The sequence below is a fragment of the Rhodoferax sp. genome, from assembly GCF_023700745.1.
Lineage (GTDB): Bacteria > Pseudomonadota > Gammaproteobacteria > Burkholderiales > Burkholderiaceae_C > Rhodoferax.
Map to the genome: position 1 here is coordinate 55,384 of NZ_JAMPYG010000001.1, position 57,671 is coordinate 113,054.

Annotated in this window: 50 protein-coding genes (2 of these 50 only partly in view); 17 read left to right on the forward strand and 33 right to left on the reverse strand. The window is 59.4% G+C overall.

The features are described 5' to 3' along the window. On the reverse strand, nt 1-86 hold the start of the coding sequence (yjgA, locus tag NDJ10_RS00300) for a ribosome biogenesis factor YjgA (RefSeq protein ID WP_296159036.1). The gene continues 568 nt to the left of window position 1, outside the view; 86 of the gene's 654 nt are visible here — the first part of the coding sequence; its start codon is at nt 84-86; the stop codon falls past the left edge of the window. A gap of 22 nt (nt 87-108) precedes the next feature. Here yjgA and pmbA point away from each other — a divergent pair, with 22 nt between their 5' ends. Then, a complete protein-coding gene (pmbA, locus tag NDJ10_RS00305; RefSeq protein WP_296159037.1) occupies nt 109-1,548 on the forward strand; it encodes a metalloprotease PmbA in 1,440 nt (479 codons plus the stop codon). Nucleotides 1,549-1,667: 119 nt separating this feature from the next. On the opposite strand, the gene NDJ10_RS00310 is transcribed toward pmbA, so the two are convergent. From NDJ10_RS00310 to NDJ10_RS00325, 4 genes are all read right to left on the reverse strand, one after another. After that, nucleotides 1,668-2,423 (reverse strand): amino acid ABC transporter ATP-binding protein, encoded by a 756-nt coding sequence (locus NDJ10_RS00310; RefSeq protein ID WP_296159038.1) that lies wholly within the window; start codon nt 2,421-2,423, stop codon nt 1,668-1,670. Between the two features lie 78 nt (nt 2,424-2,501). Then, complete coding sequence (locus tag NDJ10_RS00315; RefSeq protein ID WP_296159039.1) at nt 2,502-3,605, reverse strand: amino acid ABC transporter permease; 1,104 nt, start codon at nt 3,603-3,605, stop codon at nt 2,502-2,504. A gap of 13 nt (nt 3,606-3,618) precedes the next feature. Then, a complete protein-coding gene (locus tag NDJ10_RS00320; protein WP_296159041.1) occupies nt 3,619-4,794 on the reverse strand; it encodes an ABC transporter permease subunit in 1,176 nt (391 codons plus the stop codon). A gap of 129 nt (nt 4,795-4,923) precedes the next feature. Further along, nucleotides 4,924-5,958, reverse strand: coding sequence for an amino acid ABC transporter substrate-binding protein (locus NDJ10_RS00325; RefSeq protein WP_296159042.1), 1,035 nt, complete (start codon nt 5,956-5,958; stop codon nt 4,924-4,926). Between the two features lie 214 nt (nt 5,959-6,172). Here NDJ10_RS00325 and NDJ10_RS00330 point away from each other — a divergent pair, with 214 nt between their 5' ends. Together NDJ10_RS00330 and NDJ10_RS00335 are read left to right on the forward strand one after the other, a co-directional pair. After that, nucleotides 6,173-7,036: an ion transporter gene (locus NDJ10_RS00330; protein ID WP_296159043.1), complete on the forward strand. Its 864-nt coding sequence runs from the start codon at nt 6,173-6,175 to the stop codon at nt 7,034-7,036. A 47-nt stretch (nt 7,037-7,083) separates the two neighbouring features. Further along, complete coding sequence (locus NDJ10_RS00335) at nt 7,084-8,274, forward strand: serine hydrolase domain-containing protein (protein ID WP_296159044.1); 1,191 nt, start codon at nt 7,084-7,086, stop codon at nt 8,272-8,274. A 13-nt stretch (nt 8,275-8,287) separates the two neighbouring features. Here the strand turns inward: NDJ10_RS00335 and NDJ10_RS00340 are convergent, their stop codons facing one another. Further along, nucleotides 8,288-8,797 (reverse strand): hemerythrin domain-containing protein, encoded by a 510-nt coding sequence (locus NDJ10_RS00340; RefSeq protein ID WP_296159045.1) that lies wholly within the window; start codon nt 8,795-8,797, stop codon nt 8,288-8,290. Between the two features lie 219 nt (nt 8,798-9,016). Here NDJ10_RS00340 and NDJ10_RS00345 point away from each other — a divergent pair, with 219 nt between their 5' ends. The 5 genes from NDJ10_RS00345 to NDJ10_RS00365 all read left to right on the forward strand — a co-directional run bounded on the left by NDJ10_RS00345 (nt 9,017) and on the right by NDJ10_RS00365 (nt 14,080). Further along, the gene (locus tag NDJ10_RS00345) at nt 9,017-9,607 is read left to right on the forward strand and encodes a 2-oxoacid:acceptor oxidoreductase family protein (RefSeq protein ID WP_296159046.1); all 591 of its coding nucleotides are present in this window, start codon (nt 9,017-9,019) and stop codon (nt 9,605-9,607) included. Next, nucleotides 9,600-10,853: a transketolase C-terminal domain-containing protein gene (locus NDJ10_RS00350; RefSeq protein ID WP_296159047.1), complete on the forward strand. Its 1,254-nt coding sequence runs from the start codon at nt 9,600-9,602 to the stop codon at nt 10,851-10,853. Before NDJ10_RS00345 ends, NDJ10_RS00350 begins: the two co-directional genes overlap by 8 nt. A gap of 26 nt (nt 10,854-10,879) precedes the next feature. Next, nucleotides 10,880-11,872, forward strand: coding sequence for a thiamine pyrophosphate-dependent enzyme (locus NDJ10_RS00355; protein WP_296159048.1), 993 nt, complete (start codon nt 10,880-10,882; stop codon nt 11,870-11,872). A 2-nt stretch (nt 11,873-11,874) separates the two neighbouring features. After that, the gene (locus tag NDJ10_RS00360) at nt 11,875-13,500 is read left to right on the forward strand and encodes an NAD(P)-binding protein (protein WP_296159049.1); all 1,626 of its coding nucleotides are present in this window, start codon (nt 11,875-11,877) and stop codon (nt 13,498-13,500) included. A gap of 136 nt (nt 13,501-13,636) precedes the next feature. Continuing rightward, nucleotides 13,637-14,080: a universal stress protein gene (locus NDJ10_RS00365; protein ID WP_296159050.1), complete on the forward strand. Its 444-nt coding sequence runs from the start codon at nt 13,637-13,639 to the stop codon at nt 14,078-14,080. Between the two features lie 2 nt (nt 14,081-14,082). Here the strand turns inward: NDJ10_RS00365 and NDJ10_RS00370 are convergent, their stop codons facing one another. The 21 genes from NDJ10_RS00370 to NDJ10_RS00470 form a co-directional block, all read right to left on the reverse strand. After that, a complete protein-coding gene (locus NDJ10_RS00370; protein ID WP_296159051.1) occupies nt 14,083-16,986 on the reverse strand; it encodes an adenosylcobalamin-dependent ribonucleoside-diphosphate reductase in 2,904 nt (967 codons plus the stop codon). A gap of 201 nt (nt 16,987-17,187) precedes the next feature. Beyond that, nucleotides 17,188-18,477, reverse strand: coding sequence for an NnrS family protein (locus NDJ10_RS00375; RefSeq protein ID WP_296159052.1), 1,290 nt, complete (start codon nt 18,475-18,477; stop codon nt 17,188-17,190). A 117-nt stretch (nt 18,478-18,594) separates the two neighbouring features. Beyond that, nucleotides 18,595-21,426, reverse strand: a complete 2,832-nt coding sequence (locus tag NDJ10_RS00380; RefSeq protein WP_296159053.1) for a nitrate reductase — start codon at nt 21,424-21,426, stop codon at nt 18,595-18,597. A 22-nt stretch (nt 21,427-21,448) separates the two neighbouring features. Continuing rightward, the gene (nirD, locus tag NDJ10_RS00385; RefSeq protein ID WP_296159054.1) at nt 21,449-21,832 is read right to left on the reverse strand and encodes a nitrite reductase small subunit NirD; all 384 of its coding nucleotides are present in this window, start codon (nt 21,830-21,832) and stop codon (nt 21,449-21,451) included. 11 nt (nt 21,833-21,843) lie between these two features. Beyond that, nucleotides 21,844-24,288 carry a nitrite reductase large subunit NirB gene (gene nirB, locus NDJ10_RS00390; protein WP_296159055.1) on the reverse strand — a complete coding sequence of 815 codons (2,445 nt, stop codon included), beginning with the start codon at nt 24,286-24,288 and terminating at the stop codon, nt 21,844-21,846. A gap of 314 nt (nt 24,289-24,602) precedes the next feature. Continuing rightward, complete coding sequence (locus tag NDJ10_RS00395) at nt 24,603-25,718, reverse strand: DUF1513 domain-containing protein (protein WP_296159056.1); 1,116 nt, start codon at nt 25,716-25,718, stop codon at nt 24,603-24,605. 345 nt (nt 25,719-26,063) lie between these two features. Beyond that, complete coding sequence (locus NDJ10_RS00400) at nt 26,064-26,900, reverse strand: ABC transporter ATP-binding protein (protein WP_296159057.1); 837 nt, start codon at nt 26,898-26,900, stop codon at nt 26,064-26,066. A gap of 94 nt (nt 26,901-26,994) precedes the next feature. Continuing rightward, complete coding sequence (gene ntrB, locus NDJ10_RS00405; protein ID WP_296159059.1) at nt 26,995-27,918, reverse strand: nitrate ABC transporter permease; 924 nt, start codon at nt 27,916-27,918, stop codon at nt 26,995-26,997. A 32-nt stretch (nt 27,919-27,950) separates the two neighbouring features. Further along, a complete protein-coding gene (locus NDJ10_RS00410; RefSeq protein WP_296159060.1) occupies nt 27,951-29,195 on the reverse strand; it encodes a CmpA/NrtA family ABC transporter substrate-binding protein in 1,245 nt (414 codons plus the stop codon). Nucleotides 29,196-29,504: 309 nt separating this feature from the next. Continuing rightward, a complete protein-coding gene (locus NDJ10_RS00415) occupies nt 29,505-30,152 on the reverse strand; it encodes an ANTAR domain-containing protein (RefSeq protein WP_296159061.1) in 648 nt (215 codons plus the stop codon). 59 nt (nt 30,153-30,211) lie between these two features. Then, the gene (locus NDJ10_RS00420; RefSeq protein ID WP_296159062.1) at nt 30,212-30,511 is read right to left on the reverse strand and encodes a hypothetical protein; all 300 of its coding nucleotides are present in this window, start codon (nt 30,509-30,511) and stop codon (nt 30,212-30,214) included. 78 nt (nt 30,512-30,589) lie between these two features. After that, nucleotides 30,590-31,294 carry a Crp/Fnr family transcriptional regulator gene (locus tag NDJ10_RS00425; RefSeq protein WP_296159063.1) on the reverse strand — a complete coding sequence of 235 codons (705 nt, stop codon included), beginning with the start codon at nt 31,292-31,294 and terminating at the stop codon, nt 30,590-30,592. A gap of 2 nt (nt 31,295-31,296) precedes the next feature. After that, on the reverse strand, nt 31,297-31,701 hold the full coding sequence (locus NDJ10_RS00430; protein ID WP_296159064.1) for a ribonucleotide reductase subunit alpha: 405 nt from the start codon (nt 31,699-31,701) through the stop codon (nt 31,297-31,299). Beyond that, a complete protein-coding gene (locus NDJ10_RS00435; RefSeq protein WP_296159065.1) occupies nt 31,698-32,414 on the reverse strand; it encodes a carbonic anhydrase in 717 nt (238 codons plus the stop codon). The genes NDJ10_RS00430 and NDJ10_RS00435 overlap by 4 nt, the downstream gene beginning before the upstream one ends. Before the next feature lies 1 nt (nt 32,415). Further along, complete coding sequence (locus NDJ10_RS00440; RefSeq protein WP_296159066.1) at nt 32,416-33,207, reverse strand: peptidylprolyl isomerase; 792 nt, start codon at nt 33,205-33,207, stop codon at nt 32,416-32,418. Between the two features lie 10 nt (nt 33,208-33,217). Continuing rightward, the gene (narI, locus tag NDJ10_RS00445; protein WP_296159068.1) at nt 33,218-33,952 is read right to left on the reverse strand and encodes a respiratory nitrate reductase subunit gamma; all 735 of its coding nucleotides are present in this window, start codon (nt 33,950-33,952) and stop codon (nt 33,218-33,220) included. Further along, nucleotides 33,949-34,668 (reverse strand): nitrate reductase molybdenum cofactor assembly chaperone, encoded by a 720-nt coding sequence (gene narJ / locus NDJ10_RS00450; protein WP_296159069.1) that lies wholly within the window; start codon nt 34,666-34,668, stop codon nt 33,949-33,951. The genes narI and narJ overlap by 4 nt, the downstream gene beginning before the upstream one ends. Nucleotides 34,669-34,670: 2 nt before the next feature. Continuing rightward, complete coding sequence (gene narH / locus NDJ10_RS00455) at nt 34,671-36,194, reverse strand: nitrate reductase subunit beta (RefSeq protein ID WP_296159070.1); 1,524 nt, start codon at nt 36,192-36,194, stop codon at nt 34,671-34,673. 58 nt (nt 36,195-36,252) lie between these two features. Beyond that, nucleotides 36,253-40,065, reverse strand: coding sequence for a nitrate reductase subunit alpha (locus tag NDJ10_RS00460; protein ID WP_296159071.1), 3,813 nt, complete (start codon nt 40,063-40,065; stop codon nt 36,253-36,255). A gap of 48 nt (nt 40,066-40,113) precedes the next feature. Further along, on the reverse strand, nt 40,114-41,742 hold the full coding sequence (locus tag NDJ10_RS00465) for an MFS transporter (protein ID WP_296159072.1): 1,629 nt from the start codon (nt 41,740-41,742) through the stop codon (nt 40,114-40,116). An 8-nt stretch (nt 41,743-41,750) separates the two neighbouring features. Further along, nucleotides 41,751-43,019, reverse strand: a complete 1,269-nt coding sequence (locus NDJ10_RS00470; protein WP_296159073.1) for a nitrate/nitrite transporter — start codon at nt 43,017-43,019, stop codon at nt 41,751-41,753. A 210-nt stretch (nt 43,020-43,229) separates the two neighbouring features. Here NDJ10_RS00470 and NDJ10_RS00475 point away from each other — a divergent pair, with 210 nt between their 5' ends. The 9 genes from NDJ10_RS00475 to NDJ10_RS00515 all read left to right on the forward strand — a co-directional run bounded on the left by NDJ10_RS00475 (nt 43,230) and on the right by NDJ10_RS00515 (nt 50,295). After that, nucleotides 43,230-43,490: a DUF2249 domain-containing protein gene (locus tag NDJ10_RS00475; RefSeq protein WP_296159074.1), complete on the forward strand. Its 261-nt coding sequence runs from the start codon at nt 43,230-43,232 to the stop codon at nt 43,488-43,490. Nucleotides 43,491-43,567: 77 nt separating this feature from the next. Next, nucleotides 43,568-44,005, forward strand: a complete 438-nt coding sequence (locus NDJ10_RS00480; RefSeq protein WP_296159075.1) for a cytochrome c — start codon at nt 43,568-43,570, stop codon at nt 44,003-44,005. A 37-nt stretch (nt 44,006-44,042) separates the two neighbouring features. Continuing rightward, nucleotides 44,043-45,482, forward strand: a complete 1,440-nt coding sequence (locus tag NDJ10_RS00485) for a cbb3-type cytochrome c oxidase subunit I (RefSeq protein ID WP_296159076.1) — start codon at nt 44,043-44,045, stop codon at nt 45,480-45,482. A 10-nt stretch (nt 45,483-45,492) separates the two neighbouring features. After that, nucleotides 45,493-46,281 carry a CbbQ/NirQ/NorQ/GpvN family protein gene (locus NDJ10_RS00490; RefSeq protein WP_296159077.1) on the forward strand — a complete coding sequence of 263 codons (789 nt, stop codon included), beginning with the start codon at nt 45,493-45,495 and terminating at the stop codon, nt 46,279-46,281. Next, complete coding sequence (locus NDJ10_RS00495; protein WP_296159079.1) at nt 46,278-47,219, forward strand: 4Fe-4S binding protein; 942 nt, start codon at nt 46,278-46,280, stop codon at nt 47,217-47,219. Before NDJ10_RS00490 ends, NDJ10_RS00495 begins: the two co-directional genes overlap by 4 nt. Further along, a complete protein-coding gene (locus tag NDJ10_RS00500; RefSeq protein ID WP_296159080.1) occupies nt 47,219-49,051 on the forward strand; it encodes a VWA domain-containing protein in 1,833 nt (610 codons plus the stop codon). The genes NDJ10_RS00495 and NDJ10_RS00500 overlap by 1 nt, the downstream gene beginning before the upstream one ends. A gap of 39 nt (nt 49,052-49,090) precedes the next feature. Continuing rightward, complete coding sequence (fdxA, locus tag NDJ10_RS00505) at nt 49,091-49,414, forward strand: ferredoxin FdxA (protein WP_296159082.1); 324 nt, start codon at nt 49,091-49,093, stop codon at nt 49,412-49,414. Next, on the forward strand, nt 49,414-50,013 hold the full coding sequence (locus NDJ10_RS00510; RefSeq protein WP_296159083.1) for a cytochrome c oxidase subunit 3 family protein: 600 nt from the start codon (nt 49,414-49,416) through the stop codon (nt 50,011-50,013). Before fdxA ends, NDJ10_RS00510 begins: the two co-directional genes overlap by 1 nt. A gap of 12 nt (nt 50,014-50,025) precedes the next feature. Then, nucleotides 50,026-50,295 carry a cytochrome C oxidase subunit IV family protein gene (locus NDJ10_RS00515; RefSeq protein ID WP_296159084.1) on the forward strand — a complete coding sequence of 90 codons (270 nt, stop codon included), beginning with the start codon at nt 50,026-50,028 and terminating at the stop codon, nt 50,293-50,295. A gap of 53 nt (nt 50,296-50,348) precedes the next feature. Here NDJ10_RS00515 and NDJ10_RS00520 read toward each other — a convergent pair whose 3' ends face one another. From NDJ10_RS00520 to NDJ10_RS00545, 6 genes are all read right to left on the reverse strand, one after another. Further along, nucleotides 50,349-51,374 (reverse strand): LacI family DNA-binding transcriptional regulator, encoded by a 1,026-nt coding sequence (locus NDJ10_RS00520; protein WP_296159085.1) that lies wholly within the window; start codon nt 51,372-51,374, stop codon nt 50,349-50,351. A 153-nt stretch (nt 51,375-51,527) separates the two neighbouring features. Next, nucleotides 51,528-52,682 (reverse strand): iron-containing alcohol dehydrogenase, encoded by a 1,155-nt coding sequence (locus tag NDJ10_RS00525; RefSeq protein ID WP_296159086.1) that lies wholly within the window; start codon nt 52,680-52,682, stop codon nt 51,528-51,530. Nucleotides 52,683-52,861: 179 nt separating this feature from the next. Then, complete coding sequence (locus NDJ10_RS00530) at nt 52,862-54,070, reverse strand: ABC transporter substrate-binding protein (RefSeq protein ID WP_296159088.1); 1,209 nt, start codon at nt 54,068-54,070, stop codon at nt 52,862-52,864. A gap of 238 nt (nt 54,071-54,308) precedes the next feature. Further along, a complete protein-coding gene (locus NDJ10_RS00535; RefSeq protein ID WP_296159089.1) occupies nt 54,309-55,907 on the reverse strand; it encodes a GMC family oxidoreductase N-terminal domain-containing protein in 1,599 nt (532 codons plus the stop codon). A 37-nt stretch (nt 55,908-55,944) separates the two neighbouring features. Next, a complete protein-coding gene (locus NDJ10_RS00540; RefSeq protein WP_296159090.1) occupies nt 55,945-57,357 on the reverse strand; it encodes an FAD-binding oxidoreductase in 1,413 nt (470 codons plus the stop codon). Then, a protein-coding gene (locus NDJ10_RS00545) for a shikimate dehydrogenase (RefSeq protein WP_296159091.1) crosses the window boundary here: on the reverse strand, nt 57,323-57,671 show its 3' end. It continues 473 nt past the right edge of the window; only the last 349 of its 822 coding nucleotides appear in the window; its start codon lies off the right edge, out of view; it ends in the stop codon at nt 57,323-57,325. Before NDJ10_RS00545 ends, NDJ10_RS00540 begins: the two co-directional genes overlap by 35 nt.

The following is a 57,671-nucleotide window of genomic DNA, read 5'->3' on the forward strand; positions in this document are numbered from 1 at the left end:
TCGGCTTTGAGCTCCAGGTCGCGTTCGCTGCCCTCGGCGACGAACTCACCACGCACGAAATAGCCTTTTTTGAGTTTTCTTGACATAGACAAGTATCATAGCCGCGCTATGAACAAATCCAACACGCCCCAGCGCGCCGCCAAGTCAGGCCGCGCAGCCTCTCCCTCTTCCGTCAAAGGCGCCGATGTCCCGGCCGATGGCTTCAGTTACAGCCGCACTTTTTTTGAAGGCCTGGTGGATTCGGCCATTGCCCATGCCAAAAAACTGGGCGCCACCGATGCCGCTGCGCATGCGTCAGAGGGCTGCGGCCTGAGCGTGTCGGCGCGCTTGGGCGAGCTGGAAAACGTGGAGCGCAACCGCGACAAATCGCTCAGCATTTCGGTGCACCTGGGCCAGCGCCGTGGCAATGCCAGCACGTCCGATTTTTCCCAGGCTGCCATTGAGCAGACGGTACAGGCCGCGTTTGACATTGCCCGTTTCACTGCCGAAGACCCGTTTGCCGCCTTGCCGGACGAGGCTGATATTGCCCGACCGCAGGAGCAACGTACCGATCTGGAGCTGTTTTTCCCCTGGGCCATCACCAGCGAGCAGGCGGCGCACATTGCGCTGCAGGCCGAAGCGGCCGCGTTTGCCGTGGACAAGCGCATCGCCAACAGTGAGGGCGCCGGGGTGTCGGCCCAGCAGTCGCACTTTTTCAGTGCCCACACGCATGGTTTTCGCGGTGGTTATGCCAGCTCGCGGCATTCCCTGTCGGTGTCACCGATTGCCGGCAAGGGCAAGGACATGCAGCGCGATGCCTGGTACAGCTCGCAACGGGACGCCCTGGAGCTGGCATCACCCGAGGCTGTGGGGCGTTATGCCGCCGAGCGGGCCTTGAGCCGCCTGCGTGCCCGCAAGATTGCCACCACCGAATGCCCTGTGCTGTTCGAGTCGCCGCTGGCTGCTGGCCTGCTGGGCAGCTTTGTGCAAGCCATCAGCGGCGGTGCCTTGTACCGCAACAGCAGTTTTTTGCTTGACAGCCTGGGCAAGCCGGTGTTTCCCAAGCACATTGACATTCTGGAAGACCCGTTCATCAAGCGCGGCAAGGGCAGCTCGCCGTTTGACGACGAAGGCGTGCGTGTGCAGCCGCGCAGCGTGGTTGAGGCGGGCAAGGTGCAGGGCTACTTTCTGGGCAGCTACTCGGCGCGCAAACTGGGCATGAAAACCACCGGTAATGCCGGTGGCTCGCACAACCTGACGCTCACCTCGCGCCTGACCCGTGCCGGCGATGACCTCGACGCCATGCTGCAGCGTCTGGGCACCGGCCTGTTTGTCACCGAGCTCATGGGCAGCGGCGTCAACTACGTGACCGGCGACTATTCGCGCGGCGCCAGCGGCTTCTGGGTGGAAAACGGCCGCATTGTGTATCCGGTGCACGAGATCACCATTGCCGGCAACATGAAATCCATGCTCAAGGGGATCGTGGCGGTGGGTGCCGACGCCTACAACTACGGCGCCAAAACCGTGGGCTCAATCCTCATCAACAAGATGAAAGTGGCGGGGAGCTGATTTGCTTGCTAACCCGCGAGGCAGGCCGTCTGGGCGGCTTCCTCATACTGGGGTACCAGAAATCGTCAGCCCCCCGGAGGGCCCACCTGGCTAGGCGCACTGACCTGGGTTCGATGGTCTTAATGCCCCAGGATTTTTGACAAAAAGTCCTTGCTGCGCTCGCTCTGCGGATTGTTGAAGAAGTCGTGCGGGTTGTTCTGCTCGACGATCTGGCCCTGGTCCATAAAGATCACGCGGTCGGCCACGGCTTTGGCAAAACCCATTTCGTGGGTGATGCACAGCATGGTAATGCCTTCGTCAGCCATGGCAATCATCACGTCCAGCACTTCCTTGATCATCTCGGGGTCGAGCGCACTGGTGGGCTCGTCAAACAGCATGATCTTCGGTTTGAGGCACAGCGCACGGGCAATCGCCACGCGCTGCTGCTGGCCACCCGAGAGCTGTAGCGGGTACTTGTTGGCCTGCTCGGCAATGCGCACCCGGTTGAGTTGCACCATGGCTTTTTCTTCAGCCTCTTTTTTGGGCAGCTTGCCGACCCACATTGGCGACAGCGTCAGGTTTTCCAGCACGGTCAGGTGCGGAAACAGGTTGAACTGCTGGAACACCATGCCGACCTCCTTCCGCACGCGGTCGATCGCCTTGACGTCGTCGCTGAGTTCGGTGCCGTCTACGATCAGCAGACCTTGCTGGTGCTCTTCGAGCCGGTTGATGCAGCGGATCAGCGTCGATTTGCCCGAGCCTGATGGCCCGCAAATGACGATGCGCTCACCTTTGGCGACCGTCAGGTCAATGTCACGCAGCACATGAAAGTTGTTGCCATACCATTTGTTGACTTTGTCAAAGATGATGATGGGGGAGGGGGAAGTTTCTACCATGATAGTGCTCGATTGAATTGCTTTGATTGGCCGAGGACAGAGCAAATTTGCTGCGCAAATTCTGGTTTTTCCCGCAAGTTATCGAAGTTTGCTCTTGTTGACCTGCTTTTCGACCCAGTGGCTGTAGCGCGACATGGAGAAGCAGAACACAAAGTAGATCAGCGCAATGAAGATGTAGCCTTCAATGGTGAAGGGCCGCCAGTTGGCATCCGAGTTGAGCGCCAGGCTCATGGCGCCAGTCAATTCGTACAGGCTCACGATGGTTACCAGCGAGGTGTCCTTGAAGGTGGAGATGAAATTGTTCATGATGCCCGGTACCACCATGGCCAAGGCTTGCGGCAAAACGATCTTGCGCTGGGTTTGCCAGTACGACAGCCCCAGCGTGGCGGCAGCCTCGACCTGACCACTGGGGACGGCCTGCAAACCGCCGCGGATCACCTCGGCCGAGTAGGCGGCGGCAAACAGCGTGATGCCCACCAGCACCCGGACCAGCACATCAATCTTGACGCCCGGCGGCATGAACAGCGGAAACATGAACGACGCCATGAACAGCACCGAAATCAAGGGTACGCCACGGATCAGCTCCACATAAATGGTGCAAAAGCTGCGAATGGCGGGTAGGTTGGAACGTCGCCCCAGTGCCACCAGCAACGCGATCGGAAACGACAGCACCAGTGACAGCGAGGCCAGCAAAATGGTCAGCGGCAGGCCGCCCCAGCGGTCGGTTTCGACCCGGCTCAAACCGAGCGTGTTGCCATACATGAGGGTAAAAAATACCGCCAGTACGACCAGCCATAACAGCGGCAGCCAGACCCGCCAGAACATGCGCATGCAGCTGGCCACCAGCAGGCCGGTGAGCAGCAGGGTGGCCACCAGTGGCCGCCATTGTTCTTCGAACGGGTAGCGGCCAAAAATGATGATGCGGTATTTCTCGGTGATCACGCCCCAGCAGGCGCCGACCCTATCGACCCGGCAGGCGTCATAGTCAGCCACCCAGACGGCCTTGATGATGGCCCAGTTCAGAATCTGGGGGACCAGCCACAACAGCACACCGCCAATGAGAAGGGTGGCCAGCGAGGTTTTCCAGTCGGCCAGCAAATTGGTCTTGACCCAGGCCAGCGGACCTTCGGTATTGACCGGTGCCGGACGTGGCGCAATGGGTTGAAAAGTAGTGGTGTTCATGCTGTCTTCGTTTTCAACGTTCCTTGATCGCGGCGCGGCTGTTGTACCAGTTCATCAACAGGGACGTGCCCAGCGAGGTGATCAGGTAGACCAGCATCACCAGCGCAATGCACTCCACCGCGCGACCGGTCTGGTTGAGCGCGGTGTTGGCAATCGACACCACATCGGGGTAGCCGATGGCCACTGCCAGCGACGAGTTTTTGGTCAAGTTCAAATACTGGTTGGTCAATGGCGGGATGATCACGCGCAGTGCTTGCGGCAGCATCACCAGGCGCATTTCCTGGTGGCGGTTCAAACCCAGGGCCGAGGCAGCTTCACTCTGTCCGCGCGCCACCGAGGCAATGCCGCCACGTACTACTTCGGCAATGAACGATGCCGTATAGAGCGTCAGGCCCATCAGTACCGCCAGGAATTCGGGTGTCAGGGCACCGCCGTTCTCAATCGAAAAATCGCCTTTGAAGGGGCGATTGAATTCAGTCGGTGCACCGCCGAGAGACCAGCCCGTCACGCTGGCCAGCAGCACAATCAGCAGGGGCAGGACGACCATGCTGCGCGGCTGACCCGTGGCTTCAAACTGCCTGACGGCCCAGCGACGGTAGACCCAACCCAGTAGCAAGCCGGGCAGCAGACCATAAGCCGCCCAAAGTTGCCCGGTGCCCCAGACCGGAATCGGGTAGTTCAAGCCACCTTTGCTCAGGAACAGGGGACCCAGTGTCCAGGCATCAGCCGAGGTGGGCAAGACCTCGGTCAGGATCACATACCACATCAGCAGTTGCAGCAGCACCGGGATGTTGCGGAAGCACTCAACATAACACAGGCACAGCCCGCGCACCAGCGCGTTGCGCGAGAAACGGCCGACACCGAGCAAAGTACCCAGCACGGTGGCCAGAATAATGCCCAGCACCGCTACGCGCAGCGTGTTGCTGACACCAACCAGGAAGGCTTCCCAATAAGGCCGGGAAGAATCGAATGGGTACAGGCTTTCGCCAATGTCAAAACCGGCAGTTTGACTTAAAAAGTCAAAGCCGCTCTGGATACCGCGCACCCGCATGTTGACCAGCGTGTTGTGCGCCAGGAACCAGACCACACCAGCGATGACCGCCATGGCGAGTACCTGGTAAATCAGGCCCCGGAAGGCCTGACTGCGCCAGGACCAGTTATTTTTTTTGGGCGGTATTTTGGGGGTCATTGTGCTTGGGTGCCATGGGGCGGCTGGATAAGACACACGGTTTGCAGCGCTTGCGATGTTTCAAAAAAAAGCGCCGCATGAATCGCTGGTGGCGACATCAGGCGGCGCTTGGTGCGTTATGCGCCTCGATTAACGAACCGGGTAGGCGTACATCAGGCCGCCCTTGTTCCATTGGTTGTTGAGAGCGCGAGGCAGTCCCAGAGGTGAGTTGGGGCCGACGTTGCGCTCAAAAATTTCACCGTAATTGCCGGTGGTCTTGATGGTGCGAGCCATCCATTCCTTGTCCAGTCCCAGCAGCTTGCCGGTGTCTTCCGAAACGCCCAGGATGCGTTGCACCACGGGGTCTTTGCTGGTGGCCTTGAGAGCGTCCACATTGGCCTGGGTAATGCCGTATTCTTCGGACTCCAGCAGACCGTAGATGGTCCACTTGACAATTGCAAACCACTCGTCGTCACCGCGACGCACCATGGGCCCGAGCGGTTCTTTGGAGATCAGATCAGGCAGGATGATGTGCTCTTTCGGATCTTTGGCGACTTTGCTGCGGGTGGAGGACAAGCCCGATGCATCCGTGGTGTAGGCAATGCAACGACCCGTGAAATAAGCGTTTTCAGCGGCTTCGAGTTTCTCAAAAACGACGGGTTTGATGTTCAGGTCGTTGGCTTTGGAGTAGTCGGTCAGGTTTTTCTCGGTCGTGGTGCCGGACTGTACACATACGGTTTGGCCCTTGAGCTGTTTGGCGCTCTTGATCTTGCTCTTGGTCGGCACCATGAAACCCTGACCGTCATAGTAGGTTACTGCCGTGAGGTTCAAGCCCAAGGACGCATCACGCGTCAGAGTGAAAGTGGTGTTACGCGACAGCACGTCGACTTCGCCCGATTGCAGAGCCGTAAAGCGTTGTTGTGCATTGAGGGGCACATATTTGACTTTTTCAGCGTCACCCAGGGTGGCTGCGGCGATAGCTCGGCAGACATCCACGTCGAGCCCGCTCCACTTGCCGGAGGAGTCGGCGGCGCTGAAACCTGCCAAACCGGTATTGACACCGCAAACCACCTGACCACGGGCCTTGATGCCGTCCAGGGTTTTGCCTGCGTGAGCCGGAATAGCGGCCAGAGTGCCCAGGACGGCAGCAACGACTGCCAGGCTTTTAAGATTGCTGTTGTGCATAAATTGACTCCAGTTAAAAATAAAAACGCGTGATGTTGATCCAATGAGAACATTAATCAACAGGATTTGCACTTTAGCAGTGCATCAATCGCCTCTGCATCCGGGTTTACGCTTGAGATTCATGTAATACATTCATAATCTGATTCATTCAACCAAAACAAAAGCATCACTGCAAAGTCCTAGCAGTAAACATGCCATGGAAGGAAGGCGCGGGATGTCAAATTTAAAAGTAGACGCACTTGGCAAGCCCCTGACGGGATGGCGTTTGCAGATTTACACCATTATTTTCGAAGCCGATACGCGTGCAGGTCGTCGATTTGATCAAGTTCTGATTGCCGTCATCCTGTTCAGCGTGGCGGTGGTGGTGGCTGACAGCGTAGGCCACATCAATGATCGCTTTCATGACTGGCTGGTGCTGGCAGAGTGGTTTTTTACGCTGTTGTTCACCCTGGAGTACGCAGCGCGCCTGATCTGCGTTCGACATCCCTGGCGTTATGTTCTGAGCTTTTACGGCGTGGTTGACCTGCTGGCGGTATTACCCACTTATCTGGCACTGCTGGTACCCGAAGTTGGGGTGCTGATTGACGTGCGTGTCCTGCGTCTGCTCAGGGTGTTTCGGGTATTCAAACTGACAGCTTATGTTTCTGAATACCAGGTGCTTGGTCAGGCTTTGCGCGCCAGCCAGCGCAAAATCATGGTGTTTTTGGTCGCAGTGTTGATGATCGTGCTGGTGGTGGGCACGCTGATGTACGTGGTTGAAGGCCCTGCCAATGGCTACACCAGTATCCCTACGTCGGTTTACTGGGCCATCACCACCATGACCACCGTTGGTTTTGGCGACATCACGCCCAAAACAGACCTTGGACGGCTGATTTCATCGGCCATGATGTTGTTGGGCTGGGGCACGCTCGCGGTGCCTACTGGCATTGTGACTGCCGAGATGACCTATGCACGCAGAGCCACTGTGACCACCCGCACCTGCCACGAGTGTTTGACCGAGGGGCACATGCCCGATGCCAACTTTTGTCGCCATTGTGGTGCCCGTTTGCCTGACTATGCCAAAGAACCTGGTGCTTGATGGTGCCTGACCCATAAACTATGGGTGTTTACTGTTTCTGATTTGATATGACGTTAAAAACAATTGAGCCTGAAAAAGTGGGCCTGTGCCCGCAGCGCCTGCAGCGGCTGATGACCGTGTTGCAGGACGAGACAGATCGAAAACGCCTGCCTGGTGCGGTGGCGGTGGTGGCACGGCATGGCCAGGTGGCCTTGTTCGACAGTGTCGGGCTGCTCAACCCGGCCACCGGTGTGGCCATGACGCCAGAGGCCCACTTTCGCATCTATTCCATGACCAAACCGATTGTCTCGGTGGCGGCCATGATGCTGATGGAAGAGGGCCGCTTGCTGCTGAATGACCCAGTGGCTAAATTCTTGCCAGAATTTGCGGCCCAGCAAGTGGCCACGATGGCGACTGGTACCGTGCAATTGCAGCCGGCTGGGCGCGCTGCCACCCTGCATGATCTGCTGCGCCACACCGCTGGCATGACCTATGAATTTCTGGGGAGTACGCCGGTACAGCGCCAGTACACCCAGCTGCGCATTGGTTCGCGCGAGCGCAGTCTGGCTGAATTCACCCAGCAACTGGCTGGCCTGCCGCTGATTTTCGAGCCGGGCAGCGCATTTGAATACAGCCGGGCCACGGATGTGCTGGGGCGGGTCATCGAGGTCATTTCGGGGCAAACGCTGCCAGACTTTCTGGCAGAGCGCATTTTCGAGCCGCTGGGCATGCACCATACCGCCTTTGCGGTGGCCGAGCAACACCACGAACTGATTGCCGAACCCTTTGCGCGCGACCCCGATGGCGGTGTGCAGATGCGCGTGATTGATGTTCGCGCCGATGCGGCGCTGGCCTCAGGCGGTGGCGGCCTGGCGTCTACCGCGATGGACTATGCCCGTTTTTTGCAATTCATGCTGAATCGTGGCGAACTTGCCGGTGTGCGCCTGCTGGGTCCGCGCACGGTCGATTTCATGACCACCGATCACCTTGGTGACATCCCGGTGTTCAGCGCCGGATCGCGTTCACTGCTGCCCGCCGGTCACGGTTTTGGCCTGGGCTTTGCCGTACGCAAGCATCTGGGTGTGGCACCGGTGCCGGGTTCGGTCGGCACCTATTTCTGGGGAGGTCTGGCCGGCACCACATTTTTTGTCGATCCGGCGCTGGACCTGTTTGGCATTCTGATGCTGCAAGCGCCCAACCAGCGCGAGTATTACCGCATGCTGTTTCGTGACATGGTGTACGCGGCGTTGATGGATTGACTAACAGCTTGGATCAAGCCGGGACGGCACTTTCCTGCGTCACTTCCTGATCCGTCGAACAACTCGCACCGCCACAGCCATGAATGGCTTCGGTCGGAAGGGCTTGTGGCATGTTGACCTGATCGGTGACAGGGTCATAACCGACATTGCGCAGGTGCAGTGCCAGAGCCGCATCCATGGCCTGGGCGTGCATGGGGAACCAGGTGCCCAGTTCATCGGCCATTTGGCGCACCACGGCCAGCTCGCCCGCGCTGCCGCGTTTGTCCCCCTCACGCATCACCTCCAGAACCACCCGGTGCTGGGAGCTGTGGCAGTTGCTGCTGGAAAAACCGGTGCTTTGCATCCAGCGGTCTTCGCGCGCAAAGTGGTCATCGGTGTGCGCCACCAGTTCGCGCCAGAGCGGCAGCAGAGTTTCATCGGGGGCGTTGACTACTTTTGCCAACAAATCCACAAATTCGTGGTGGGTCTCATCCATCATGGGCAAGCCAAGAGCGAAGGTGTCTGTCCATTGCAGCGCGGGCATCGAAGAATCCTTTTTAAAGTGCAAATTGAAGCATACCCACAACGCCATTTTTTGGCCTTGACCCAGATCATTTTTCTGCAATGTGAAATACGGTTCCTTATCGTAGGAGAGTTTGATCCAAATCAACTATTCGATTCCTTGCCGGATCATGATCCGGCTTGTTGAAAAAGGCCGCAGGCACTTTGCCTGCTTGACCTGGCAACATTTGAGGAGCACACCATGTTTCAGGTTCGCATTCACGGGCGCGGCGGTCAAGGGGTCGTCACGGGTGCAGAGATGATGTCCATCGCTGCGTTTTTGGGGGGGCGCCATGCCCAGGCTTTTCCCAGTTTTGGCTCTGAGCGCACTGGCGCGCCGGTGGTGGCTTTTTGCCGCATGGATGACCGTGAGATTCGCCTGCGCGAACCGATCATGCAGCCCGATGCCATCATCATCCAGGACCCGACCCTGTTGCACCAGGTCGATGTGTTCAGCGGTCTCAAGAAAGACGGCTACATCCTGATCAACACCACGCGCACGTTTGCGGAACTGGGGCTGGGTGAGTTTGTCAAGGATTTCCAGCCAGCACATTTGCTGACGGTGCCTGCTTCGGAATTGGCCATGAAGCATGTGGGGCGCGCCGTGCCCAATGTGCCCTTGCTGGGTGCCTTTGCCGCTCTGTGCGGCCTGATTTCACTGGATGCCGTGCAGCGCGCCATTGACGACAAATTCAAAGGCCCGGTTGCCCTGGGTAACAAGGCAGCCGCGGCAGAAGCTTACAAGTCCGTCATGGGACACGCAAAACAGGACGAGGAGACACATCATGCTTGAACAATGCGAAGGCTCGCATGCCGTAGCCAAGGCCGTGGCGCTGAGCCGCCCCGAAGTGATTTGCGCCTACCCCATTTCCCCGCAAACCCATATCGTGGAAGGCTTGGGTGAGCTGGTCAAGTCGGGTGACCTGACCTCCTGCGAGTTCGTCAATGTGGAGTCCGAGTTTGCCGCCCTGAGCGTGGCCATCGGTGCCTCTGCGGCCGGCGCGCGTGCCTATACCGCCACGGCCAGTCAGGGTTTGCTGTTCATGGCCGAGGCGGTTTACAACGCTTCCGGCCTGGGCTTGCCGATTGTGATGACAGTGGCCAACCGCGCCATTGGTGCCCCCATCAACATCTGGAACGACCACACCGACAGCATGTCGATGCGCGATGCCGGCTGGCTACAGATTTTTGCCGAAACCAACCAGGAGGCACTGGACCTGCACATTCAGGCCTTCAAGATTGCCGAAGAACTGTCGCTGCCGGTGATGGTGTGCATGGACGGCTTCATCCTGACGCACGCCTATGAGCGGGTCGACATGCCGGATCAGGCCCAGGTCGACCGGTTTTTGCCACCCTATGAACCGCGCCAGGTGCTGGACCCCAACGACCCGGTCACGATCGGTGCCATGGTCGGGCCCGAGGCCTTCACCGAAGTGCGCTACCTAGCCCACGCCAAGCAGATGCAGGCGCTTGATCTGATCCCCCAAATTGCTGCCGAGTTCAAAAAAGAGTTTGGCCGTGATTCAGGTGGTTTGATCAAAACCTACCAGACAGAAGATGCCGAAACCATCGTGATCGCGCTGGGCTCGGTGCTCGGCACCATCAAGGACACCGTGGACGATTTGCGCGCCCAGGGAATCAAGGTGGGTGTGCTGGGCATCACCTCGTACCGTCCGTTCCCGATCTCAGCCATTCGCGATGCCACCGCCAAGGCGAAGCGCATCGTGGTGATCGAGAAGTGTTTTGCCGTGGGCATAGGCGGCATTGTCTCGCGCGACGTGCGCAGCGCCGTGCGCAACCGCCCGCAGCCGGTGCTGACGGTGGTGGCGGGTTTGGGCGGGCGTGCCATCACCAAGACTTCGGTGCATCAGTTGCTGCTGGACGCGATTGCCGACAAGCTTGAACTGCTGACCTTTCTGGATCTGGACTGGGCGGTGGTCAACCGGGTGCTGGAGCGCGAAAAAACCCAACGCCGTTCCGGTCCGGTTGCCGAAGGCATCCTGCGCGACATGGGCACTGTGCCGTCGCCCAACGCCTGATGCTCAACTGACAAGAAGGAACCATCATGGAACAGTCATTGGTCAAGTTTTACCAAACCGGCACTTTCACTGTCGGTAACCGTCTGCTCGCCCCCGAGCAGCGCAGCGTGCAGTCGGGTACGGCACGCAGCAATTCACTTAATTCCGGTCACCGTGCCTGCCAGGGCTGTGGTGAGGCGCTGGGCGCACGTTATGCGATTGATGCCGCCATGGCGGCCACCAAGGGCCAGCTGATCGCCGCCAACGCCACCGGATGTCTTGAGGTGTTTTCCACACCGTACCCCGAAACCTCATGGCAAATGCCCTGGATTCACTCACTGTTTGGCAACACCGCAGCGGTTGCCACCGGCATTGCTGCCGCCATGAAGGCCAAAGGCCGCAGCGACGTGCGGGTGGTGGCGCAAGGCGGCGACGGTGGCACCACCGACATCGGCTTCGGTTGCCTGTCGGGCATGTTCGAGCGCAACGACGATGTGCTCTATATCTGTTACGACAACGAGGCCTACATGAACACGGGTGTGCAACGCTCCAGTGCCACACCGCCGGCGGCGCGCACCGCCACCACCATGGCCGTGGGGCAGCATCCGGGCAATGAATTTGGCCAGGGCAAAAACGTTCCGCAAATCGCCATGGCGCACGAAATCCCCTATGTGGCCACCGCCACCGTGGCCGATTTGCACGATCTGGAATACAAGGTCACCAAGGCCATGTCGATGCATGGCGCGCGCTACATCCACATTTTTGTGCCGTGTCCACTGGGCTGGGGCGCGGCCTCACATGACACCATCAAGTTGTCAAGGCTGGCGGTTGAGAGCGGGGTCTTTCCGGTATTCGAGGCCGAACGCGGCGAGGTCACTGGTGTGCTGAAGATCCGTCGCCAGGTGCCGGTTGAAGACTACCTGAAGCCGCAAAAACGCTTTGCCCACCTGTTTGGCAAAAAGCCCGATGTGGCGACTTTGGCCCGCTTGCAGGAGCGCGCTGACCGCAATATTCGCCGTTTTGGCTTGTTAGGGGAATGACCATGCAAAAACCATTTGCCATCACGCTTGACGTCGGCAGCTCTTTGGCCAACCACACGGGTTCTTGGCGCACCGAGCGCCCGGTGTATCTGAGCCGCATACCACCGTGCAACCACCAGTGCCCCGCCGGGGAAAACATCCAGGGCTGGCTGTTCCATGCCGAGTCGGGCAATTATCAGGAAGCCTGGCGCACGCTGGTGGAAGACAACCCGTTTCCGGCCATCATGGGGCGCGTGTGTTACCACACCTGTGAGGGTTCGTGTAACCGGGGCCAACTTGATTCGCCTGTCGGCATCAATTCGGTCGAGCACTTTTTGGGTGATGAAGCCATCGCCAAGGGCTGGAAGTTGCCTGCGACGGCGGCCAGCTCAGGCAAAAAAGTGATGGTGGTCGGTGCCGGGCCTTCAGGTTTGTCGGCGGCTTACCAGCTGGCGCGCCTGGGTCATGCGGTTACCGTGATCGAGGCCGGGCCGCTGCCGGGCGGCATGATGCGTTTTGGCATACCGCAATACCGCCTGCCGCGTCAGGTGCTTGATGCCGAGGTGCAGCGCATCGTGGATTTGGGTGTGCGCATTGAATACAACACCAAGGTGGATAACGTGCTGCAAGCCAAAGAGGCTGGCGGTTTCGATGCTGTTTTTCTGGCCGTGGGTGCGCACATTGCCAAGCGTGCCTTCATTCCTGCGGGTGATTCCGCCAAGGTGCTGGATGCAGTGTCGGTGCTGCGTTCGATGGAGGGCGAAGACAAGCCCTTGCTTGGGCGCCGCGTGGTGGTTTATGGCGGTGGCAACACCGCCATTGACGTGGCCCGCACCGCGAAACGGCTGGGCGCGACCGAGTCCATCATTGTTTACCGCCGCAACCGCGACAAGATGCCCGCGCATGACTTCGAGGTCGAAGAAGCGCTGCAAGAAGGCGTCATGATCAAGTGGCTCTCCACCATCAAGCAGGCCGGCGAGTCGTCCATCATGGTCGAAAAGATGGCGCTTGATGACAAGGGCTTTCCTCAGCCTACAGGCGAGTTCGAGACGCTGGAAGCCGACTCGGTGGTGCTGGCGCTGGGCCAGGATGTGGATTTGTCGCTGATCGAGGGCGTGCCGGGCATGATCGTGCAAGATGGTGTGGTGCAGGTCAATGCGCAGATGATGACCGGCCACGACGGCATTTTTGCCGGCGGTGACATGGTGCCTGCCGACCGCAATGCGACCGTCGCTATCGGTCACGGCAAAAAAGCAGCGCGCAACATCGATGCCTGGCTTCGTGGCACGGTTCATGTGCCTGCGCCAAAAAATGAAGTTGCCAGCTTTGATCTGCTCAACACGTGGTACTACAGCGATGCGCCAAAAACGGTTCGGCCCATGCTGGACATCATTCGGCGCCAATCCACCTTTGAAGAAGTGCAGGGCGGCCTGGATGAAAGCAATGCGCTGTTTGAAGCCAGGCGCTGCCTGTCATGCGGGAATTGCTTCGAATGTGACAACTGTTACGGCGTGTGCCCTGACAACGCCGTCATCAAGCTCGGCCCCGGCAAAGGCTTTGAGTTCAATTACGACTACTGCAAAGGCTGCGGCATTTGTGTCTCGGAATGCCCTTGCGGATCGATCAAGATGGTGCCTGAAGATATTTGACCTGCCGCCTGTCGCGGAGGCTCAGAGCGTGCGCTTTGAGCCTCCGTGCAGATCACGTTTTTCATGCGATTTGTCAGTTCTGGACTGATGATCTGGTTCAAAATGTGTTTGTCTGTTTACTTAAAAGGAGTAAGTCATGTTCAAACATATCCTGGTCCCTGTCGATGGCTCCGATACCGCACAGAAGGCCGTGGCCAAGGCAACTGCCCTGGCCAAGGCGTTTGCCAGCCGGGTCACGGTGATTTATGTGATTGATCCCTATCCCTTTACCGGCGTGGGCACCGACTTTGCCTATGGCCAGGCTGAATACTTGAGCGCGGCCACGGCCGAAGCCAATGCCGCTGTCAAGCTTGCCAAACAGTCTTTTGCCGATGCCGGTGTCAATGTGGAGACTTCGGTGGTCGAGGCGCACACCGCCTGGCGCGGCATTGTCGAAGCCGGTGAGTCATTGCAGGCCGACCTGATCGTGATGGGCTCACACGGCCGCAATGCCCTTGAGAAACTGGTGCTCGGCAGCGTGGCGCAAGCCGTGCTGTCGCACACCAAGCTGCCGGTGCTGGTGGTGCGCGACGTCAAATAGGCTCAGCCGCATTGCCCCACGTAGCCACAAGCGGTGCAGAAGTCGCAGCCGTCCTTGTGGATCACGGTGGGGTTGCCACACTCGGGGCATGTTTTGCCCGCCATGGTCTTGCTGGCCTCGCGGGCTTCTGGTGTGTCCAGTACGCCCATGTCACGCAACGGGTAGCCTTCTTCATTCAGAATGCCCAGCATGGCGTAACGGTGGATGATCAGGCGCGCAATGTAGGCCACGGTCGAAGGCCAGGTTTGTTGCCGTTTTTCACCGTTGGGCAAACCCGGAACAAAGGCCATGAAGTGGCCCAGCGGCTCGGCGTAATTGAGCAGCTTGCGCAGCTTCATGCCAATCCAGGCCGGATCAATCACCCGCATGTCAAGTGACAGCAGACGCGCCAGGCCGTCCATGGCTTTCGGGTAGTTGCCGCTGAAGCCCACGGCGCAGGGGCGCGTCACCATGTTGCCATCGGGGCCGGGCAGGTTGACCTCTTTGAGCGTCACGGTAAAGGCTTCACTGGTGGCCGGGTTGTCCACATCGACGGCCCAGGCCAGAGTGCCGGACGGGCCGGTGATGGGTTCATTGCGGCTGAACATGGCATCAATGACCGGTGTCGAAACCGGGGTTATTCTGGTTGATTTTTGCGAAGCCTGGGCCGTAATTTGTTCGCAGCGCCAGCGGATCACGGCCGCTGTGGCTGCCACCACGCCTGGAAATAAACGCTTTTCGCCATGGGGCGGGAACGGCATCTCGAAAGCGTGTTCTTCGCTGACAGTAGCCAGTGCATCGAGCTTGAGCTGTAGCCAGGCGGGGTCGTTCGCACGCAAGTCCATTGACAGGGTTTTGGCCAGGGCGCCCAGGCCGCGCGGTTGTTCGGCACCGTTCACCCACACTTCAAAGGGCTGCGGTGCGCTACCTTCCTGCAATGAGAGTTCGCCAATGAACAAGGCAAAGTCGCCAAACGGGTGGTGCACCATGAAGGTCCAGGCCGGGTTGCCGCCCGGCAGGTCCGGCCGACCGGGCCAGCGCAGAGAAGAGAGTACGGGCGCCGGCAGGCGATCCAGCAGCAGTCGGTGGTTGGTGGCGTCAATCTGCAGGGGTTTGGCGCTGCTGGGTGCTGGTGCAGCGCTCACGCTCAGCACCGAACCCAGTACCGAGTTGGGCCGGTAAGTGGCCAGGCCCTTGAGCCCGGACTGCCAGGCCTGGGTATACAGCCCCTGAAAGTCTTCATAGGGGTAGTCGGCGGGCACATTGACGGTTTTGGAAATGGCGGTGTCAATGAAGGGCGCCACGGCCGCCACCATTTCCTCGTGGGCCTGGGCGCTCATCTCCAGGGCCGTGACAAAGGCGTCGGTCAAGGGCGCATCGGCGCCGAACAGGTGCCGGTACAGGCGCCAGGCGTGGTCTTCCACCGCGTATTCCTTGAAGCTGCCATCGGGCATGCGCTTTTTGCGGTTGTAGGTCCAGCTGAAGGCGGGCTCGATCCCATTGCTGGCGTTGTCGGCAAAAGCCAGGCTGATGGTGCCCGTGGGCGCAATCGACAGCAGGTGCGAATTGCGCAGGCCGTGCTTGTGAATGCGTTTTTTCAGATCGGCGGGCAAGCGCGAAGCAAAATTCTGACCGCTCAGGTAGAGGTCAGCGTTGAACAGCGGAAATGCGCCGCGCTCCTGCGCCAACTCGCTTGATGCCTGGTAGGCGGTGTCACGCAGCAGCTCTGAAATATGCCGTGCCATGTCGCGCGCAGCGGCGGTGTCGTAGCGCAAATTGAGCATCACCAGCGCATCGCCCAGACCGGTATAGCCCAGGCCGACACGGCGCTTGGAAGCCGCCTCGGCCTGCTGTTGCGGCAGCGGCCAGACCGTGGCGTCCAGCACGTTGTCGAGCATGCGCACCGCCACCCGGGCGACCTCGGCAAAGGCTTTACGGTCGAAACTGGCACTCTCAGAGAATGGATCCCGGATAAAGCGCGTCAGATCGATCGAACCCAGGCAGCAGCAGCCGTAAGGGGGTAGCGGTTGCTCGGCGCAGGGATTGGTGCTGGCAATGGTCTCACAATACGACAGGTTGTTGTCGCGGTTCATCTGGTCCAGGAACAGCACGCCGGGCTCGGCGTGGTCGTAGGTGGAGCGCATGATCTGGTCCCACAGGGCGCGGGCTTTGATTTTGCGGTAGACCCACACACCCAGGTTGTCGTCATGGTAGGAACCCGCTTCTTTTTGTCCGGCGCCAGGTTCGGCCTTGTGCACCAGACAGAAGTCGCCATCGGCTTGCACGGCGTTCATGAATTCGTCGGAAACACCCACCGAGATGTTGAAGTTTTTCAGGTCACCCTGGTCCTTGGCGTGGATGAACTCCTCGATGTCCGGATGGTCGCAGCGCAGCACCCCCATCTGGGCGCCGCGCCGGGCACCGGCAGACTCCACTGTTTCACATGAGCGGTCAAACACGCGCATGTAGCTCACCGGCCCGGACGCACTGCTTTGGGTGCTGCCGACCCAGGCGCCGCGCGGACGGATGCGGGAAAAGTCGTAACCCACACCGCCACCACGGCGCATGGTTTCAGCGGCTTCGGTCAGCGCCGTGTAGATGCCCGGGTGGCCGTCTTCGACGTGGGCAATCGAGTCGCCCACGGGTTGCACAAAACAATTGATGAGGGTGGCGGCCAGGTCGGTGCCGGCGGCCGACTGGATGCGCCCAGCCGGCAAGAAGCCGGCTTCCAGGGTGGCCAGAAATCGGGTTTCCCATTGGGCTTGTTGTTCGGGTGCTTCAACTTTGGCCAGCGCGCGCGCGACACGCTGGTTCACGTCGGCAATGCTTTTCTCAGTGCCTTTGCTGTATTTTTCAATCAGCACTTCGATGCTGATGGGCTGGACCTGCAAGGTGGTCAAGGTGGGGGCGATGGTGTGCTGTGACATGAATTCTTTCCTCAAAACGAGTCGCCATGGTAGTAGGCGGAAGTTCTAGTTTCGTTGATCCAGAACAAAAATGGCGAACTAAATAAAAATAAAAAAACGCTATAGCTAGTGTTTTTACCTATTTATTTATCTAGATGTAGTGTATTTGATTTTTTAAAACCTGTTCCAAATGCCTCGAACAAACCAGGATTTTCAGGTGCCTCAGCCCGGTCTGCCATCCGGTCGCGGTTTGCCAAACCAGCATCCGTAACGCATGGCCCAACCCACCATGGCGAGACACCAGGCGTAGATGGCCGCCAGCGTCAGGGCGGTGGCAAAAGTGGGCCATAGGCCAGCGACGACACGCAGCACAACCGCCGTCTGCAACACCCAATACAGCGTCCAGGCGATGTGGTCGGCTGGCTCCTTCCGTCCGCCATGGCCGCTGCTGACCCGGGTGATCATGGCAAACATGGTGGCACTCAAATAGCCCATGGTCATGGCGTGCAGAGGAGCCAGTCCCAGCGATTCGGCATCACCACTCCCGGCCATGAGGCCATGCGACAGGGCATTGAGCGCAAAAGCTGCTCCGAGCCAGACAAAGCCGCCATGCAGCATGGCCAGCATGCGAATCCTGAGACTTTGCACCAGACCCCAGCGGATGGCCAGCCACAGCAGCAGCAAGGCGACCGGTGCCTCCATCAGCACCTGCAGCCAGCGCCACATGGCGGGTTGCGGCCACCACCACAGCTCCGCCACGCTGATCAAACCCTCCAGGCCAAGAGCGCCGAGCAACACCCATAACAACCACAGGGGTTGTTTGCTGTCCAGCGCGGGAATGGCACTGGCGCTGAAAAATGGAATCATGCGGTGTGACACCACGGCAAAAACCGGGGCAATAAACCACCATAGCGCCATTTGGACGATGGTGCGCAACCACTGATGGGACTCAAACGCCAGCGCGAGTGCTGCCAGCCACAGCATGGCCATACCGACCAGGCAAGCGGCCGAGGCCAGTGCGGGATGAGTGCGGTCGCTCATGCGACTGGCATACACCATGCGCGCAAACCTCAGACTCAGCACCGTCCAGCCAGCGGCCACCAGGCTCATGCCGGCTGCGGCGGTAATGGCATGGGTGTGACTACCCAACAGGGTGATCACCCAACCGGTCACCATGCTTGCCAGTGCCGGCAGCAGGCTGCGCGCTGACACTTCGGGCAAGTGCAGCCACTTGGGTCCGGCGGTGAACAGAAAACCGCAAAAGAAGAGCGGCATGTAGCCCAGGCTCATCAGCAGGGCGTGGCTGGAAGATACCGGGATGACCATGCCGATGGGCCATTGCAGCGCACGCGCTGTGAGTTGGGTGGCCCACCAAAGGGCGGCAAAGGCCAGCATCAGTGCTGCCATGAAAAATGCAAGGCGGTGGGGCGCACGCATGAGCACGCTGGCGCGCCATGCGGGTGCGTCAGCAGATGGACTGGCGCGGTTGGACCGGTTGGATGAGGGTTTCATGGCAGTAGCGGACAAGCACCATGGATTACACCAAACTGGCCGAACACACGCCAGGTGTGCGGGGATTTTGTCTCTGCCTTGTCGCCACAGGACGCGATGTGCGGGTGCAAGGGTGTTTTATGCGCTCACCGTCATCAAATGGCTTGCCAGCATGCGCTGCAATTGTGGCAGGCACGAGCCGCAATTGGTGCCGCATTTCAGACTGGCTTGCAGTGAGGCCAAACGCTGCGCAGGTGCTGCCGTGCTGTGTGCCAGGTGTTCCTCAATGGCGAGATCGGTCACGCTGAAGCAGGCACAGACCTGCTGACCGCGCGACACCACCGGCATCGGTGGCGTGGCGCCGGGAATCAGCAGCGCCCGACCATAGGAATGGGCCGGCAAGGATTCCTTGAGCAGGGTGGTCATCCAGCACTGGGCGCGGGTGTCACCCGCCAGCAAAAAGCCTTCCAGCACGGTGTGTGTGTCGGTCTCGATGAGCCGGGCTGCACGCTGTTGTCCGCGCTTGTGATCTGAATAGCGCAACACCTCCGGACCCTGGAGCTGCAGCAGCTGTTCTATCTTTGCCAACAGGCCAGACTGCGGGGCGGCATGGCGTGCGGCGCGAAACAGCACGCCGCTGCGTTCGCCCTGACCGTTGCTGGTTGCGCTGGCAAACGGGACACAGGTGGCAAAGTCAAACTGCGCCATCAGGTCCTGTAGCGCAAACCGGACCGCAATCCCCTGTGATGCAGGCAGCCAGGCCACCGCCAGCAGCTGCCAGGGCATCTCGGCCTTGAGGATCTTGACGGGGGTGTGTTTGAGCTCGGGTTGCCTGGCGTCGGGGCAAAAAGCACCGCTGGTCAGCGCATTGACGCCTGCCAGGCGTTCGCCCTGGGCGCTTTGGCCGCTCAGGAACTCCTCGCCCCAGTGCATCGCCATGAAAGCCTGGTTCAGGCCGATCTCGCGGCTGGCCTGGACCGGCACCAGCACCGAGCCACGGGTGCTCGTGAGGTGGACCAGGTCGCCTTCCTTGAGCCCGCGCTGAACCATGTCCTGCGGGTGCAGCTGTACCGAGGGTTCACTTGCATGGCCAAACAAATGGCCCAGCGTGCCGGTGCGGCTCATGCCGTGCCACTGGTCGCGCAGGCGCCCGGTGGTGAGCGAAAACGGATAGCGCGCGCTGCGTGGCTCAGCGACAGGCTGGTAGGTCACGCTGATGAAACGCGCCCTGCCGTCAGCCGTGGGGAAGATGCCGTCCTCATAAAGCCGTGCCTGGCCATCGGCCTGGCCTTGTGCCATGGGCCATTGCCGGGGTGCCTGCTCCAGCAGGGCGTAACTCATGCCGCTGATGTCGAGGTCGCGGCCGCGCGTGGATTCGCGGTGCTCAAGCCAGATGGCTTCCGGCGTGGGGTAGGGAAACAGGGTTGTCAGGCCGGCATTGCCCAGCGCGTGTTGCGGGTTCAGCAAGGCTTCGAGGCGCTGCGCAAAGTCGGTGGCAATATGCCAGTCAGGGCGGGCCTCGCCTGCGGGTTCGACGGCGGCACGTACCCGGCTGATGCGGCGTTCGCTGTTGGTGACCGTGCCCTCTTTTTCACCCCATGTGCTGGCCGGCAGCAGCAGGTCGGCATAAGTACAGGTGGCGGTACCGGCATAAGCTTCCTGCACCACCACCCACTCGGCACGTTCCAGCGCCCGCCGTACCAGGGTCTGGTTGGGCATGGATTGCGCCGGGTTGGTGCAGGCAATCCACAGCGCCTTGATCTCGCCATCGGCGGCCGCCTGAAACATCTCCACCGCCGTTTTTCCGGGCTGCCCGGGCACACTGGGAACGCCCCAGAGCGCGGCAACTTCGGCGCGATCGGCGGCCTTGCCCAGGTCGCGGTGGCCGCTGAGCAGGTTGGCCATGCCGCCGACCTCGCGCCCGCCCATGGCGTTGGGCTGCCCGGTCAAGGAAAACGGTCCGGCACCCGCCCTGCCGATTTGTCCGCTGGCCAGATGCAGGTTGATGAGTGACGTGTTCTTGGCGGTTCCGCTGCTGGACTGGTTCAGGCCCTGGCAGTACAGACTCAGCGTGGGTGTGCGGACCTGGCCGCTGGCCTGGACACCGGCAAACAGGCGTGTGGCCTGCAACAGTGCAGCCTGGCTGATGCCGCAGGTGTGCGCCACGAGCTCGGGTGTGCAGTCGCGCACCAGCGCTTTGAGTGCATCGAAGCCGCTGGTATGGGCAGTGATGAACGCCGCATCGGTCCAGCCTTCCCACAGCATCAGGTGCAGCATGCCGTGATGCAACATGACATCGGTGCCAGGCTGGATCTGCAAAAACAGGTCAGCCGTGCCAGCGGTGTCGGTGCGTCGCGGATCGACCACCACCAGCTGCAGCGCCGGGTTGGCGCGGCGGGCGTCTTCGATGCGTCGGAACAGGATGGGGTGGGCATAAGCGGTGTTGCTGCCGGTGATGAATATGGTGCCGGCGTGCTGGATGTCGTCGTAGCACGCGGGCGGCGCGTCCATGCCGAGACTTTGCTTGTAGCCCGCCACGGCGCTGCTCATGCACAGGCGCGAATTGCTGTCGATGTTGTTGCTGCCAATCAAGCCTTTGGCGAGTTTGTTGAAGACGTAATAGTCTTCGGTCAGCAGTTGGCCCGAGATATAAAAGCCCACCGCGTCGGGGCCATGTTGCTCGATGATGTCGGCAAAACGGCTGGCGGCCAGATCGAGTGCGCTGTCCCAGTCGGTGCGTTGTGCCGGTGCGCCGCGCTGAAGCCGCTGCATCGGATGGAGCAGCCGGGCCTGCGCTGTGATGTCAGCACTTGCGGTCAGGTGCAGGGTTGAGCCTTTGGTGCACAGGCGTCCAAAGTTGGCCGGGTGGTCCGGGTCGCCACGCACGCCGGTGATCTGGCTGCCACGGGACTCAATGATCACGCCACAGCCAACGCCGCAATAAGGACAGGTGGATCGGGTTTCGGTCATGGCTTCCTTGGGGCGGTCGTTCTTAGGCGCAGGCTGTGCGGCGCGGAGGGCCGGCCAGCGGGCGCGTCAGGTCGGTGGCGTGGCTGGCCAGTTCGGCGGCTTTCAGGAACACCTGGCCTTCGTTGAGCTTGACCTCGAAGCGTGGTGTGCAGCCTTCATCGGGGGCCGCGGCCTGACCGGTGCACAGGCCAATCGTCCAGTTGTGCAGGGGGCAGGCCACGCTGGTGCCAAACACGATGCCCTGGCTCAGAGGGCCGCCCTTGTGCGGGCAGCGGTCGAGCAGGGCAAACACCTCGTCCTTGTCGTTGCGAAACACCGCCACGTCCAGACCTTGTGGGCGCGCCACGCGGCGCGAGCCCAGCACCGGAATGTCGTCGATGTGGCAGATGGGGGTCCATTCATTCATTTCGATTTTCCTTAAACGCTCACGGCTTCAAATTGGCGGGTGTCGACGGCGGCCTTGTCAAACTCGAACCAGGGATCGGGCTCGCCGTCGAGGGCGAATTGCAGGTTTTCCCACAGTGCCTTGCGGCCGGCGTGGTCTTCCACAATGCGTTTCTTCACATGGTCGAGACCGACGCGGTTGACGTAATGCACGGTGCGCTCCAGGTACCAGCCTTCCTGCCGGTACAACTCGCAAAAGGCGCCGGTGTACTCAAGCACCTCAGCCGCCGTTTTGACCTTGACCAGAAAGTGTGCCACCTCGGTTTTGATGCCGCCGTTGCCTGCTACGTACATTTCCCAGCCGCTGTCGACACCGATGATGCCGACGTCCTTGATGCCGGCCTCGGCGCAATTGCGCGGGCAGCCGGAAACAGCGAACTTGACCTTGTGCGGCGCGTACATGCGCCACATGGCGCGCTCCAGGTCCTTGCCCATCTGGGTGCTGTCCTGCGTGCCCATGCGGCACCACTCGCTGCCCACACAGGTCTTGACGGTGCGCAGGGCCTTGGCATAGGCGTGACCGGAAGGCATGCCTATGTCCTTCCAGACCGCCTGCAGGTCTTCCTTTTTGACGCCCAGCAGGTCAATGCGCTGGCCACCGGTGACCTTGACGGTCGGAATCCTGTATTTGTCGACCACATCGGCAATGCGACGCAGTTCGCTGGCCGTGGTCTCGCCACCCCACATGCGCGGGATCACGCTATAGGTGCCATCTTTCTGGATATTGGCGTGGCTGCGTTCGTTGATGAAGCGGCTTTGCGGGTCGTCCCTGGCCAGTTTGGGCCAGCTGCTGATCAGGTAATAGTTGATGGCCGGGCGACACGAGGCACAGCCATTGGGCGTTTTCCACTCCAGAAAGGCGAACACATCGGCAATTTTGAGCAGTTTGTTGGTTTTGATGGCATCGCGCACTGCTTGGTGGCCGTGCTCGGTGCAACTGCACATGGCCTTGGTTTTGGGTGTGGCCGAATAGTCGCCACCGGCGGTGAACATCAGCAACTGCTCGACCAGTCCGGTGCAGGAGCCGCAGGACGCGCTGGCCTTGGTGTGTTTGCGCACTTCGTCCAGCGTGAACAGGCCCTTCTCCTTGATGACCTTGCAGATCGTGCCTTTGGTCACGCCGTTGCAGCCGCACACTTCGTCGCTGTCTTTCATGGCCGCGGCCTTGTTGTGGCCCTCGTGGCCGGTGTCGCCGATATTGGATTCGCCAAACATCAGCTTGTCACGGATGTCGGCAATCGGGCGCCCATCGCGCAGCAGCTTGAAGTACCAACTGCCATCGACCGTGTCGCCGTACAGGCAGGCGCCTACCAGCTTGTCGTCCTTGAGCACTAGCTTCTTGTAGACCCCGCCCTTGGGGTCGCTCATGATAATTTCTTCCGTGCCTTCGCCACCGCCAAAATTGCCGGCTGAAAAAAGGTCAATGCCGGTGACCTTGAGCTTGGTCGAGGTGAGAGACCCGACATAACGGCCAATGCCGATTTGCGCCAGGTGGTTGGCTGCCACCTTGGCCTGCTCGAACAGCGGCGCCACCAGCCCGTAAGCAGTGCCGCGATGGGCTGCGCATTCACCCACGCTGTAAATGCGCGCGTCGGTGATGGTTTGCAGGGTGTCGTTGACCACAATGCCCTTGTCGCAGTGCAGCCGCATGCTTTGTGCCAGTTCCACGTTGGGGCGAATGCCGACGGCCATCACCACCAGGTCGGCGGGGACTTGCGTGCCATCCTTGAACCTGATGGTGGTGACCCGGCCATCTGGCCCGCCAACCAGTTCCTGGGTTTGCGCGCCCATCAAAAATTGCAGACCGCGTTCTTCCAGCGATTTTTGCAGCAGCTTGCCAGCCACTTCGTCGAGCTGGCGCTCCATCAGCGTTGGCTGGACGTGCACCACGCTGACGGTCATGCCACGGCGCATCAGGCCGTTGGCGGCTTCCAGACCCAGCAGGCCGCCACCGATCACCACCGCATGTTGGTAGGTGGTAGCGGCTTCGATCATGGCATTGGTGTCGGCAATGTCGCGGTAGGCAATCACACCGTTCAGGTCTTTGCCAGGAATGGGCAGCATGAAGGGGTTGGAACCGGTGCACAGCAGCAGGCGGTCGTATTCGGTGCTGATCGTCTCACCGGCGGCGTTTCGGGCGTGCACCAGGCGCTTGACCCGGTCCACCGAGGTGACACGCCAGCCCGCATGCAGGGTGATGTGGTTGTCAAGGTACCACTCGAAGGGATTCAACACAATCTCATCGATGGTCTGTTCACCGGCCAGCACCGGACTGAGCAAAATGCGGTTGTAGTTGGGGTGGGGTTCGGCGCCAAAGACGGTGATGTCGTACAAATCGGGCGCGATCTTGAGCAATTCTTCGAGCGTTCGTACCCCGGCCATGCCGTTGCCTACCATTACAAGCCTGGATTTTTTCATCATACCTCCCAAGGCAATTCGCCAAAAAATAAAAAGGCGTCCACACGCTGTGTCGACCTGCGGTCGGTATTGCGTGGGGACGCCGTCGTCCTGTGGGGCTCATGCGCCATTGCACCAGCCCCGCCTGCGCGGCCTGCATCGGCCGTTCCCTGGAGTTATGCAATCTCCGTGCCAAGCTGTCTTGTTGTGTTGGTCTGCGTGGGGCGGCTGTGCGCTCAGGTTGACACGATGCCGGTGGTGCACCAGGGCGGGGAGCATGCACCAGCCTGGGACATTGGCTGGCCTACTGCTGGTGCAGCAGGCATGCCTGGGTGTCAGGAGAGTACGACCCAGTGGTTGTCGGGGGACATCGCGCGTGGCCAAGCCAGCATGGCCGGGTCATGGCGTGGATGCCAACGCGCCACGCCCCGCGCTGCGCCGAGTAGTACACCGCCCGGCTGTGATTCGAGAGGCCATGTGCTGAGCGCGCAAACTTCGCGCAACTCGGCTATGGTCATCAGTTCGTTGGGGGCATCCGGGTGCCAGAGTACACCCCGGTTCACTCGCTGTCCGCTTAACACGAAGCCGCCTCCGGGCCCAGGAGCGATGTCACCTGCATAGCCGCCGCCCAGAGCCGATCGGGTAGGGATGCGCAGTGTCTTGCCGCTCCATACGGCGAGCACGGGGGCGTCTCGGCGTTGTTCAAGCGTGTCATGCTCGGCCTGCAGGCCGATGCCCAACAAGGGTGTGGCATCTGCACGCCGGCTCCAGGCCATGTGGCGGATGCTCAGGCGTGGGTCGTCCAGGCGCCACTGACCCAGCAGTTCGCCGTTGTCCGGAGCAATGCGCACGAGCGATGGTGCCATGCGGTGCAGGTCACGTTTCTGGCCATCGGAAGTGCGAGGGATGCCACCATTGGCCACCAGCAGAGTCCCGTCGGTGTCGGTCAGGCATTGGTGTGGATCGATGCCGTGCGTGCGCCACTGTGCGACCCGGACCAGGTTGCGGTGGTCGCGCACCGAGACCCAGCCTTCGCCTGTGCTGCGGTCGGTTTCCGTAGTGAACAGCCATTGGCCGTTGGCACTGGGTGTCACATGGCCATCCAGAGTACGGTTGGGGGTGTCATCGTCCATGGCCAGGCGGTGTGTCACCTGGCCCTGCGCATCGCAGCGCAGCAGCCAGCGGCCCGGACGGCTGGACACGGCCAGGAAACCGCCGTCGGTTTCTGCCAGCAGACCATGGGCACGGCCTGCCACCGGCACCTCGGTGATCATGCGCACCATTCCTGCCGCCCAGTCCAGCTGAAGGATGCCGACAAAGTCACCTGTGGTCGGGGTGTTGCCGGTGCCAGACTGGACCCGCCATGCCGCCGCCAGCCGGGCGCTGGGTAGCGGGTTGGCTGTTGGGACGGGGTGGCTGGGATCAGCTTGCGCGAGCGTGTGGTCGGGCAAGACACAAGTGCTTAGCAAAAGGGCTGCGGATCGGAGGAAAGGTCGTCTTTGCATGGTCATCATGGGTAGCTGTTCATCAGGGCCTCTGTTGTGGTGCCCTGCCGTATGGTTCCTGGAATTTGTAAATGAGAATCAATATCATTGTATCAATGTCGTGATACGCATAAAAACCGGCACACAGGGCTGCGAGTGCAATGCGAGCCAAGACAGCACAGGAGGGCAGTGTGTTGTTACGATCGAGGCGTTTATGGACGGAAATGACTGCTTGCAGATGGACGACCGCTGAAATGCAAAAGCCCTGACCTCACTTGGTCAGGGTTTGACCTGATAGGTGGATGGAGCAGGTCAGGCGGCCTTCTCCACATGCACCTGGCGGGTGTACAAAAAGTTGATCACGGCTTTGCGGTACTTCAGGTACTGCGGGCTGTCCGCCAGTTGCACCCGCTTGCGCGGGCGGGGCAGGTCGACGTTGAGCACTTCGCCAATGGTGGCCGCCGGGCCGTTGGTCATCATGACAATCTTGTCACTCAGCAGCACGGCTTCGTCGACATCGTGTGTCACCATCACCACCGTGCTGTGGGTGCGCGCCACAATCTCCAGCAGTTCGTCCTGCAGCTTGGCGCGGGTCAGTGCGTCGAGGGCGCCAAAGGGTTCGTCCATCAGCAGCACTTTGGGCTCCATCGCCAGGGCGCGGGCGATACCGACGCGCTGCTTCATGCCACCCGAGATTTCGCCGGGGCGCTTCTGTGTAGCGGGGGTCAAGCCAACCAGCGCCAGCGCAGCATCGGTGCGGGCCATAAGCTGGGCCTTGTTTTCGCTGGCCGCCCCCGTGGTTTTGTTGGCTGCGCCAAACACCCGCTCAACGCCCAGATAGACATTTTCAAAACAGGTGAGCCAGGGCAGCAACGAATGGTTTTGAAACACCACGGCGCGGTCCGGGCCGGGGCCGGCAATTTCACGGTTATCGCACAGCAGGTGCCCCTGTGTGGGCGTGGTCAGGCCGGCGATCAGGTTGAGCAGGGTGGATTTGCCACAACCCGAGTGGCCAATCAGGGCGACAAACTCGCCCTTGGCCACCGTCAGCTGGATGTTCTGCAGTGCACAGAACGGCCCTTTTTTGGTCTTGAAAGTTTGCTCGACATTCACAATGTCGATGAACTTGCTGGTCTGGTTGGCATGCATGGTGATCCTTTGGCGTAAAAAATGATGCTTTTAATCAGTTGAGGACAGAGCAAAATTTCACTGCGTGTAAATTCTTGGTCTGTCCCGCAAGGTCTCAGGTTTTCACCTCTTCAAACGTGAATGCCGTAGCGATCCTGATCAGGGCGTATTCCAGAATCAGTCCGACGATGCCGATGACAAAAATCGCGATGATGATGTTCTTGACGTTCAAGTTGTTCCACTCGTCCCACACCCAGAAGCCGATGCCGACACCGCCAGTGAGCATCTCGGCCGCCACAATCACCAGCCAGGCAGTGCCCACGGCCAGGCGCACGCCGGTCAGCATGTAGGGCAGCACCGAGGGGAAAAGGATCTTGGTGACGATCTTCCATTCGCTCAAATTCAGCACGCGCGCCACGTTCATGTAGTCCTGCGGCACGCGTTGTACACCCACGGCGGTGTTGATGACCATCGGCCAGATGCTGCAGATGAATATGGTCCAGATGGCGGCGGGGTCAGCGCCCTTGAACACCAGCAGTCCAATCGGCAGCCAGGCCAATGGCGATACCGGGCGCAGCAGGCTGATCAGCGGGTTGAACATACGACTCAAAAATTCAAACCGGCCAATCGCGAACCCGGCCGGAATCCCGACTGCTGCAGCCAGTCCAAAGCCCAGCGCCACGCGCTCCAGCGACATCAAAATGTTCCAACCCAAACCCTGATCGTTGGGGCCATTGCTATAGAACGGGTCGCTGAAAATCACCACCGCCTGCCTGAACGTGTCAGCCGGCGTGGGAATGCTGCTGGCTGTACTGATCGATACCAGTGCCCAGATGCCGATCAACAGCCCAAACCCCAGCACGGGTGGCAACACTGCCAGCCACAAGCCACGCCAGTCGTAAGCCGGCCTTGGCGCTTTGGTCTTTTCGGGGATAGCAACAGCCAGCGCCTTGTCAATCGTTGCCGTGGCAATGACGGGCGTTTTGGACGCTTCGGCACTTTCGTGCTTCAGCGAGGGATTAAAAACAGCACTGACCATGGTGTGACTCCAGAATGATTGGATGTGAAGGCTCAGACCTTTACCTTGAAACCGTCGGCGTATTTCTTCGGGTCCTTGCCGTCCCAGACCACACCATCGATCAGTTTGCTGGTGCGCATCACATCTTTGGGCAGCGGCGTTTTGGAGGCGGTGGCGGCCTGTTTGTAGATGTCGATCTGGTTGATCTGCTTGGCAACAGTCAGATAGTCCGGATGTTCCTTGAGCAGGCCCCAACGCTTGTGTTGCGTCAGGAACCACATGCCGTCACTCAGGTAGGGAAAGTTGACGGCGCCATCGTTGAAAAACTTCATGTGGTTGGGGTCGTCCCAGGTCTTGCCCATGCCGTTCTGGTAGCGCCCCAGGATGCGCTGGTTAATGGCGTCCACGCTGGTGTTCACATAGGACTTGGCTGCAATGGTTTCTGCCATCCGGGTCTTGTTTTGCAAGCTCGCATCAATCCATTTGCTGGCTTCTAGGATGGCGGCGGTCACGGCACGTGCCGTGTTGGGATGTTTCTTGACAAAATCGGACGTGGTTCCCAGCACTTTTTCCGGGTGGTCTTTCCAGACATCCTGGCTGGTTGCCGCTGACACGCCAATGCCGTCAATGATGGCACGGTGGTTCCAGGGCTCGCCTACGCTGAAGCCGTCCATGTTACCGACCCGCATATTGGCCACCATTTGTGGGGGAGGCACGACAATGCTCTTGACATCCTTGAACGGGTTGATGCCGGCGCTGGCCAGCCAGTAATACAGCCACATGGCATGGGTGCCGGTGGGGAAAGTCTGGGCAAAGGTATATTCGCGCGGCTCTTTTTTCATGATTGACACCAGCCCTTCCAGGGTGCCCGCGCCCTTGTCTGCCAGCTTTTTCGACAGTGTCAAGCCTTGGCCGTTGTTGTTGAGTGTCATCAACATGGCCATGTCTTTTTGGGCGCCGCCCACACCCAGATGCACGCCGTAAATCAGGCCGTACAACACGTGGGCAAAGTCCAGCTCGCCATTGACCAGTTTGTCGCGCACACCGGCCCAACTGGATTCTTTGGTGGGAATGATCTTGACACCGTATTTCTTGTCAAGTCCCAGTTCTGCGGCCATCACCACGCTAGCGCAGTCGGTCAATGGGATGAAACCGATCTTGACTTCGGTTTTTTCGGGTGCGTCGGAACCTGCAGCATAAACTGCAGCGCGCAATGCCGGGCTGATGCCAATCGCGCCGACAGCTGCGGTTTGCAAGACCGCACGGCGGCTGAGGCTGGGTTTTAGAAAATCAGTCATGAGGCAACTCCTGAAAAAATGACAACAAAAAAGGCGTCCTCACATGGCTCAAAACATTGCATACGTGTCGAGCCTGTGGGGACGCCTTTGTCCGGATCTGACCAAGCTCACCCGCCGTTGGATGACTTCAGTCAAGCGACCATCGCTGGTCTTGGTTTGTTATAAGCAATCTGTGTGCCAGGTTTTTCTGGGTGTAAAAATGCTACCGATTCATGAGTTTCTTGTGCCGTTTTATAGGGTTTGGAGCCGTCAAGCATTCAGTTTTCTGTGCTTGCGAAAAGTCGCACTGTAATTGTGCGATGCACCAATTCAGCCCAGCAAATCGGCGACGTCGAGCATGCGTTGCGCCACCTCGGCGAGTTTCAGGCCCTTGTCCATCGCGGTCTTGCGCATTTTCCTGAAAGCCTCGTCTTCACTCAAGTTCTGGCGCTGCATCAGCAGACCCTTGGCACGGTCGATCAGTTTGCGCTCCTTGAGCTCGGTGCTGAGTTCGTCACGCTCGTTCTGGGTACTGGCCAGGGTTTGCAGGAGCGCCTGTTCGTGTTGGAAACGTGCCAGCGCCACATCCAGAATCGGCCGGATACGCTCGGCTGACAGGCCCGCCACGATATAGGCAGACACGCCAGCGGCCACTGCGTCCTTGACATGACGGGTGTCATCGTCGTTGGTGAACATGACGATCGGGCGCCGCTCGTCGCGCGTGGCCATCACCACATGCTCAAGTGCGTCACGGGCATCGCTTTCGGCATCCACAATGATCAGGTCTGGTTGCAACTGGGCGATGCGCTCGCTCAGAAAGACATCGGCGGGCAGACTGGCGATCAGATTAAAGCCGTTTTCAAGTAACCCGATCCGCAGGCTGCGCGAGCGATCGGCTTGGTGAATGGCTTGGGCATCTTGCGGATCAGCGATGTCCAGATCAGGCGCGACAACAACAATGCGAAGACTTGGGTTCATGCCTCAAAAAGACGCAAGAATCAAGCCAGTGTGCCCTCATGCGTGATGTTGAAACGGTGTCAGGACACCCATTTTGTGTTGTCGTCGGCGACGAACTGGTTGACGTCGCCAAGCATGATTTCGCGCAAGGCCTGGATATCCAGCAGGACATCGAACGGGAAACCCTGGCGGTCACCGCGTGCGTCCTCAATCAATGCAGAAAAGCAGGCTCTGAGTTGGTTGGCGTCGTCCTTGAGCGCAAAGATCGTTTGGGCAATGCGTGGGTATTTGTCTGCCAGCGCTTGCGGGAACTTCAAACCTGCCAGCGTGCGAAAGTAGTCTTCCGCAGCAGCTGTTAATTGAACGGTGTCATCGGTCATGGCCATCTCCTGGTGTTCATACCTTCACTACCAGCAAAGAGTGTAGTGGGAACGCGTTCATCTGACACGTCGCCGCCTTTATTGTGCGCCGTAACCTACCAGTTTTTTGACATCCAGAATCCGGATTTCGCGGCGGTCAATGGTGATGAGTTGTTGGGCTTCAAGCTCGTGCAGCACGCGTGAAAAATATTCAGGGGTGAGCGACAGGCGCGAAGCGATGGTGGCTTTGCTGGCGGGCAGGGACACGGTCAGGGTCTTTTGATCGGTGGCCGCGTCCATTTCGACATCGCGCAGCAAGTAACCGATCAAGCGCTGCATGCCGTTTTGCAGTGAATAGGCTTCGACGTCCTGGACCAGGCTATGCAGCCTTCTGGACACACCGGCCAGCATGTGCATGGCAAAGTGGGGGTCCTGTTTGATTTCACTGACCACGCCGTTTTTGCTGACGTTGGCCAGCACCGTGTCAACCAGGGCCTGCGCACTGAGGATATAGGGTTTGTTCAGGAACACCAGTGCCTCGGCAAAACTTTGTCCGGGGCTGATGATCTCAATCACCTTTTCCTGGCCGGCCGGCGACACCACAAACAGTTTGACCTGTCCGCTGACCACGATGTGAAAGGCCTCGCAGGCTTCACCGAGGCTGAATATCATTTCGCCTTTGGCGTAACTTCTGATCTGACTGCTCTTTGCAATGCGTGTCAGCTCATCAGGCGACAGCCCACTGAACAGCGGCGAAGTGGCCAGAAATCGTGGCATGTCAAAAAAATTGGTGGCCAGGGTCATGGCTATTCAAGCGCAATGGCACTGCCCGATGTGTCAAAGGCAATCATGTTGTCAAGTGCACCAAGTTTGATGGATTCCACCATCCGGTCCAGCGTTTGCTCAATGTCCTTGCTGCCGGGCGCGGTGTTATTCCGGCCAGACAGGGCTGCCACAAACACCACATGCCACTGGCTTTGAAACTGGCCGGATTCCAGTTTGAGTGCCGCAAAGCTCTGGATATCTTCAGGTGACTTGTCGGCGCACATGGCAGGCACCAGGGCACCGCCGCCACCGGCTTCAAATTCCCGGCGTTGTTCAGGTGTGCAGTCGTCGGGCAGTTCGGCGCAGGTGAAAACCATCAGCAGGCGCTGCGGCTGCGCTTGTTGGCGTGCTACTTGCAACAAATCGTCAAAGTTGGTAATGGTCATGGTGTGGCATGGGTGTTGAAAGCGGAATCGATCTCGTTGAACAGGGGCTCGGACAAATGTTCAACATAGGGTCCGTGGCCACTGTGGGAGGCCACGGAAGCGGGAATAAATTGGCCGCTGTTGACATCAAAAACATGTATTTCACCATCTTCTATGACATAGTGCCAGCCATGCAGGGTCATTCGGCCGGCTTCAACCTGGGTGCGCACCATGGGATAGCCCATGAGCCGCTCCAGTTGCAGCACCACCGCCCGCTGTTCGGTGCGACGCAGTGCCTCCTCTGTCACTTGCACCGGCAGCACAGCCTCACGTCCGAGTTCCAGCCAGGCACCCAGGTTTTTGGCCTGTGGATGCACTTCTTCATACAGGGCCCGAATGCCGCCGCAATGGCTGTGACCGCAGACCACGATGCGCGAGACCTTGAGGTTCAGTACGGCAAATTCAATGGCGGCTGAGGTCCCGTGAAAACCGGCCGAACCGTCGTAGGGGGGCACAAATGCACCGACGTTGCGCACCAGGAACAACTCACCCGGGCCCATGCCGGTCAGCATGTAAGGCACCAGGCGCGAGTCCGAGCAACCAATGAAAAGAATAGTCGGGTGCTGGCCCTCTGCAATCAGGGTCTGGAACTGCTCTTGCACACCCGGGAAGGTGTGCTCGTGAAAGCGCCGAATGCGCGCCAGCAATTCATCAGGCACTGCGTCAGGGGCCATCCTACTGAACCAGCGGGGTGTCAGCGGCTTCCAGGTCGACGCCCTGGACGCTTGCCTCGCCAGCCAGCAGGCTCAAATACTGGCGCAGCGCCGTTACGAAGGTCTGCTGTTTGAGTGTCATGGCGACTGCACCCTGTACCGACTCGAAAGGCTGGGCCACGCCCGCCTCACGCCCCAATACTTCGACCACATGCAGACCAAAACGGCTATGTACCAGGCGCGGCAGGACGCCCACTTCGGCATGGCCAAAGAGTTCCTTGGCAAACTCAGGGGCGCAGTCGGCCGTTGTCAGCCAGCCCAGCATGCCGCCCTCGGCGCCGCTGGGACAGTTGGACAGGGTGCTGGCCGCCTTGGAGAAGGCGTCTTCCGGATTTTTGCTGTCAAAGCAGCGCACATTGAGCAGCGTGCCTTCGGCCTGTTTGCGCAGCGCATTCAGGTCAACTCCGGGTGTGACCGCGAACAAAATGTGGCGCACATTGACGCGTTCACCCGTGGTGTAGGTGGCCTGGTTGGCCGCGTGGTGGCGGCGGCAGGCTTCCTCAGATGGCTCGGGAACGAGCAGTTCCTGCTCCAGCAGGGTCTCGATGGCAGCCGAGGCGGCTTCGCTGGAGAAACCGTCGGTGCCTGGCTGGTCGCTGGGGTCAAGCAAACCTTTCTGGATGGCCGTCTGGCGCAGCAATTCGGCATAAGCACGTTGGCGCAGTTCATCCGCTGTCAGGGTATCGCCGGCGTCGTGCAGCGCCACGCCGTTGATGCTGGCCACAGCGACTTCGATCTGGGTTGTTATTTGCATGGCCATCACCTTAAACACCGGCGCCGGGCTGGCGCGGTTGATTCTGACCTGCAGGCACATTCAGGTGCCGGCTCCGCACCACCTGGTAGGGGCGCATCAGGTAAGTCACTGAGGCGAAGCCGCTCCAGACATGGACCAGGCGGGTGAACGGAAAGATGAAGAAGATCGTCATGCCTAGGAACATGTGCGCCTTGAAGATAAAGCCCGCATCCGCCAGCAGCGCAACCGCGCCGGGCTGGAAGGTGACGATCGCCTGCGCCCAGCCCGCCAGTTTCATCATCATGCTGCCGTCCAGGTGCTGACCCGACAGCGGCACGGTGGCCAGACCCAACGCCAGCTGCAGCCATAGCAAAACCAGCAACACAATGTCACTGGTCTTGGAGTTGATGCGAATGCGTGGCTCGGTCAGGCGGCGGTGCAGCAGAATGGTGACGCCAATAAAGCCCAGCAATCCGGCAATGCCACCACTGATCATGGCCATGAGCTGCTTGTCGCCGGCGCTGATGAAGTGCTCATAAACAAAGTGCGGCGTCAGCATGCCCATCGTGTGACCAAAAAACAGGAACAGCACACCAATGTGAAACAGGTTGCTGCCCCATCGCAGTTGTCCCATTTTCAGCATCTGTGACGAATCGCTTTTCCAGGTGTACTGGTCGCGGTCGAAACGGATCAGGCTGCCGAGCAAAAAGACGGCAAAGGCGATGTAGGGATACACGCCAAACAGGATGTAGTCAAGGGTGTTCATAGTGGGGCTCCTGCAGTTGCGGTCGTGCTGGCACGGGGTTTTGCCGCATCGGTTTTAACAAAATGAATGGGTTGGGGTTGATCCGGCTTGGTCTGCCCTTTGACGGAGCAACCATCAAATACCACCGGTTCTTCCCAGCTGGTGTCGAGCGGCTCCTCGGCCACGATCTTGACCGGGTGTGCTTTTTCGCCGCTGAGTTCCAGCAGCGCTCCCAAGACACTGGCGTAAGGGCTGTTGCGCTGTTGCAGGGCGCTGAAAATGGCATTGAAGATGTGCGCCATCTCGCCCAAAAATGCGCGCGCCTCCTTGGGGGGCTGGGTCGAGACAAATTCAAGCACCACCGGCAGGTAGTCCGGCATCTCGTCGGGGCCCAGGAACAGGCCGGCCTTTTCGTAGGTTTGTGCCAGGTCGATCATGGCCGGGCCACGGTCACGTGAGTCGCCGTGCACATGCTCGAACAGGTGCAGGGAGGTGGCGCGACCACGGTCGAAGACCTCGACATACTCGGCCTCGTTGTCGAGCGCATTGCCGCGTGCCAGGCCGTTGATGAGTGCGTTGAGCTCTTCCAGGCGAGGTGCTGCAATGGCCTTTTCTGACAGCAGGGCCTGACGCATGTCGCCCAGGTCACCGCGCAGTTGCGCATCCGGATAGGCCAGCAGCCGTGCCAGAACGCGTAGGCTGACAGACGCAGAGGGTGGATTGGAAAAGAGTGCCATGATCAGACTTCCGCCTGGATAGGAATGGTGCGGCGTTTGCTGCCTCCGAACAGGCTGGCTTCGCTGGCACCATCCGAGCAACCATTGCCGAACGAGAAGCCGCAGCCACCGCGCACGTCAAAGGTGTTTTCGGCGTACTCGCGGTGCGTGCTGGGGATGACGAAACGGTCTTCGTAGTTGGCAATGGCCATCACCTGGTACATCTCTTCGACTTCCAGCGTGCTCATCTGCACTTGCGCCAGCGCCGCCATATTGGGTTTGCCATCGACATGTTTGCCACGCTGGTAGGCGCGCATGGCCAGCATCCGCTCCAGCGCGCGTTCCACCGGAAAGGTGTCGCCAGCGGTCAGCAGGTTGGCCAGGTACTTGACCGGAATGCGTAGCTGCTTGACATCGGGAATTTCGCCGTTGATGCCAATGTTGCCCGCGTTGGCAGCGGCACTGATGGGCGAGAGCGGTGGCACATACCAGACCATCGGCAGTGTGCGGTACTCGGGGTGCAAGGGCAGGGCGACTTTCCACTCGACGGCCATCTTGTAGACCGGGCTGTTGCGGGCGGCTTCCATCCATTTGTCAGGAATGCCGTCAAGGCGCGCCTGCTCGATGACTTTCGGGTCGTTCGGGTCAAGGAAGATGTCAAGCTGGGCCTGGTACAGGTCGCGGTCATGTTCCACGCTCGCGGCTTCCTGGATGCGGTCGGCATCGTACAGCAGCACGCCCAGGTAACGGATGCGGCCGACGCAGGTTTCCGAACATACCGTGGGTTGGCCGGCTTCGATGCGCGGGTAGCAGAAGATGCACTTTTCGGCCTTGCCGGATTTCCAGTTGTAGTAGATCTTCTTGTAGGGGCAGCCGCTGATGCACATGCGCCAGCCGCGGCACTTGTCCTGGTCGATCAGCACAATGCCGTCTTCCTCGCGCTTGTAGATCGAGCCCGACGGGCAGGATGCGACACAGGCCGGGTTCAGGCAGTGCTCGCACAGGCGCGGCAGGTACATCATGAAGGTGTTTTCGAACTGGCCGTAGATGTCCTTCTGGATATCGTCGAAGTTCTTGTCCTTGCTGCGCTTGGAGAACTCGCCACCCAGAATTTCTTCCCAGTTCGGACCCCAGACGATTTTTTCCATGCGTTTGCCCGTGATCAGACTGCGCGGGCGGGCGGTGGGTGCCGCCTTGGACTCGGGCGCCGATTGCAGGTGCGCGTAGTCAAAGGTGAAGGGCTCGTAGTAGTCGTCAATTTGTGGCAGGTTCGGGTTGGCGAAGATGCGCATGAGCAGCTTCCACTTGGCACCCTGGCGCGGTTCGATCTTGCCGTCGGCCTTGCGGATCCAGCCACCGTTCCATTTGTCCTGGTTTTCCCATTCCTTGGGGTAGCCAATGCCGGGTTTGGTCTCGACATTGTTGAACCAGGCGTATTCCATGCCGGGACGGCTGGTCCAGACGTTTTTGCAGGTGACGGAGCAAGTGTGGCAGCCAATGCACTTGTCCAAGTTGAGCACCATACCGATTTGTGCGCGAATTTTCATCATTTTCTCCGGTTGGGGACAGAGCTGAAGATCTGTCCCGCAAAAATATTGGATTTCCTTAGGCGTGGGCAGCGTTGGTTTCGGTGGACGAGCCTTCATCGTCGAGCCAGTCCAGTTTGGCCATCTTGCGCACCACCACGAATTCGTCGCGATTGGTGCCAATCGTGCCGTAGTAGTTGAAGCCGTAGCTGAACTGGGCGTAGCCGCCGATCATGTGAGTGGGCTTGAGCACAATCCGGGTGACCGAGTTGTGGATGCCGCCGCGCACTCCGGTGATCTCCGAGCCGGGGGTGTTGATGATCTTCTCCTGCGAGTGGTACATCAGCGTCATGCCCGGGTTGACCCGCTGGCTGACCACGGCACGGGCCGCAATGGCACCGTTGATGTTGAAGACCTCGACCCAGTCGTTGTCCTCAATGCCAGCGCTCTTGGCATCGTCTTCACTGAGCCAGACCACGCTGCCGCCGCGGTTGAGCGTGAGCATTATCAGGTTGTCACTGTAGGTGGAGTGGATACCCCACTTCTGGTGCGGCGTGATGAAGTTCAGCGCAATTTCCTTGTTGCCATTGGGCTTGATGTTCTGGATGCCTGCGGTGGTTTTCAGATCCACCGGTGGCCGGTAGCTGCTGAAGCCTTCGCCAAATGCTGTCATCCACGGGTGGTCCATGTAGAACTGCTGGCGCCCGGTCAGGGTGCGCCATGGGATCATCTCGTGCACGTTGGTGTAACCGGCGTTGTAGGACACGGTTTCACTTTCGATGCCGCTCCAGGTTGGCGAGCTGATGATCTTGCGTGGCTGCGCCTGGATGTCGCGGAAGCGGATTTTTTCGTCTTCGCGGTACAGCGCCAGGTGGGTGTGGTCGATGCCGGTCTGTTTGCCCAGTGCTTCCCAGGCCTTGACCGCCACATGGCCGTTGGTTTCGGGGGCCAGTTGCAGCACCACCTCGCAGGCGTCGATGTCGGTGTCGATCTTGGGCATGCCGCAGGTTACGCCGGCATCGGTCACCAAGCCGTTGAGTTCGCCGAGTTGTTTGACCTCGATTTTGGTGTCCCAGGCGATGCCCTTGCCGCCGTTGCCGACCTTGTTCATCAGCGGCCCCAGGGCGGTGAAGCGCTTGTACAGATTCGGGTAGTCGCGTTCCACCACCATCATGTTGGGGGCTGTCTTGCCGGGGATCAGGTCGATCTCGCCGCGTTTCCAGTCCTGCACGCCAAACGGCTGGGCCAGTTCTGCCGGGGAGTCGTGCATCAACGGTGACAGCACCATTTCGCGCTCCACCCCGAGATGACCGACACAGATTTCGCTGAATTTCTTGGCAAAACCTTTGTAGATGTCCCAGTCGCTACGGGACTGCCAGGCCGGGTCCACCGCTGTGCTCAGCGGGTGGATGAAGGGGTGCATGTCGCTGGTGTTGAGGTCGTTCTTCTCGTACCAGGTGGCGGTGGGTAGCACGATGTCGGAGTAGAGGCAGGTGGTGCTCATGCGGAAGTCCAGCGTCACCAGCAGGTCAAGCTTGCCCTCGGGCGCCTTGTCATGCCAGACCACTTCTTCGGGCTTGGCCTCGTCGGCGCCCAGGTCCTTGCCTTGCACACCGTTGCTGGTGCCCAGCAGGTGCTTGAGGAAGTACTCGTGACCCTTGCCGCTGGAGCCCAGGATGTTGGAGCGCCAGACGAACATGTTGCGCGGCCAGTTGTCGGGGTGGTCCGGGTCTTCGCAGCTCATGGCCTGGCTGCCGTCTTTGAGGCCCTTGACCAGATAGTCCTTGGGCTCCATGCCCGCAGCCGCTGCATCTTTGACCAACTGCATCGGGTTGGTCTTGAGCTGGGGCGCCGATGGCAACCAGCCCATGCGTTCGGCGCGCACGTTGTAGTCGATCATGCTGCCGCCAAACTTGGACTTGTCGGCCAGCGGTGACAAAACTTCGTCGACACCCAGCTTTTCGTAGCGCCACTGGTCGGTGTGGGCATAGAAAAAGCTGGTGGAATTCATCTGCCGGGGCGGACGGATCCAGTCGAGTGCAAAGGCCAGCGCGGTCCAGCCGGTTTGGGGACGGAGTTTTTCCTGGCCCACATAGTGTGCCCAGCCGCCACCTGATTGGCCGATACAACCGCACATCATCAGCATGTTGATGACACCACGGTAGTTCATGTCGGCGTGGTACCAGTGGTTCATGGCCGCGCCAATGATCACCATGGACTTGCCGTGGGTTTTGTCAGCGTTCTCGGCAAACTGGCGCGCCACGGTGATGAGCTGCTCACGCGGTGTGCCGGTAATGCGCTCCTGCCAGGCCGGGGTGTAAGGGGTGTCGTCGTCGAAGTCCCTGGCCGCCAGTTCACCGGGCAGGCCGCGCGCCACACCGTAGTTGGCCACCTGCAGGTCGAACACGGTGGCAACCAGCGCCTCGCGCTTGTCGCCTTCCTTGCCCAGTGCAATGCGTTGTACCGGCACGGTGCGTACCAGCACATTGTTGGCAGCGGCACCCGTGGCGTTGTTGGGAAAATTTTCGCTGACGATGCCACCAAAGTAGGGGAAGCCGACCTTGGCGGTCTCAAGACTGGGGTTTTCACCTTCCATGACCGTGAGCTTGAGCTTGACGTCGGTACCGTGGCGCGCTTCCTTGGCCTGCAGGTTCCATTGGCCTTCATCGGCGCGGCCATCGGCACCCCAGCGGAAACCGATGGCACCATTGGGCAGCACCACCTTGCCGTCTTCGTTGAGGGCCACGGTCTTCCACTCGGGGTTGTTGGCAGCACCGAGTTTGCCATTGAAGTCGGAGGCACGCACATAGCGGTCCGGCACCATCACCACTTCACCGCTGGGCAGGGTTTGCTCTTTCAGCATCACCAGCATTGGCATGTCGGTGTAGCGACGCACGTAGTCGTCAAAGTAGGCGCTGCGCTGGCCTTTTTCGGGAAAGTAGAACTCTTTAAGGATCACATGGCCCATGGCCATGGCCACGGCAGCGTCGGTGCCTTGTTTCGGTTTCATCCAGATGTCGGACAGCTTGGCCACTTCCGAGTAGTCAGGCGTGACGGCCACGGTCTTGGTGCCTTTGTAGCGCACTTCGGTAAAGAAGTGGGCGTCGGGCGTGCGGGTTTGCGGCACGTTGGAGCCCCAGGCGATGATGTAGCTGCTGTTGTACCAGTCGGCCGATTCGGGCACGTCGGTTTGTTCGCCCCAGATCTGCGGGCTGCTGGGCGGCAGGTCGCAGTACCAGTCGTAAAAGCTCATGCAGACGCCGCCGATCAGGCTCAGGTAGCGGCTGCCGGCAGCGTACGAGATCATCGACATGGCAGGGATTGGCGAGAAGCCGATGATGCGGTCGGGTCCGTGTTTCTTGATCGTGTAGACGTTGGCCGCAGCCACCATTTCGTTGACCTCGTCCCAGCCGGATCGCACAAAGCCGCCGAGGCCGCGCACGCTTTGGTAATCCTTGCGCTTGGCGTCGTCCTGGGCAATCGAGGCCCAGGCGTCCACCGGGTCCATTGACAGACGGGCTTCCCGCCAGAGCTTCAGCAGGCGGCCGCGCACCAGTGGGTATTTGACCCGGTTGGCGCTGTACAGATACCAGCTGTAGCTGGCACCGCGGGCACAGCCGCGCGGCTCGTGGTTGGGCATGTCCCAGCGCGTGCGTGGGTAGTCGGTTTGCTGGGTTTCCCAGGTCACGATGCCGCCCTTGACGTAAATCTTCCACGAGCAGGAACCCGTGCAATTCACGCCATGGGTCGAGCGCACGATCTTGTCGTGCGCCCAGCGGTCGCGGTAGGCGTCTTCCCAGGTGCGATCTTCACCCGTGGTGACGCCGTGCTCGCCAGAGAAAGCCTCTTTGGGTTGCGAGAAATAAGTGAGTCGATCAAGAAAGTGGCTCATGGTTTACCTCTTAAAAAATTTGTACAAAACTAATGCTTGCCAGCCTGTCTACGGGTTTTTGATCTCCGACCCGCTGCGTAAATAAAACCACCAGTTCAAAATCAGGCAGAAGGCGTAGAAGATGGCAAAACCGTACATGGCGGTTTGTGGTGTGCCGGCCTTGATCTGGGCACCGATGACCACCGGCGCGATGAAAGCGCCGTAAGCGGCCACAGCCGAAGTCCAGCCCAGCACCGGGCCGGCCTGCTGGCGGTCAAAGATGACGCCGATGGTGCGGAAGGTTGAGCCGTTGCCGATGCCGCTGGCAAAGAATAGCACGATGAACAGACCGATGAAGGTCGGGAAATACTGCTCCGGTGCGGCCGAGCCGTAAGCCTGCATCATCACATAGCCCACCGCGCCGGAAGCAATCACCATCACCACCGAGATGATCTGCGTGACGATGGAGCCGCCCACCTTGTCGGAGATCCAGCCGCCGATGGGGCGCACCGCAGCGCCGACGAAAGGGCCGATCCAGGCGTAGGTCAGGGCCGAGGGTGCATTCGGGTTCTTCAGCGTGTGTTGCATGACGCCGGCAGCGTCGGGGATGTGCTGGAAACCGAAAATCACGGTGATGGCCAGCGGCAGAACCATCGAAAAACCGATGAAGGAACCGAAGGTGACGATGTACAGCGCGGTGAGTGACCAGGTGTGCTTGTTGTGGAAGATGGCGAACTGCTTGGTCACGCCGTCCTTCATGGGGCCGAAGGCCGCTAGCTTCATCATCAAGAGTGCCAGGATGATGTCCAGCGGGATCGCGACCCACATGTTCAGGATGCCCAGACCGGTGGGGGCCGGCAGGTACAGGTAGAGCATGAAGATGGCCGGGATGAAGGCCAGGGTGTAGAGGTAGGTGACCTTGGCGAACGCGACGATGGGGTTGCCGGTGGCGGGCGACACCGTCTTCAGATTGTTCATGCCGAACCAAGCCAGGATGGACAGCGGCACCAGCGAGATCACCCAGGCGAATCCGGCGTTCTGGATCCAGGTCGGCGTGCCGGCGGCGATCTTGCCGAAAATCCAGCCGCTGTCTTTCACAAGCGTCATGGGTTCACCGCCAAAGGCGCCGAGCAGCGGCAAGGTCATCACCAGCGGGATGACGATTTGCATGGTGGTCACGCCGAAGTTGCCCAGGCCGGCGTTCAGGCCCAGTGCCGTGCCCTGCAGCCGCTTCGGGAAGAAGGTGCTGATGTTGGACATGGATGACGCAAAGTTGCCGCCGCCCACGCCAGACCACAGCGCCAACATCTGGAACACCCACAGAGGCCATTCGGGGTGCTGCATGGCCATGCCGGTGCCGATGGCCGGAGCCAGCAGCATGGCAGTAGTGAGGAAGATGGTATTGCGACCACCGGCCAGTCGTACCAGGAAGGAGGCCGGGATGCGCATGGTGGCGCCGGAGATGCCGGAGATGGCGGTGAGGGTGAACAACTCGGCCTGGGTAAACGGAAAACCCAGATTGAGCATCTGCACGGTGATGATGCCCCACATGCCCCACACGGCAAAGCCACAGAGTAGCGCCGGAACGGAAATCCACAGATTTCGGTAAGCGATTTTTTTGCCTGTGGTTTCCCAGAACTGGGCGTCTTCCGGGCGCCAGTCGGCGATGTCAACGCCTGATGCTTGTGAATTGCTCATAGGTCCTTTCAGTTGGAAATGATTTGTGCCTGCAGCTCAGGCGGGCTTTTGTGGGCCATGTACTCGGAGGCGCGCACTTCAGTCAGGTACATCCAGATCAACGACACCCAGACCACGCCATACATCAACATGAAGGAACTGGAACGGATGCCGGTCAGGTCGACCAGGGCACCGAACATGATGGGCAGAATGAAGCCCCCCAGGCCACCCGCCAGACCCACGATGCCACTGATGGTGCCGATGTTGTCGGGATAGTCGTCGCTGATGTATTTGAAGACGCTGGCCTTACCAAATGCCATGGCAATGCCCAGGATGAACATCAAACCGGTGAACATGTAGACGTTCAGGCCGAGATGAAAACTTTGCGGCCCATTCACGGTCATGATGGTGAAATCGGTCTGCGGGTAGCTCAGCAGGAACAGGCAGATCCAGCACACCCATAACACCCACCAGGTCACGCTGTGGGCGCCGTATTTGTCCGATAACCAGCCACCGACAGCACGCAGGACACCGCCTGGCAAAGAGAAACAGGCGGCCAGCAGTGCAGCGATGCGGATGTCGAGACCAAACTCGCCCACGTAGTACTGCACCATCCAGAGTGACAGGGCGACATAGCCGCCAAAAACGATGCTGTAGTACTGGCAGTACTTGATGACCTTGGGGTCTTTCAGCGATTTGAGCTGGTCGCTGAATTTGACGTGGCTGGGGACCAGGTGCGTTGGATCGCTGTGGCTGAAAAACCAGAACAGGCCAACTGTACCCAGCATGATGGCGGCGTACACCTGGGGCACCATGGTCCAGCCAAAACCCACCACCAGGGCAGGCGCCAGAAATTTGTTGACGGCAGAGCCCGAATTGCCCGCACCATAAATCCCCATGGCGAAACCCTGCTGGTTCTTGGGAAACCAGCGTGCTACATAAGGGGTGCCCACTGAAAACGATCCGCCTGCCAGGCCGACAAACAGGCCGATGACCAGGAAATGCCAGTAGGCGGTGGCGTAACTCATCAGCCAGATGGCCGGCACCGTGGAGGCCATCAGCAAGGTCATCACGATACGACCGCCAAACTTGTCAGTCCAGATGCCCAGCGGCACCCGGATGAGCGAACCGGTCAGTACCGGCATGGCGGTCAACAAACCGAATTCGGTGGCGTTGAGGCCGAGGGTTTTCTTGATTGGAATGCCAATCACGGCAAACATCATCCACACCATGAAACACACGGTGAAGGCGAAGGTGCTGACGATCAGCACGGAGAGGGCTTGCCCTTTCTTGGTCATGTCAAAGACTCCTGTTGAATGGCAAGACTGTAGATTTAGTTGGGACTTCGCGGTATCCCTCTGTGGAACCTGTTGCGTCATTCAGTGGAACTATGGGTGAGGCATCGTCCCTAGTTCTTAAGAACTATTGGCAAGATTCTGGAGCTATTCTTTGTTGAAAGGCTAATTGATTCATATACAATGAATCTTTAAATTTAATTGGAGACATCCATGAGTTCTTGTGCGACCGGTCATGTGACCCCTGAGGCGATTTACCCTTTTGACGCGCGCGGTGTTGCCAAACGCTTCCGTCATGCCGCGATTTTTGGTGCGCTGGATGCGCTCCAAGCCGGTGAAACCATGCGTTTTTGCAATGACCATGACCCGATTCCTTTGTTGCATCAACTGGGCGCCCGTTACGGTGAGGCGGTATCCATCCAGTACGTGCAGCGCGAACCTGGTGCCATCGTGATTGATTTTTCGCGAAATTGACGACACCGAGGCAGACCCAGGAATTTTCAAACAGGTTTGTCCCCTTTTCCATCCACCCATTTCAGGATTTTCACAAGATGAACAAAGTCAAAGCCAGTGGCTTTACCAAGCAGATGGCCCGCAACATGTTTTATGGCGGGTCGGTCTTTTTTATCTTTGTTTTTGCGGCGCTTATTTTTGACAGCGAACGCAAAATCCCCTTCCGTTCCAATGCCGAGGCAATCACGCCGGCGGTCGAGCGTGGCAAGGGACTTTGGGAAACGCGCAATTGCATCGGTTGCCACACCCTGCTGGGTGAAGGCGCGTACTTTGCGCCTGAGCTGGGCAATGTCTACAAGCGCCGCGGCCCGGAATTCATCAAGGCCTGGATCGCCTCGCAACCTACACACATTCCCGGTCGTCGCCAGATGCCGCAGTTCAACTTCAGCGAAGAGCAACTCAACGATATGGTGGAATTTTTGCGCTGGACCAACAACGTGAACACCGAAAACTGGCCACCGAACATCGAAGGCTGATGCGCCACGCAGCTCTGAACACATTAGGAACAAAAAAATGCAAGAGATCACACTCAAATACAAATCCCAGGGGGTGGCGAAGTATTACTTCATCGCCGCTCTGGTCCTCTTTACCGCGCAAATCATCTTCGGCATCACGCTGGGATTGCAATACGTGATAGGCGACCTGGCCTTTCCGTACATCCCGTTCAACCAGGCGCGCATGGTGCACACCAACCTGCTGATCGTCTGGCTGCTGTTTGGTTTTATGGGCTCGGCCTATTACCTGGTGCCTGAGGAAGCCGAAACCGAGCTTTACAGCCCGAAACTGGCCATGGTGCTGTTTTGGGTGTTTCTGGCAGCGGGCGCACTGACCATCGTCGGTTATCTGGCCGTGCCTTATGCCAAGCTGGCAGAGCTCACTGGCAATGAGTTGCTGGCGACCATGGGGCGCGAGTTCCTGGAGCAACCCCTGCCCACCAAATTGGGCATCGTGGTGGTCTGCCTGGCCTTTCTGTTCAACATCAGCATGACCGTGCTCAAAGGGCGAAAAACCAGTATTTCCCTGGTGTTGCTGATGGGCCTGTGGGGCCTGGCGCTGATGTTCCTGTTCAGCTTTGTCAATCCGGCCAACCTGGTCCGCGACAAGATGTACTGGTGGTTTGTGGTGCACCTGTGGGTGGAAGGCACCTGGGAGTTGATTCTGGGCGCACTGCTGGCGTTTGTGCTGATCAAGACCACCGGTGTCGACCGCGAAGTGATCGACAAATGGTTGTACGTCATCATTGCCATGGCCCTGATCACCGGTATCCTGGGTACCGGCCACCACTTCTTCTTTATCGGCCTGCCAGGCTACTGGCTGTGGGTCGGCAGTATTTTCTCGGCCATGGAACCGATTCCGTTCTTCATGATGACGGTGTTTGCCTTCAACATGGTGCAACGACGTCGCCGTGACCATGCCAATCAGGCTGCACTGCTGTGGGCCGTGGGTTGCTCGGTGGTGGGTTTTCTGGGTGCCGGCCTGTGGGGCTTCATGCACACCTTGAGCCCGATCAACTACTACACCCATGGCACGCAAATCACGGCTGCTCACGGTCACCTGGCCTTTTATGGTGCCTATGTGCTGGTGGTGATTGCCATGATCAGCTACGCCATGCCCACCTTGCGTGGACGTGTGGCCAATAGCCGGCGTGCGCAGAGTTTCGAGATGTGGTCGTTCTGGATCATGACCATCGGCATGGGCCTGATGGTGTTGGCCCTGACGGGCGCGGGCATCCTGCAGATCTGGCTGCAACGCATGCCCACTGAAGGTGCCATGCCGTTCATGCAGGCCCAGGACCAGCTGCGCTTTTTCTACTGGCTGCGCGTGGCGGGTGGTGTTGGCTTCCTGTTGGGCTTGTTGACTTACCTGTACAGTTTCTTTGCTGCCCCTGGCACCAATGAAGACGAAGTGGTGGTGCCCAACGGCATGATGCACCGCCGGGTCAAGGCCGCCTGAGTCCGAGCGCATGTCAACACTTCCGTTTTATGCTGAGCAGGCCGGTGAATGCAGCTTGTTCGAGCATGCCTGGCGCAAGCAATTGCCACTGCTCATCAAGGGCCCCACGGGGTGCGGCAAGACCCGCTTTGTCGAGCACATGGCGGCGCGTCTGGGGCGGCCGCTGGTCACCGTGTCATGCCATGATGACCTGAGTGCGGCCGATCTGGTCGGTCGCTTTCTGATTGGTAACGGCAGCACGCAGTGGTCGGACGGGCCGCTGGCCCGTGCCGTTCGTCTGGGCGCCATTTGTTACCTTGATGAGGTGGTCGAAGCGCGCAAGGACACCACGGTGGTGCTGCACCCGCTGGCCGATGACCGGCGCATTTTGCCGATCGAACGCACGGGTGAAGAGCTGGCGGCGCCGCCCGAGTTCATGCTGGTGATCTCGTACAACCCAGGCTACCAGAATCTGCTCAAAGGGCTTAAGCCCAGCACGCGCCAGCGTTTTGTCAGCCTGAGCATGAACTACCCCACCCCGCAAGTCGAGGTGGACATTGTGCGCAATGAAACCGGCATTTCCGAGGCGCAGGCCAAACAGCTGGTGCAGTTGGCCAAGGCCTTGCGTTCGCTGACCGAGCACGACCTGGAAGAAACGGCCAGCACCCGTTTGCTGGTGTCGGCAGGGCGCCTGATTGCGTCCGGACTTCCTCTGCAAACCGCTTGTCAGGCGGCCATCATTGATGCGCTCACCGATGACATTGCCACGGCGCAGGCCCTGGCTGAAGTGGTGCGTGCCTTGTTTGGCGAAGCCGCATGAATCCAGCCAGAATGCAGCGCTGGCGCTTGCTGACGCAGACCGGGTTTTTTGCCCTGTTCGTGCTGGCTCCCGCGCTCAACCTGTTGCGTTTTGACGTAACAGACACCCAGCTCTGGTTTTTGGGGCAACGCTGGTCGCTTGGAATAGATGCGCTGGCCAATGGGGAAATCGACGCGACGGCCGCCGCATGGCAAATTGTCCTGCGTGCCTTTGTGCCCGGATTGCTGGTTGTTGCCGTGTTTCTGGGCGTGGCCTACCGTTATGGTCGGCTGTACTGCGGCTGGCTGTGTCCGCACTTCTCGATGGTAGAGGGGCTCAACAAGCTGCTGCACCGGGCCTGCGGCAAATTGAGCCTCTGGGACAAAAGCCCCACACCCAGACCGGGCGCCAAATCCGATGCCCGCTGGTGGCCGCTGTTTGGCCTGAGCTGTGCCCTGATGGGCTTTGTCTGGGCCATCACGCTGCTCACCTATCTGCTGCCGCCCACGGTGATCTGGGGTGGTTTGATCGAAGGCACATTGACGCCCAATCAAACCCGTTTCCTGCTGATTGCCAGCACGCTTTTTACCCTGGAATTTGCCTTTGCCCGGCACCTGTTTTGCCGTTTTGGCTGTGCCGTGGGTTTGTTCCAGAGCCTGGCCTGGATGGCCAACCCCAAGGGCATGGTGGTGGCCTTTGCCCGGGAACGGGCGCGCGAGTGCAAAACCTGCGACGCACCGCGCGGTTCCGCCTGTGACAACGCCTGTCCGATGCGCCTGAACCCGCGCAACATCAAACGCATGATGTTTTCCTGTGTGCAATGCGGCCAGTGTTTGACGGCATGTGACAGCACCCAGCAAGCCCAGCAGCGCACCCCCACACTGGAATGGCAAGTGGGCGTGGACGCTTTGCGTGAAACCTTGCGCCAACGTCAGCGCGAACAAGCGGAGCACCCCTGATGGAAGAAATGGTTGGCCACTGGTGGCACCAGGCCATCACCAGAGTGACGCGGCAGCATCACCCGGCTGCGGCGGTGCAGTTGCAGGACATGCAAAAAGCCATTGGCATTTTTTTCCGCGCAGCGGGTGGCCCTGCCGCGCTGCGGTTTTCCCCTGCCTCCATGCAGGCAGTGGGCGGCCAGCGGCACTGGCTGCAAAAACTGGCAGGCAGCGGCCAACGCGCGGATACCGCCCAGATGGAGTCGGATGTCCTGGCGCTTCCCGCCACCTTGGCCGTGTTTGATGACGCGCAACTCAATCGTGACCTGTACCTGTGGCTGGCCATGCTGTCGGCGTTTTTCGTCTCTAACGGTGACTGGATCATCGACAACCAGCGTGCCAGCCAGGCAGCCCTGGCGCAGTTCCCGGGCTTTGCCGCCAGGTACCAGGCGCTCTTGCAAGCCCATCTGGCGCAACGCCCCAATCCGGTTCATATGACGGGTGCGGGCGCGCAGGCAGAAGCCGCCGTGCAAGCCGCCTTGAAAGGGCAGGGCAGTGCGCAGCTCGCCTGCCAGCCCCAGGATGTCGCAGCGGTCTGGCTCTGGCTCAGCGCGCCAGCGACAGACTCCCAGGCTGGAAATCGCCCAGCCAATGACAAAGCAGCCGAGGCGCGGGAGCACCCGGCTGCACTCACCAACAAACAACGCCGCCGCACTCAGGCCACGTCGCACGAACAAAGCCGCAACGCCATGGTGTTGCCGTTTCGCGCCGAGGCGTTGATGTCGTGGAGCGAAATGGTCCATGTCAACCGCAGTTCTGACGACGAAGAAGACGGCAATGCCCTCAACGCGGCCAACGACATGGACAAGCTCTCGGTCGCTCCCGATGGGCAGACGCTGGCCTCGCGCGTTAAATTTGACCTGGATTTGCCCAGCAGCAGTGCCGACGACACGCCTTTGGGCGAGGGCATGAAATTTCCCGAATGGGACTATCGGCGCGCCGTGCTGCAGCCAGACCATTGCCTGGTGCAGGTGATGCAGGCGCAGCATTGCCGGCCCTTCCTCCCTTCAACGGCCCTGCGACTCACGGCCCGGCGCTTGCGCCGCCGCCTGGAAACCCTGCGCGATGCCCCACGCGCGGTGCATGGCCAGGACAGCGGTGATACGCTTGATTTGGACGCCTGGGTGCGCTTTCACGCCGACCAGCTGGACAACACCACAGCTTGCAGCGACACGCCGCCCATCTACACCCGCCGGGCCCGGCTGGACCGCAGCCTGGCCACGCTGCTGCTGGCCGACTTGTCCTTGTCCACCGACGCCTATGCCACAGCCCAGGAACGTGTCATTGATGTGATTCGGGACGCGCTGTTTGTGTTTGGTGAGGCGCTAAACGCAGCAGGTGACCCATTCGCCATCTGGGGCTTCAGCTCGGTGCGCCGGCAGCATGTGCGCATGCAGCACCTCAAAACCTTTGATGAGCGTTGGAGCGATGCAAGTCGTGCCCGGGTTGGGGCCATCAAACCCGGCTATTACACCCGTATGGGCGCGGCCATTCGCCATGCCACCGGGCAATTGGCCGAGCGTCCCGAGCACAAGCGACTGCTGATGCTGCTCACCGACGGCAAACCCAACGACCTGGACGTCTACGAGGGCCGCTACGGTCTGGAAGACACGCGCCAGGCGGTGCGCGAGGCGCACGCGGCGGGACTCATCCCGTTTTGCGTCACCATTGACGAAAAAGCACATGACTACCTGCCCATGCTGTTTGGCCAGAATGGTTATGCCATGGTACGCCAGCCGCAAGACCTGGTCAGGCAACTCACGCAGGCCTGGGCCACGCTGTCACGCCAGTGAGGATAGAGATGATGACGGTAAAAATACAGGAGTATTGATATGACTTTTGTTGTGACTGAATCGTGCATTCGCTGTAAATACACCGACTGTGTCGATGTGTGCCCGGTGGATGCTTTTCGCGAAGGCACCAATTTTCTGGTGATTGATCCTGACGATTGCATTGATTGCGCCGTGTGTGTACCAGAGTGCCCGGTCAATGCCATTTATGCGGAAGAAGACGTGCCTGCCAGCCAGCAGGATTTCATTGCACTCAATGCTGAACTTGCGCCCCAATGGAAACCGATCACGAAAACCAAGGCGGCACTGCCCGATGCCGACGATTGGGCCAAGCTGGTGGACAAGCGCGCGGAACTCAAGCGGTGATGCCAGGTGCATTGGCCCGGCCATTGCCGGCCCAGGTGTCTGACACGCGCCATCTGGCGGGTGATCTGGCAGTCTGGCTGATCATTCTGGCCGAATTGCTGGCGTTTGGGATTCTTTTCCTGTCCTATGCCTTTGCCCGGACGTTTGATGTGGCGCTGTTCAACGCCTCACAAAGCACGCTCGATTTGAATTCTGGCGCGATCAACACGGCTTTGTTGATTAGCGGGAGCTGGTGCGTGGTGCGCGCTGTAGAGGCCGTCAAGCATGACGCGTCAACGGCGGGCGCGCGCTGGCTGCTGGCCGCCCTGGCCTGCGGCAGTGGTTTTGTGCTCATCAAGCTGATGGAATTCTCTGCCAAGGCGCAGGCGGGCATTGATTTGTCAACGAACACCTTTTACATGTTCTACATTTTGTTGACAGGGTTCCACTTTTTTCATGTTCTGGCGGCCATGGTCTTTTTGATAATCCTGCTGGTCAAGACCCGTGCCGGCCGCTACGGAAAACACAATCACCATGCCCTGGAGACGGGTGCTGCCTTTTGGCACATGGTGGACTTGCTGTGGATCGTGTTGTTCCCCTTGATTTACGTGATGCGCTGAAGCCAAACCAACATGTTCAAATTTTCAACCAATGCCCTCTGGCTGCTGTTGCTGATCGCCACCGGTTTCACTTATTGGCTGGGGGAGTCCGGGCAGTTGACTCACGCCAGCATGGTGCCGGTGTTCCTCATTTTCGGCTTTTCGTTTTTCAAGGGCGCGGCTGTCATCATGGACTTTATGGCCTTGCGCCATGCCCCCGTGCTGTGGCGCAACATGCTGCTGGGTTGGCTGGTTTTTGTCACCAGCATGATCCTGCTGGCTTACTGGATTGGCTTGCGTTGATACAGCCGTGAATGGTGTGTGGAGAACACAACGAGCTCACGGCGAGGTTCATGTCAATGCGGCGACGCTAGGTTCTTGAGGCTGCCTCTGAGAATCAACTTTGTGGGTAGCGTCGTGGCGTTTGGGATCTGCTCGCCTTCAATGAGGCTGACAATGCTGCGGGCCGCGTGAATCCCAATTTCAAGGTTGGGAACGTGGACGGTGGTCAGTGGGGGTTGGACCAGGCTGGCCAATTCAATGTCATCGGATCCCGTGATGGACAGGTCCTCGGGCACGGAGATGCTCAGTGCCCGGCATTCAGCGAGAGCTCCCACCGCTTGCAAGTCTGTGCCACAGATCAACACAGAGGGTCGCTCATGACTTGCCATCAGCGTGTGCAGGGCCTGCCTACCGCCTTCGAATGTGAAAGGCTGCTCAATGATCCACTCGGGTTTTAACTTGAGTCCTACCCTTTGCAGCGCAGCTTGGACCCCAGCGATACGCGCCCGGACGCGCTCGTTTCGGTAAGACAGTCCGGGGCAAATCGCGATCTGCGTATGGCCATGGTCTATGACCACCTGCGCCATGTTCAAGGCCGATTCGTAATAGGAAATGCCCACACACGGCCGACTGCTCGCTTCGTCGATCGACCAAGTCAGCACATAGGGCAACCGGTACTGGCCCAGCAATTCAAACACCGCATCGTCGTGATCGGTTCCCACCAATACGACGCCATCCACGCCACGCTCGACAATGGTACGCAGCAGACCCAGTTCTCGTTCGGGGCGGTATTCGTGACTGGCAACCAGCAGCTGGTACCCCAGGCTCCACAGTGTCTGTTGAAACGACTGGATCGACACCGCGAAAATCGGGTTCTCCAGAGTAGGGTAAATCGCCGCAATCATTCTGGTCTTGCGCGAGGCCAGCGCACGAGCGGAACCATTTCGAACATATCCCAGTTGATCCACGGCACGTAACACCCGTTCCAGAGTAGCCGGCTTGAGGTTATCAGGTACCGACAATGCGCGCGATGCGCTGCCCAGGGAAACACCGGCAAGTCGCGCAACGTCTTCGAGGGTAGGGCGGGAGGGAGCGGTCATATAGTCAGAAAGCCAATTGGGTATGCGGACACGCGACACTTTAAATTCAATGATATTACCGGACCCAGTCTGTAGCGTTTTCCACGACCGCTGGCACAAGCCCGCAGATGTTGCTGAAACTTGGCATGCGCGTCGGCCGATAGGCCGCAGGTATCAGAAGGCGGCCTGATAGATGGCCAGCACATCGTCGTATCCGAGGGCTCTGGGGTTGTGGTCCAACAGGCGTTGCACTTTCATCGCCTCCTGGGTCAGCATGGGCAAATCGTCCTGGCGAATGCCGGCTTGGTTCAACGTTTGGGCGTAAGGCATGCTGGCTACCCGGTCCGCAACCGCCTGTACAAACGCGGCGGCGGCGTGAGGGTCGTCGGCAGTCGCCAGCTCGGGCAGGATTGCCCTGCCCATGGCTGCGTACAGGGTCTGAGCGGCCGGCAGGTTGAATCGAAGCACATGGGGCAGCACCAATGAATTAGATAAGCCGTGCGGCAAGTGGTAATGCCCACCGAGCGGGTAAGCCAGGGCATGCACTGCGCCGACCGATGCGTTGGCAAACGCCATGCCTGCCAACAAAGAGCCGAACAACATTTGTTCGCGGGCCTCAAAGTTTTGACCGTCACCTACCGCAGTGGGCAGGTGGGTGTACAGCGTCTGCAAGGCTTTGATGGCCAAGGTGTCGGAAAGGGGATTTTTTTTCAGCCTTGTGGTGTATGCCTCGATCGCATGAACCATCGCATCGACCCCCGTCATGGCCGTAATTGAAGGTGGTAAGCCGATAGTCAATTCCGCATCCAGCAGGGCTAGGTCCGGCAATAATAAAGGTGACACGACGGTTTTCTTCTCGTGACTCGGCGTGGTGATGACCGAAACCGCAGTTACCTCAGAGCCGGTGCCAGCCGTGGTCGGCATCTGAATCAGCGGAAATCTCGGCCCACGGGCCAGTCCAACTCCGTAAATACTTTCCAGTGCCTGGGGTGTGCATGCCATCAACGCTACCAGTTTTGCGGTGTCCAGTGAGCTTCCACCGCCAAAGCCAACCACGCCGTTTGCGCCGACGGAGCGGGCCATCTCAACGGCCTGCTGAACACATGTTTCGGGCGGATCGGCTTGCACTTCGGCAAACACAGACACTTTGACCGCAACCGAGTCCAGGGCGGCAAGCACCGTTGCCGTCAAGCCGTTCTCATGGAGCCCGGCGTCGGTCACCAGCAGGACATGGGTGACGCCGAGCTTACAAGCCCATTGGCCTAACTGTTTAACGCCACCGGCATGGCAAACGATGCGTGGTGTGGTTTCAAACTGTAATGGAGACATAAGTTTAAATATTGGATGTGGCGTTACGCATAGCCACCGTGACAAAAATTTGAATTCGTGCATCTGCCGACAGCATTGACCGAATGACGTAGCGCTGCATCAAGACGCCCAAAAAACAGCCGTGCGTGGATGGCCATCGCACGGCTGTTCTTCTAGGATAAGGCGTCACGCTTGGTGACTTATTTGCCAGCGATGGGCTTGGCGTTGGCTACGGCTTCGGGATAGACCGTCACCAACTTGCCGCCTTGCCATTGCATCAGGTTGGTTGATGCGAACTGGTTCTGGCCGTTTTCTGCAAACTGGAATCCCCATCCGGCCGCACTGGATCCGACCGGCTTGCGATAGGCCAAAGCCGCTTGGCGGATCTTGTCTTTGTCTGTGGATTTTGCCGTCGCCATGATCTCCAGGAATGCCTTGGCACCGACGTAGTTGACGAGGCTGTGGCCGGAGCGTGGCTTCGCGCCAAAGCGTTTTTCGTAAGCCGCCACAAACTCTTTCAAGCCGGGTGCTCCGGTCTCTTTCATAGTGATCTGCGGGAAGTCCACGTTATAGACAGCTTCGATTCCAGTACCCAGGGCTTGCGCAGTTTCCTGCAAGGAATACCCTCCACCGGCACCAACAACGGCGCGGGGCTTGTAGTCGGCGCTGGCCGCTTGACGGAAGAACAGCAAGGTGTCGTTCTGGTAGGAAGTCTGCAACACCACGTCCGCACCCGACCCTTTGATGCGCAGCACCAGGGACGACAGGTCAACGCTCTTGGCTGAGTAGGCCTGGCTCTCGACCACGTTCAGGCCCAGGCGCTTGGCCTCTTCCTTTTGAAAGCCGCTGACCAAGGTTCCGTAAGGGCCGTCTTCGTAGATGATCGCAATCTTCAGGGCTTTCGGGTCGGCTTTGAGCGTGGGCGCGATCACCTTGACGATGGATTCGATGCTGCGCTCAGCAAAGCTCTTAGCGGTGGAGTTGCTGCGAAACACATACTTCAAGCCACGCCCCGTGATGGTGTCGGCAACGGCGCCCAATTCGAAATAAGGAATACCCGCCAATTCGGTTACCTGCGTGGCTGCAGTGGCAACACCAGATGCAAAGCTGCCAAAAATCGCGGACACACCTTCCACCGAGGTCAGTCGACGGGCCTCTCCGACGGCCTGATTCGCGTCAACCGCATCGGCCTTGACCAAGACAACCTTCTTGCCATCGATTCCGCCAGCAGCGTTTTTTTCATCCACTGCCATTTGCGTACCGCGGAAGCTCTCGTCTCCGAGTAAGGCCAGTCCGCCGCTGAAGGGGTACAAGGCGCCCAGCTTAATGTCTTGCGCTTGGGTGGGCACAGCAGCCAAAGCCGTAAGGCAAGCAGCCGCTGTGGCAAGTCGTTTCAATGTCTTGATCATTAATGTCTCCTAGTTAGTTGCGTATATGAAGCGCTTCAATTAATATCAAAAAAAATGTCTTAGACATTTTAAAGACGTATGAATAATAAACTGAAGCGCTTCATATTTGTGTAATTTTTGGTTCTAAATCACTAGGGGTTTACCCTGTTTTCCGACATGGAGGCGCACATGGATCAGCGCACGGGTAACACAACTGGTACCACCCGTGCCATGTTGAATTCGCAGGGGAGTGCACGATTCAATCAGCCCTGCGCTCACCAAGGATCAGATCAGATCCTTTTTCGGCAACCATGATGACGGCACCCTGAATATTGCCTGAGATCATCTTGGGCATCACAGAAGCATCTACGATGCGCAACCCTGTCAGCCCTTTCACCCTCAGCTGCGGATCAACCACCGCCTTGTCGTCAGTCCCCATGCGGCAGGTCCCCAGCGGGTGATAAATCGTCTGGCCATCGTTGCGCGCAAATTCCAGCCAGTCTGCATCTGAATAGACCGCAGCACCCGGATTCATTTCGTGCTCAATGAAGGCCGCCATGGCGGGTTGTGACATGATGCGGCGCGCCACTTTCATGCTGTTCACAATGCACTGTTGGTCCACCTCGTTGCTCAGAAAATTCGGTTCAATTGACGGCTGATCAAATGGATCCGCGGACCGGATGTGTATGCTTCCTACGGATTCGGGCCGCAGTTGGGACACACCGATCGTCATGCCGGGCGCGCGGTCCAGTATCCGTTCAGCGGCATTGGCGTAGCTGGCGTGCACCATGAAATACTGGGCATCGGGCGACGGCAAGTCGGCACGGGTTTTGACGAAGCCGTGCACCAAGCCTGTCCCCAGGGTCAAGATGCCTTTGCGTGTGGTGTAATACTTGGCAACCTCGCGCATCAAACGCCAGCCACGGGCCATTTCGTTTAGCGTGACGGTGTTCTTTACGCGCCAGTTCATTCGCGTGGCGAAGTGGTCGATGTAGTTTTCGCCTACACCCGCCAAAGCATGCTTGACAGAAATCCCCAACGACTGAAGATGTTCAGGCCGTCCGATGCCTGACAGCTCAAGAATTTGCGGTGTTTGAATCGCACCAGCCGCCATGATGACCTCGATCGAGGTCGCCACGGTGACGTCGCGTCCCTCGCGTCGGTAGGTGACGCCAGTACAACGTTGCCCTTGCAATTCAAGGCGAAGTACATGGGCGCCGGTCTGGACCACCAGATTTGGCCTGGATCGCGCTGGCTTGAGGTACGCATCGTAGGCACTGCAGCGTTGACCGTTGCGCTGGTGAGCCTGGTAGTAACCAAAACCCTCCTGACTGCTTGAGTTGTAGTCCGCATTGAAAACTTGGCCGTCCTGCACTGCGGCTTTCAAAAATGCGCTGGAGATCGGAAAACGTTCGTGCACTTGCTCGATATGAAACGGCCCCGACTTGCCGCGTGTTGCATCTCCGGGCTGGTAGTTTTCCAGTCGTCGGAAATAAGGCTCTACATCTGTATAACCCCAGCCTGTGGCACCTGCAGCTGCCCAGGCGTCGTAGTCAGTGGGCTGACCTCGGACGTAAATCATGCCGTTGATCAAGCTGGATCCGCCAAGCCCCTTGCCTCGCGGTACGGAAATGGCGCGTCCCTTGGTATTCGCTTCCGGCGTAGTTTTGAAGAGCCAGTTGTACTTCTTGTTGGTAAGCAGTTTGCTAAACCCGGCGGGAATCGGGATCCACATGCTGGTGGGCTCACCACCTGCTTCGAGCACTAGCACACGGTGCTTGCCAGAGGCGGACAAGCGGTCGGCCAGCACGCAGCCTGCGGCTCCACCACCCACAATGACGTAGTCAAAAGTTTCCATATTCATCTCAATTCCATCAAAGATAAATCCCATGGGATCAACGAAGGGCGAGCACCTTGCCCGGATTCAAAAGGTTCTGGGGGTCCAGTGCGTTCTTGATGCGTCGTGCGATGGCCAATTCGATCGGTGAGCGACAGCGCATGAGTTCATCCACCCGGTATTGCCCGATTCCGTGTTCTGCCGAAATGCTGCCGCCGAAATAGACCACGACGTCGTGCACCAGGCGATTGAGCGCTGCGGCGTCCAGCGACGCCGGAACAATCACGTTGTAGTGCAGGTTGCCGTCACCGGCATGGCCGAATGTGTTGATCCGGGTACCAGGGAAGGTACGCATCACGGCCTCGTCGGCCGTCCGCAGAAAGTCCGGAATCGAGGAGATGGGCACCGATACATCGTGCTTGATCGAACGCCCTTCGCGGCCTTCGGCCTCGGTGATCGATTCGCGCAAGGCCCACAGATCCGCTTCTTGCTGCTGTGACTCCGCTACAACACCGTCGTTGGCCATCTCTTTTTTGAGCACATCACCCAGCAATGATTCGGTGGCGTCCCGCAGTCTGGGTAACGAGGAACTGGCTTCCAGGAGCACGTACCAGGCAGCGGCATCCAATGGCACTTTGAGCTGCCGATGCCGGGTAACCAGCTCCAGGGCTGAACCTGACATCAACTCAAAACCCGTGAGGGTTTCGCCGATGGCACCTCGGGCTGCGCAGAGCACCTGCAGCGCAGCCGCAGGTGAGGGCACGGCAAGCAACGCGGTTACCCGGTGCCGTGGTTTGGGTGTCAGTTGCAGGACCGCGGCTGTGATGATACCCAGCGTGCCTTCGCTGCCGATGAACCACTGCTTCCAGTCGTAGCCCGCGTTGTCTTTGCGCAAGCGGCGCAGACCATTGATGATCTGACCCTCTGATGTGACAACCTCCAGGCCCAGGATTCGGGATCGGGCCATGCCATAACGCAGCACGTTAGTTCCCCCCGCGTTGGTAGAAACAATGCCTCCGATTTGTGCAGAACCCTCTGCGGCAAGCGTGATCGGCAGCAGCAGGCCCTTGTCATCCACGGCTTCCTGCGCGGTCTGAAGAATGCAACCGCCTTCCACTTCGATGGTCTCGCCAATCACATCAATGTTGCGGATGGCATTCATTTTGGCCAGCGACAGCACCACTTGGTGACCGGAATCATCGGGCGTCGCGCCGCCCGACAAGCCTGTGTTTCCACCGTGCGGGACCACAGGGACACCCGCCGCAGCGCACAGGCGCATCACTTCGGCCACTTCATGAGTAGTGTGGGGCAATACGACACAGCAGGGACGACCTTTGAACATGTGTCGCCAGTCATGGCCATAGGGGACCAGATCGGTTTCGTCGGAAAGCACGCCGCGCTCACCAACCACTTGACGCAGGGCGAATGCCAACTCATCACGACGCATGGTCGACACCTTTTGTGTGGGCATGGCGCATGAAACTCGCCATCAAGGCAATCTGACTGATCAACATGGGAGCGCCATAGTGGACGCGGCAGCCACTGGACTGGGCGGCTTTGAGTAATGCCGTTTCAGCAGGCTGCATGATGATTTCCGCCACCACCTGGTGCGCTTGCAAGCGCGAAACATCCAGCGGCAGCGCGTCTTCAGCGGCCAAGCCCAATGAGGTCCCGTTGACCACCAGATCATGGCCGGAAGGATCGTCGGTTCCGACAAGCAACTCTAAATGGGGTGCCACAGAGTGAATGCGCGCAAACAGCTGATGAACTTTTTCGCTGGTGCGG

Excerpts from the sequence above, each read along its gene's own strand:
- NDJ10_RS00485 (WP_296159076.1), top strand. The coding sequence starts at position 44,043 with ATGCAAGAGATCACACTCAAATACAAATCCCAGGGGGTGGCGAAGTAT.
- NDJ10_RS00435 (WP_296159065.1), bottom strand. The coding sequence starts at position 32,414 with ATGGCCCCTGACGCAGTGCCTGATGAATTGCTGGCGCGCATTCGGCGC.
- NDJ10_RS00425 (WP_296159063.1), bottom strand. The coding sequence starts at position 31,294 with ATGACCCTGGCCACCAATTTTTTTGACATGCCACGATTTCTGGCCACT.
- NDJ10_RS00490 (WP_296159077.1), top strand. The coding sequence starts at position 45,493 with ATGTCAACACTTCCGTTTTATGCTGAGCAGGCCGGTGAATGCAGCTTG.
- NDJ10_RS00315 (WP_296159039.1), bottom strand. The coding sequence starts at position 3,605 with ATGAACACCACTACTTTTCAACCCATTGCGCCACGTCCGGCACCGGTC.
- NDJ10_RS00500 (WP_296159080.1), top strand. The coding sequence starts at position 47,219 with ATGGAAGAAATGGTTGGCCACTGGTGGCACCAGGCCATCACCAGAGTG.
- NDJ10_RS00530 (WP_296159088.1), bottom strand. The coding sequence starts at position 54,070 with ATGATCAAGACATTGAAACGACTTGCCACAGCGGCTGCTTGCCTTACG.
- NDJ10_RS00510 (WP_296159083.1), top strand. The coding sequence starts at position 49,414 with ATGCCAGGTGCATTGGCCCGGCCATTGCCGGCCCAGGTGTCTGACACG.
- nirD (WP_296159054.1), bottom strand. The coding sequence starts at position 21,832 with ATGAATGAATGGACCCCCATCTGCCACATCGACGACATTCCGGTGCTG.
- NDJ10_RS00480 (WP_296159075.1), top strand. The coding sequence starts at position 43,568 with ATGAACAAAGTCAAAGCCAGTGGCTTTACCAAGCAGATGGCCCGCAAC.
- NDJ10_RS00340 (WP_296159045.1), bottom strand. The coding sequence starts at position 8,797 with ATGCCCGCGCTGCAATGGACAGACACCTTCGCTCTTGGCTTGCCCATG.
- NDJ10_RS00350 (WP_296159047.1), top strand. The coding sequence starts at position 9,600 with ATGCTTGAACAATGCGAAGGCTCGCATGCCGTAGCCAAGGCCGTGGCG.
- NDJ10_RS00540 (WP_296159090.1), bottom strand. The coding sequence starts at position 57,357 with ATGCCCACACAAAAGGTGTCGACCATGCGTCGTGATGAGTTGGCATTC.
- NDJ10_RS00465 (WP_296159072.1), bottom strand. The coding sequence starts at position 41,742 with ATGAGCAATTCACAAGCATCAGGCGTTGACATCGCCGACTGGCGCCCG.
- nirB (WP_296159055.1), bottom strand. The coding sequence starts at position 24,288 with ATGAAAAAATCCAGGCTTGTAATGGTAGGCAACGGCATGGCCGGGGTA.
- NDJ10_RS00400 (WP_296159057.1), bottom strand. The coding sequence starts at position 26,900 with ATGCATGCCAACCAGACCAGCAAGTTCATCGACATTGTGAATGTCGAG.
- NDJ10_RS00335 (WP_296159044.1), top strand. The coding sequence starts at position 7,084 with ATGACGTTAAAAACAATTGAGCCTGAAAAAGTGGGCCTGTGCCCGCAG.
- NDJ10_RS00345 (WP_296159046.1), top strand. The coding sequence starts at position 9,017 with ATGTTTCAGGTTCGCATTCACGGGCGCGGCGGTCAAGGGGTCGTCACG.
- ntrB (WP_296159059.1), bottom strand. The coding sequence starts at position 27,918 with ATGGTCAGTGCTGTTTTTAATCCCTCGCTGAAGCACGAAAGTGCCGAA.
- NDJ10_RS00470 (WP_296159073.1), bottom strand. The coding sequence starts at position 43,019 with ATGACCAAGAAAGGGCAAGCCCTCTCCGTGCTGATCGTCAGCACCTTC.
- NDJ10_RS00460 (WP_296159071.1), bottom strand. The coding sequence starts at position 40,065 with ATGAGCCACTTTCTTGATCGACTCACTTATTTCTCGCAACCCAAAGAG.
- NDJ10_RS00495 (WP_296159079.1), top strand. The coding sequence starts at position 46,278 with ATGAATCCAGCCAGAATGCAGCGCTGGCGCTTGCTGACGCAGACCGGG.
- NDJ10_RS00365 (WP_296159050.1), top strand. The coding sequence starts at position 13,637 with ATGTTCAAACATATCCTGGTCCCTGTCGATGGCTCCGATACCGCACAG.
- NDJ10_RS00475 (WP_296159074.1), top strand. The coding sequence starts at position 43,230 with ATGAGTTCTTGTGCGACCGGTCATGTGACCCCTGAGGCGATTTACCCT.
- fdxA (WP_296159082.1), top strand. The coding sequence starts at position 49,091 with ATGACTTTTGTTGTGACTGAATCGTGCATTCGCTGTAAATACACCGAC.
- NDJ10_RS00440 (WP_296159066.1), bottom strand. The coding sequence starts at position 33,207 with ATGCAAATAACAACCCAGATCGAAGTCGCTGTGGCCAGCATCAACGGC.
- NDJ10_RS00325 (WP_296159042.1), bottom strand. The coding sequence starts at position 5,958 with ATGCACAACAGCAATCTTAAAAGCCTGGCAGTCGTTGCTGCCGTCCTG.
- NDJ10_RS00415 (WP_296159061.1), bottom strand. The coding sequence starts at position 30,152 with ATGAACCCAAGTCTTCGCATTGTTGTTGTCGCGCCTGATCTGGACATC.
- narJ (WP_296159069.1), bottom strand. The coding sequence starts at position 34,668 with ATGGCACTCTTTTCCAATCCACCCTCTGCGTCTGTCAGCCTACGCGTT.
- NDJ10_RS00410 (WP_296159060.1), bottom strand. The coding sequence starts at position 29,195 with ATGACTGATTTTCTAAAACCCAGCCTCAGCCGCCGTGCGGTCTTGCAA.
- NDJ10_RS00420 (WP_296159062.1), bottom strand. The coding sequence starts at position 30,511 with ATGACCGATGACACCGTTCAATTAACAGCTGCTGCGGAAGACTACTTT.
- NDJ10_RS00430 (WP_296159064.1), bottom strand. The coding sequence starts at position 31,701 with ATGACCATTACCAACTTTGACGATTTGTTGCAAGTAGCACGCCAACAA.
- NDJ10_RS00310 (WP_296159038.1), bottom strand. The coding sequence starts at position 2,423 with ATGGTAGAAACTTCCCCCTCCCCCATCATCATCTTTGACAAAGTCAAC.
- NDJ10_RS00320 (WP_296159041.1), bottom strand. The coding sequence starts at position 4,794 with ATGACCCCCAAAATACCGCCCAAAAAAAATAACTGGTCCTGGCGCAGT.
- NDJ10_RS00515 (WP_296159084.1), top strand. The coding sequence starts at position 50,026 with ATGTTCAAATTTTCAACCAATGCCCTCTGGCTGCTGTTGCTGATCGCC.
- NDJ10_RS00520 (WP_296159085.1), bottom strand. The coding sequence starts at position 51,374 with ATGACCGCTCCCTCCCGCCCTACCCTCGAAGACGTTGCGCGACTTGCC.
- narH (WP_296159070.1), bottom strand. The coding sequence starts at position 36,194 with ATGAAAATTCGCGCACAAATCGGTATGGTGCTCAACTTGGACAAGTGC.
- NDJ10_RS00360 (WP_296159049.1), top strand. The coding sequence starts at position 11,875 with ATGCAAAAACCATTTGCCATCACGCTTGACGTCGGCAGCTCTTTGGCC.
- narI (WP_296159068.1), bottom strand. The coding sequence starts at position 33,952 with ATGAACACCCTTGACTACATCCTGTTTGGCGTGTATCCCTACATCGCC.
- NDJ10_RS00535 (WP_296159089.1), bottom strand. The coding sequence starts at position 55,907 with ATGGAAACTTTTGACTACGTCATTGTGGGTGGTGGAGCCGCAGGCTGC.
- pmbA (WP_296159037.1), top strand. The coding sequence starts at position 109 with ATGAACAAATCCAACACGCCCCAGCGCGCCGCCAAGTCAGGCCGCGCA.
- NDJ10_RS00330 (WP_296159043.1), top strand. The coding sequence starts at position 6,173 with ATGTCAAATTTAAAAGTAGACGCACTTGGCAAGCCCCTGACGGGATGG.
- NDJ10_RS00370 (WP_296159051.1), bottom strand. The coding sequence starts at position 16,986 with ATGTCACAGCACACCATCGCCCCCACCTTGACCACCTTGCAGGTCCAG.
- NDJ10_RS00380 (WP_296159053.1), bottom strand. The coding sequence starts at position 21,426 with ATGACCGAAACCCGATCCACCTGTCCTTATTGCGGCGTTGGCTGTGGC.
- NDJ10_RS00525 (WP_296159086.1), bottom strand. The coding sequence starts at position 52,682 with ATGTCTCCATTACAGTTTGAAACCACACCACGCATCGTTTGCCATGCC.
- NDJ10_RS00375 (WP_296159052.1), bottom strand. The coding sequence starts at position 18,477 with ATGAAACCCTCATCCAACCGGTCCAACCGCGCCAGTCCATCTGCTGAC.
- NDJ10_RS00355 (WP_296159048.1), top strand. The coding sequence starts at position 10,880 with ATGGAACAGTCATTGGTCAAGTTTTACCAAACCGGCACTTTCACTGTC.